At 57.5% G+C, this 57,671-nt stretch carries 52 protein-coding genes (2 of these 52 cut by a window edge); 32 read left to right on the top strand and 20 right to left on the bottom strand.

The features are described from left to right. The 5 genes from kdpA to IEW12_RS23525 form a co-directional block, all read right to left on the bottom strand. Positions 1–1,368: the 5' portion of a potassium-transporting ATPase subunit KdpA gene (gene kdpA / locus IEW12_RS23505; RefSeq protein WP_188568575.1), read on the bottom strand. The gene continues 444 nt to the left of window position 1, outside the view; only the first 1,368 of its 1,812 coding nucleotides appear in the window; it begins with the start codon at positions 1,366–1,368; the stop codon falls past the left edge of the window. Further along, the gene (kdpF, locus tag IEW12_RS23510; protein ID WP_188568576.1) at positions 1,368–1,457 is read right to left on the bottom strand and encodes a K(+)-transporting ATPase subunit F; all 90 of its coding nucleotides are present in this window, start codon (positions 1,455–1,457) and stop codon (positions 1,368–1,370) included. Before kdpF ends, kdpA begins: the two co-directional genes overlap by 1 nt. After that, complete coding sequence (locus IEW12_RS23515; protein ID WP_188568577.1) at positions 1,454–1,558, bottom strand: potassium ABC transporter ATPase; 105 nt, start codon at positions 1,556–1,558, stop codon at positions 1,454–1,456. The genes kdpF and IEW12_RS23515 overlap by 4 nt, the downstream gene beginning before the upstream one ends. Before the next feature lie 315 nt (positions 1,559–1,873). Beyond that, positions 1,874–3,070, bottom strand: coding sequence for a serine hydrolase domain-containing protein (locus IEW12_RS23520; RefSeq protein ID WP_188568578.1), 1,197 nt, complete (start codon positions 3,068–3,070; stop codon positions 1,874–1,876). A 111-nt stretch (positions 3,071–3,181) separates the two neighbouring features. Continuing rightward, positions 3,182–4,087: a LysR family transcriptional regulator gene (locus tag IEW12_RS23525; protein WP_188568579.1), complete on the bottom strand. Its 906-nt coding sequence runs from the start codon at positions 4,085–4,087 to the stop codon at positions 3,182–3,184. Positions 4,088–4,252: 165 nt separating this feature from the next. On the opposite strand from IEW12_RS23525, the gene gcl reads away from it, so the two are divergent. The 6 genes from gcl to IEW12_RS23555 all read left to right on the top strand — a co-directional run bounded on the left by gcl (position 4,253) and on the right by IEW12_RS23555 (position 11,958). Further along, positions 4,253–6,028, top strand: a complete 1,776-nt coding sequence (gene gcl, locus IEW12_RS23530; protein ID WP_188568580.1) for a glyoxylate carboligase — start codon at positions 4,253–4,255, stop codon at positions 6,026–6,028. 38 nt (positions 6,029–6,066) lie between these two features. After that, positions 6,067–6,846, top strand: a complete 780-nt coding sequence (gene hyi / locus IEW12_RS23535; protein ID WP_188568581.1) for a hydroxypyruvate isomerase — start codon at positions 6,067–6,069, stop codon at positions 6,844–6,846. Positions 6,847–7,008: 162 nt separating this feature from the next. Continuing rightward, entirely contained in the window at positions 7,009–7,923 is a 915-nt protein-coding gene (gene glxR, locus IEW12_RS23540; protein ID WP_268237272.1) for a 2-hydroxy-3-oxopropionate reductase, read from the top strand. An 83-nt stretch (positions 7,924–8,006) separates the two neighbouring features. Beyond that, entirely contained in the window at positions 8,007–9,272 is a 1,266-nt protein-coding gene (locus IEW12_RS23545) for a glycerate kinase type-2 family protein (RefSeq protein ID WP_188568583.1), read from the top strand. Positions 9,273–9,427: 155 nt separating this feature from the next. After that, positions 9,428–10,852, top strand: a complete 1,425-nt coding sequence (pyk, locus tag IEW12_RS23550; protein WP_188568584.1) for a pyruvate kinase — start codon at positions 9,428–9,430, stop codon at positions 10,850–10,852. A 122-nt stretch (positions 10,853–10,974) separates the two neighbouring features. Beyond that, a complete protein-coding gene (locus IEW12_RS23555) occupies positions 10,975–11,958 on the top strand; it encodes an urea transporter (RefSeq protein WP_188568585.1) in 984 nt (327 codons plus the stop codon). On the opposite strand, the gene IEW12_RS23560 is transcribed toward IEW12_RS23555, so the two are convergent. Together IEW12_RS23560 and IEW12_RS23565 are read right to left on the bottom strand one after the other, a co-directional pair. Beyond that, a complete protein-coding gene (locus IEW12_RS23560; protein ID WP_188568586.1) occupies positions 11,955–13,697 on the bottom strand; it encodes a methyl-accepting chemotaxis protein in 1,743 nt (580 codons plus the stop codon). The genes IEW12_RS23555 and IEW12_RS23560 overlap by 4 nt on opposite strands. Positions 13,698–14,242: 545 nt before the next feature. Then, a complete protein-coding gene (locus IEW12_RS23565) occupies positions 14,243–14,695 on the bottom strand; it encodes a tetratricopeptide repeat protein (protein ID WP_188568587.1) in 453 nt (150 codons plus the stop codon). A 393-nt stretch (positions 14,696–15,088) separates the two neighbouring features. On the opposite strand from IEW12_RS23565, the gene IEW12_RS23570 reads away from it, so the two are divergent. The 7 genes from IEW12_RS23570 to IEW12_RS23600 all read left to right on the top strand — a co-directional run bounded on the left by IEW12_RS23570 (position 15,089) and on the right by IEW12_RS23600 (position 21,287). Further along, a complete protein-coding gene (locus IEW12_RS23570; RefSeq protein WP_188568869.1) occupies positions 15,089–16,642 on the top strand; it encodes an ABC transporter ATP-binding protein in 1,554 nt (517 codons plus the stop codon). Between the two features lie 58 nt (positions 16,643–16,700). Next, on the top strand, positions 16,701–17,753 hold the full coding sequence (locus IEW12_RS23575) for an ABC transporter permease (protein WP_188568870.1): 1,053 nt from the start codon (positions 16,701–16,703) through the stop codon (positions 17,751–17,753). Positions 17,754–17,761: 8 nt separating this feature from the next. Then, positions 17,762–18,676, top strand: coding sequence for an ABC transporter permease (locus IEW12_RS23580; RefSeq protein ID WP_188568588.1), 915 nt, complete (start codon positions 17,762–17,764; stop codon positions 18,674–18,676). 70 nt (positions 18,677–18,746) lie between these two features. After that, positions 18,747–19,904 (top strand): BMP family ABC transporter substrate-binding protein, encoded by a 1,158-nt coding sequence (locus tag IEW12_RS23585; protein WP_188568589.1) that lies wholly within the window; start codon positions 18,747–18,749, stop codon positions 19,902–19,904. Positions 19,905–20,025: 121 nt separating this feature from the next. Further along, positions 20,026–20,256 carry a hypothetical protein gene (locus IEW12_RS23590; RefSeq protein ID WP_188568590.1) on the top strand — a complete coding sequence of 77 codons (231 nt, stop codon included), beginning with the start codon at positions 20,026–20,028 and terminating at the stop codon, positions 20,254–20,256. A gap of 65 nt (positions 20,257–20,321) precedes the next feature. Continuing rightward, the gene (locus tag IEW12_RS23595; RefSeq protein WP_188568591.1) at positions 20,322–20,903 is read left to right on the top strand and encodes a DUF5655 domain-containing protein; all 582 of its coding nucleotides are present in this window, start codon (positions 20,322–20,324) and stop codon (positions 20,901–20,903) included. Between the two features lie 129 nt (positions 20,904–21,032). After that, a complete protein-coding gene (locus tag IEW12_RS23600; RefSeq protein WP_188568592.1) occupies positions 21,033–21,287 on the top strand; it encodes a DUF2164 domain-containing protein in 255 nt (84 codons plus the stop codon). Positions 21,288–21,338: 51 nt separating this feature from the next. On the opposite strand, the gene IEW12_RS23605 is transcribed toward IEW12_RS23600, so the two are convergent. Beyond that, the gene (locus IEW12_RS23605) at positions 21,339–22,559 is read right to left on the bottom strand and encodes a LysR family transcriptional regulator (protein WP_229751313.1); all 1,221 of its coding nucleotides are present in this window, start codon (positions 22,557–22,559) and stop codon (positions 21,339–21,341) included. A 141-nt stretch (positions 22,560–22,700) separates the two neighbouring features. Here IEW12_RS23605 and IEW12_RS23610 point away from each other — a divergent pair, with 141 nt between their 5' ends. The 6 genes from IEW12_RS23610 to ligK all read left to right on the top strand — a co-directional run bounded on the left by IEW12_RS23610 (position 22,701) and on the right by ligK (position 28,824). Then, positions 22,701–23,561: an amidohydrolase family protein gene (locus IEW12_RS23610; RefSeq protein WP_188568593.1), complete on the top strand. Its 861-nt coding sequence runs from the start codon at positions 22,701–22,703 to the stop codon at positions 23,559–23,561. Further along, a complete protein-coding gene (locus tag IEW12_RS23615; protein WP_188568594.1) occupies positions 23,558–24,466 on the top strand; it encodes a substrate-binding domain-containing protein in 909 nt (302 codons plus the stop codon). The genes IEW12_RS23610 and IEW12_RS23615 overlap by 4 nt, the downstream gene beginning before the upstream one ends. Positions 24,467–24,578: 112 nt before the next feature. Beyond that, positions 24,579–25,916, top strand: coding sequence for a C4-dicarboxylate transporter DctA (gene dctA, locus IEW12_RS23620; protein WP_188568595.1), 1,338 nt, complete (start codon positions 24,579–24,581; stop codon positions 25,914–25,916). 127 nt (positions 25,917–26,043) lie between these two features. Further along, complete coding sequence (locus tag IEW12_RS23625; RefSeq protein WP_188568596.1) at positions 26,044–27,069, top strand: porin; 1,026 nt, start codon at positions 26,044–26,046, stop codon at positions 27,067–27,069. Between the two features lie 28 nt (positions 27,070–27,097). Continuing rightward, complete coding sequence (locus tag IEW12_RS23630) at positions 27,098–28,126, top strand: amidohydrolase family protein (protein ID WP_188568597.1); 1,029 nt, start codon at positions 27,098–27,100, stop codon at positions 28,124–28,126. A 2-nt stretch (positions 28,127–28,128) separates the two neighbouring features. Next, positions 28,129–28,824: a 4-carboxy-4-hydroxy-2-oxoadipate aldolase/oxaloacetate decarboxylase gene (ligK, locus tag IEW12_RS23635; RefSeq protein ID WP_188568598.1), complete on the top strand. Its 696-nt coding sequence runs from the start codon at positions 28,129–28,131 to the stop codon at positions 28,822–28,824. Positions 28,825–28,898: 74 nt separating this feature from the next. Here the strand turns inward: ligK and IEW12_RS23640 are convergent, their stop codons facing one another. Next, entirely contained in the window at positions 28,899–30,320 is a 1,422-nt protein-coding gene (locus tag IEW12_RS23640; RefSeq protein ID WP_443098509.1) for an MmgE/PrpD family protein, read from the bottom strand. Positions 30,321–30,526: 206 nt separating this feature from the next. Between IEW12_RS23640 and IEW12_RS23645 the strand changes: the two genes are divergently transcribed. Then, on the top strand, positions 30,527–31,456 hold the full coding sequence (locus tag IEW12_RS23645; RefSeq protein WP_188568872.1) for a LysR family transcriptional regulator: 930 nt from the start codon (positions 30,527–30,529) through the stop codon (positions 31,454–31,456). 33 nt (positions 31,457–31,489) lie between these two features. Here IEW12_RS23645 and IEW12_RS23650 read toward each other — a convergent pair whose 3' ends face one another. After that, complete coding sequence (locus IEW12_RS23650) at positions 31,490–32,476, bottom strand: LysR family transcriptional regulator (RefSeq protein ID WP_188568600.1); 987 nt, start codon at positions 32,474–32,476, stop codon at positions 31,490–31,492. A gap of 136 nt (positions 32,477–32,612) precedes the next feature. Continuing rightward, positions 32,613–33,398: a class II glutamine amidotransferase gene (locus tag IEW12_RS23655; RefSeq protein WP_188568601.1), complete on the bottom strand. Its 786-nt coding sequence runs from the start codon at positions 33,396–33,398 to the stop codon at positions 32,613–32,615. Between IEW12_RS23655 and IEW12_RS23660 the strand changes: the two genes are divergently transcribed. Together IEW12_RS23660 and IEW12_RS23665 are read left to right on the top strand one after the other, a co-directional pair. Beyond that, positions 33,397–33,732, top strand: coding sequence for a hypothetical protein (locus IEW12_RS23660; protein ID WP_188568602.1), 336 nt, complete (start codon positions 33,397–33,399; stop codon positions 33,730–33,732). The genes IEW12_RS23655 and IEW12_RS23660 overlap by 2 nt on opposite strands. A gap of 85 nt (positions 33,733–33,817) precedes the next feature. After that, on the top strand, positions 33,818–35,119 hold the full coding sequence (locus IEW12_RS23665) for an NCS2 family permease (RefSeq protein ID WP_188568603.1): 1,302 nt from the start codon (positions 33,818–33,820) through the stop codon (positions 35,117–35,119). A gap of 109 nt (positions 35,120–35,228) precedes the next feature. On the opposite strand, the gene IEW12_RS23670 is transcribed toward IEW12_RS23665, so the two are convergent. Both IEW12_RS23670 and IEW12_RS23675 read right to left on the bottom strand, forming a co-directional pair. After that, positions 35,229–35,588 carry an energy transducer TonB gene (locus IEW12_RS23670; protein ID WP_371874573.1) on the bottom strand — a complete coding sequence of 120 codons (360 nt, stop codon included), beginning with the start codon at positions 35,586–35,588 and terminating at the stop codon, positions 35,229–35,231. Between the two features lie 84 nt (positions 35,589–35,672). Then, positions 35,673–37,460 carry a methyl-accepting chemotaxis protein gene (locus IEW12_RS23675; RefSeq protein WP_229751314.1) on the bottom strand — a complete coding sequence of 596 codons (1,788 nt, stop codon included), beginning with the start codon at positions 37,458–37,460 and terminating at the stop codon, positions 35,673–35,675. Positions 37,461–38,098: 638 nt separating this feature from the next. Between IEW12_RS23675 and xdhA the strand changes: the two genes are divergently transcribed. From xdhA to IEW12_RS23700, 5 genes are all read left to right on the top strand, one after another. Further along, on the top strand, positions 38,099–39,586 hold the full coding sequence (xdhA, locus tag IEW12_RS23680; protein ID WP_188568604.1) for a xanthine dehydrogenase small subunit: 1,488 nt from the start codon (positions 38,099–38,101) through the stop codon (positions 39,584–39,586). A 22-nt stretch (positions 39,587–39,608) separates the two neighbouring features. Then, the gene (gene xdhB / locus IEW12_RS23685; protein ID WP_188568605.1) at positions 39,609–41,966 is read left to right on the top strand and encodes a xanthine dehydrogenase molybdopterin binding subunit; all 2,358 of its coding nucleotides are present in this window, start codon (positions 39,609–39,611) and stop codon (positions 41,964–41,966) included. Between the two features lie 136 nt (positions 41,967–42,102). Then, positions 42,103–43,410, top strand: coding sequence for a guanine deaminase (gene guaD, locus IEW12_RS23690; RefSeq protein ID WP_188568606.1), 1,308 nt, complete (start codon positions 42,103–42,105; stop codon positions 43,408–43,410). A 125-nt stretch (positions 43,411–43,535) separates the two neighbouring features. Continuing rightward, complete coding sequence (locus tag IEW12_RS23695; RefSeq protein WP_188568607.1) at positions 43,536–44,264, top strand: class II aldolase/adducin family protein; 729 nt, start codon at positions 43,536–43,538, stop codon at positions 44,262–44,264. Between the two features lie 20 nt (positions 44,265–44,284). Beyond that, entirely contained in the window at positions 44,285–44,473 is a 189-nt protein-coding gene (locus IEW12_RS23700) for a 4-oxalocrotonate tautomerase (protein WP_188568608.1), read from the top strand. A 7-nt stretch (positions 44,474–44,480) separates the two neighbouring features. Here IEW12_RS23700 and IEW12_RS23705 read toward each other — a convergent pair whose 3' ends face one another. The 4 genes from IEW12_RS23705 to IEW12_RS23720 form a co-directional block, all read right to left on the bottom strand. Continuing rightward, complete coding sequence (locus IEW12_RS23705) at positions 44,481–45,089, bottom strand: MOSC domain-containing protein (protein ID WP_188568609.1); 609 nt, start codon at positions 45,087–45,089, stop codon at positions 44,481–44,483. Further along, positions 45,086–46,246, bottom strand: coding sequence for an MFS transporter (locus IEW12_RS23710; protein ID WP_188568610.1), 1,161 nt, complete (start codon positions 46,244–46,246; stop codon positions 45,086–45,088). The genes IEW12_RS23705 and IEW12_RS23710 overlap by 4 nt, the downstream gene beginning before the upstream one ends. Positions 46,247–46,433: 187 nt before the next feature. After that, positions 46,434–46,835, bottom strand: a complete 402-nt coding sequence (locus IEW12_RS23715) for a cupin domain-containing protein (RefSeq protein ID WP_188568611.1) — start codon at positions 46,833–46,835, stop codon at positions 46,434–46,436. A gap of 138 nt (positions 46,836–46,973) precedes the next feature. Continuing rightward, positions 46,974–48,119, bottom strand: a complete 1,146-nt coding sequence (locus IEW12_RS23720; protein WP_188568612.1) for an alpha-D-ribose 1-methylphosphonate 5-triphosphate diphosphatase — start codon at positions 48,117–48,119, stop codon at positions 46,974–46,976. A 389-nt stretch (positions 48,120–48,508) separates the two neighbouring features. Between IEW12_RS23720 and IEW12_RS23725 the strand changes: the two genes are divergently transcribed. Both IEW12_RS23725 and IEW12_RS23730 read left to right on the top strand, forming a co-directional pair. Beyond that, entirely contained in the window at positions 48,509–49,786 is a 1,278-nt protein-coding gene (locus IEW12_RS23725) for a DUF1045 domain-containing protein (RefSeq protein ID WP_188568613.1), read from the top strand. A gap of 459 nt (positions 49,787–50,245) precedes the next feature. Next, positions 50,246–52,897, top strand: a complete 2,652-nt coding sequence (locus IEW12_RS23730) for a TonB-dependent receptor (RefSeq protein WP_308789159.1) — start codon at positions 50,246–50,248, stop codon at positions 52,895–52,897. Positions 52,898–53,014: 117 nt separating this feature from the next. On the opposite strand, the gene IEW12_RS23735 is transcribed toward IEW12_RS23730, so the two are convergent. Further along, positions 53,015–53,941, bottom strand: a complete 927-nt coding sequence (locus IEW12_RS23735) for a LysR family transcriptional regulator (RefSeq protein WP_188568615.1) — start codon at positions 53,939–53,941, stop codon at positions 53,015–53,017. Between the two features lie 335 nt (positions 53,942–54,276). Here IEW12_RS23735 and IEW12_RS23740 point away from each other — a divergent pair, with 335 nt between their 5' ends. Then, a complete protein-coding gene (locus tag IEW12_RS23740; protein WP_188568616.1) occupies positions 54,277–54,651 on the top strand; it encodes a DUF4148 domain-containing protein in 375 nt (124 codons plus the stop codon). Positions 54,652–54,775: 124 nt separating this feature from the next. Here IEW12_RS23740 and IEW12_RS23745 read toward each other — a convergent pair whose 3' ends face one another. Then, positions 54,776–55,342, bottom strand: a complete 567-nt coding sequence (locus IEW12_RS23745; RefSeq protein WP_188568617.1) for a TetR/AcrR family transcriptional regulator — start codon at positions 55,340–55,342, stop codon at positions 54,776–54,778. A 141-nt stretch (positions 55,343–55,483) separates the two neighbouring features. Here IEW12_RS23745 and IEW12_RS23750 point away from each other — a divergent pair, with 141 nt between their 5' ends. Next, positions 55,484–56,170 (top strand): glutathione S-transferase family protein, encoded by a 687-nt coding sequence (locus IEW12_RS23750; RefSeq protein ID WP_188568618.1) that lies wholly within the window; start codon positions 55,484–55,486, stop codon positions 56,168–56,170. Positions 56,171–56,289: 119 nt separating this feature from the next. Here the strand turns inward: IEW12_RS23750 and IEW12_RS23755 are convergent, their stop codons facing one another. Beyond that, the gene (locus IEW12_RS23755) at positions 56,290–57,003 is read right to left on the bottom strand and encodes a TetR/AcrR family transcriptional regulator (protein ID WP_229751315.1); all 714 of its coding nucleotides are present in this window, start codon (positions 57,001–57,003) and stop codon (positions 56,290–56,292) included. Positions 57,004–57,161: 158 nt separating this feature from the next. Between IEW12_RS23755 and IEW12_RS23760 the strand changes: the two genes are divergently transcribed. Further along, positions 57,162–57,671 carry the 5' portion of an SDR family NAD(P)-dependent oxidoreductase gene (locus IEW12_RS23760; protein WP_188568619.1) on the top strand. The gene runs 294 nt beyond the window's last position, so the window shows 510 of its 804 coding nt (coding positions 1–510); its start codon is at positions 57,162–57,164; its stop codon lies beyond the right edge, outside the window.

Here is a 57,671-nt window from a genome sequence, read left to right on the forward strand (position 1 = left end):
CTTCATCTCGAAAGACTGGATCTTCTTGCCTAGGTATTCAGGAGTACGGCCTATCATCAGGCCGGCAATGAACACAGCCAGGATTGCGAATATCAGCATGCCGTACAGGCCGGAACCTACGCCGCCGAATACCACTTCACCAAACTGCATCAGCACCAGTGGTACCAGGCCGCCGACTGGCATCAGAGAATCATGCATTGCGTTGACCGCGCCGCAAGAAGCTGCAGTAGTAATCGCCGCAAACAGGGCGGATGCATCGATACCGAAACGGGTTTCCTTGCCTTCCATATTGCCGCCGGATTGCAGTATCGTGCTAGCCTGGTCCACGTTCATCGATGCCAGGACAGGATGTACCTGCTGTTCCGCATACATGACGGACACTGCCATCACTACGAACAGCACAGTCATCGCCGCCAGCACTGCCCAGCCCTGGCGCATATCGCCAACCATGCGGCCGAACGCGAAGCACAGCCCGGCAGGAATCAGGAAAATCGAGATCATCTGGAAGAAATTGACCAGTGCATTCGGGTTTTCATACGGATGCGCAGAGTTGGCATTGAAGAAGCCGCCGCCATTGGTGCCCAGCATCTTGATCGCTTCTTGCGAAGCAACCGGGCCCATCGCCAGTGTCTGGGTCTTGGTGGTCAGGGTTTCCATCACGGGAGCACCCTTGGCGTCTTTCAAAGGCTGGCCATCTGCACCGACCTTGGGCTGGCTATAGGTCACCGGATCCATCAACTGCACGTCCTTGTAGCCGGAGAAGTTCTGGATCACGCCCTGGCCGACCAGGAACACTGCAAAGATCACCGACAAAGGCAGCAGCAGATACAGCGTGGAGCGAGTCATATCGGTCCAGAAGTTGCCTATCGATTTGGCGGAATGACGCGAGAAACCGCGTATCAGCGCAAACACCACGGCAATGCCGGTGGCAGCCGAAAAGAAGTTCTGGCCCGCCAGCACCAGCATCTGGGTCAGGTAGCTCATCGTCGATTCACCGCCGTAACCCTGCCAGTTGGTATTGCTGACAAAGCTGACCGCGGTATTGAATGAGGAATCGGCACTGACGTTAGCGAAAGCCTGAGGATTCAGCGGCAACCATGCCTGGATACGCTGTATCAGGTACACCGCCAGCGCGCCCAGCGTATTGAACAAGACTAGGGCCAGCGCGTATTTCTTCCAGCCCATTTCTTCATTGGCCTTGACGCCGGCAATACGGTATAGGCCTTTTTCCAGCCAGGACAGCCAGCCCATGCCGGGAACGGCTGCCTTGTCATCTGCAATCCGTGCAATGAACTGGCCCAGCGGGTAAGACATGGCCAGCAGCACGAGCAGGAAAACTATCAATAAAACAATTGCTTGCGTAGTCATTACAGCTCCTCAGCTTTCAATAAAGCCACGATCAGGTACACAAACAGCGCAGCAGATACCACCGCGCCTATCACGTAGAAAGTGTTCATGCCTGGCCTCCCAGTTTGTCGCAACCCTTGGCCAGGGCCCAGATCAGCAGGAAAAATGCGAGCATCCCGCCTACATAAAAAATGTCTAATAAATAATCCACGATTACCCCCATGTTTTTGAGAATCGGCTGACCGCCGCTGACGGTTGTGCAGCAAAATAGGAAAGCGATTCTTACAGGCTGAAGCTTAGCCAGACCGGTCTAAAGATTTTGTAAAGACTGTGGGGTGGGGTGTAAACAAGATGTAAAAATTGCGTAAAAAACGCAATATCGTGGGGGCGTGCAGTCTTGGGGAGGAGAATAGGCGATCAAAAGCCGATCGCGTTTCGCGAACTGCTTTGATTAAAGCGGCTGGTGCCGGATAGTGCTGGATAGCCCCGGCCGCGATGAAACCACGCAGCCAGGGATAGACTGGTTCTACAACATCGCCTTGAATACGCGGCGCTTGAATTCAAACGAGAAGGGATGCCAGAAGGCCATCTGGCGCTGCGTCATCAGCAAGCCTGCCAGATTATGCCGCGGAGATATCCACCAATGGGTGCCCGCCACGCCGCCCCACTCAAAGGTGCCGGCAGACGCTTCCGGGTCCAGCGAAGACGGTTCTACCGTGACCGCGCCACCCAGGCCAAACACCTTGCCCGGCACCGGTCCCAGGCCGGGAAAGCCTATGCTGAGGCCGGGCGCAAGCTGATTGCTCATCATTTGCGTGATCGTTTCCGGCTTCAGCAAGGTCGGGCTGCCATCCTTGGCTACGATCAGGCTGCGTATCAGTGCCACCATGTCCGGCAGGCTGGACACCAGCCCGCCGCCGCCGGACATGCGCGGTATCGGCGTGACGAAGGCGCCGGGGAAAGGTGAATTTTCCAGCCGCTTCAGGCCTGGTTTCATCGGGTTCATCATATCGCTGCCGGCATAGTAGGCTGTAAAACGATCCAGCTTGTCCGCCGGCACCACAAAGCCGGTATCGAGCATGCCCAAGGGAGTGAAAATGCGCTGCTGCAGGAATTGATCAAAGCGCTGGCCGCTGACCACCTCCACCAGCCGCCCCAGTACATCGGTCGCGATAGAGTATTCCCAGCGCGTGCCGGGATGGAAACTCAAAGGCAAATCCGCCAGCACGTCCATCATCTGTTCCAGCGTCTGCGCGGGATTCATCACCTTGCGTTCGTTATAGGCATTGTCGAACAGGCTGCCCGGATTCAGAAAGCCGTAGCCCAGGCCGGCGCTATGGTTCAGCAGCTGGCGCACCGTGATCGATGATGCCGCAGGCTCGGTATCGTCCAGGCTGGTCGCACCCGGTTTCAGCACGCGGCGCTGGCCCAGTTGCGGTATGAAATTTTCTATCGCATCGTCCAGACCCAGCAGGCCTTCTTCCACCAGCAGCAGCACCGCGCAAGAAGTCACCAGCTTGGTATTGGAAAAGATGCGGAACAGGTGGTCGGTGCGTAGCGGGATATTGTTTTCCCTGTCGGCCCAGCCAGCGGTATGGACGTCAACCAACTCGCGGCCGACCAGCACCGCGGACGATACGCCGGCCAGCAACTCGCGGTCCACATAGGATTGCAGTGCATCATGCACTGCGCTGAAATCGTAGCCTTTTCCGCTTACCTGCATAGACGTTCCTATTTTGTATGTTCCAGTGAATCTGACATGCTACCGAATATTTGCCTGTTACGCTCGCTTGCAAGCTCGCGTACCTAAGCTGCACTTGGTCCGACTTAGCCTTCAGCCCATCCAGTAGCCCGGCTGCGCATAAATCGCCTTCAGCTTTTCTATAAAAAACCTCACCTTGGCCGGCAGATTGCGCTGCTGCGGATATACCGCCATGATGTTGTAGTCCGGCAGCGCGTAGTCATCCAGTACCGTCACCAGCTCGCCGGACGCCAGTTGCGCCTGTATCTCCCAGGTGGAACGCCAGGCCAGGCCCAGGCCCTCGCAGGCCCAGCGATGTAGCAGTTCGCCGTCATTGCAATCGAGATTGCCGTTGGCCCGTATCGTGACCGGCTTGCCGTTTTGCTGGAAATACCAGCCGCGCTGCTGCCCCCCCTGCAGGTTGAAGGCCAGGCAGTTGTGCTTTTCCAGGTCTTCCAGCGTGGCCGGCACGCCGTGCCTGCGCAGATAGTCCGGTGTGGCGCACACCACACGCCGGTTGGTCGCCAGCTTGATGGCGACAAAGCTGGGGTCGATCGCCCCGCCTATGCGTATGCCGAAATCATAGCCCTCGCGCACCAGGTCCACCACGCGGTCGGTCAGGTTGAAGGAGATGCGCACATCCGGGTGTTCCGCCAGGAAGGCCGGCGCATGCGGCGCCACGTGCTTGCGTCCGTAGGCAGCCGGAGCCGATACCACCAGATGGCCGGTGGCCTTGTGCCGACCTTCCGAAATGATCTTTTCCGCGCTATCCAGTTCATGCAGCAATTTCTTGCAATGATCGAGGAAGACCGTGCCCTCTTCCGTCAGCCGTAAATGGCGCGTGGTCCTGTGCATGAGCTTCACGCCCAGGCGTTTTTCCAGCGCGTCTATCCTGCGCCCCAGCATCACCGGCGTGATGTTTTGCCCCAACGCGGCGCGGGTCAGGCTGCCCTGCTCTATCACGTCGACGAAGGCCTCTATCTGCTTTAGCTTATCCACTTAACTTATCCATAAGACAATGTTTTCAGGTTTCCCCGGCGCTGCTTTTCTGGCTTATTCCATACTTCAAGTATTGAATAATACGATTTTTTATCCTCTTATCAAACAATAAGTTTGCCATTAGCATGAACTCAACAGTAAATCACTCATTTTCAGGAGATCATCATGGCAAGAATGACTGCGGCTGAAGCAGCCGTCTATGTATTGGAAAAAGAAGGCGTAAACCAGGCTTTTGGCGTTCCCGGCGCGGCGATCAACCCTTTCTACTCGGCCTTGCGCAAGCGCGGCAGCGTCAAGCACATCCTGGCGCGCCATGTGGAAGGTGCATCGCATATGGCGGAAGGTTTTACCCGCGCAGCGGCCGGCAATATCGGCGTCTGTATAGGTACTTCCGGCCCCGCAGGCACCGACATGATCACCGGCCTGTATTCGGCCCAGGCCGACTCCATTCCCATCCTGTGCATTACCGGCCAGGCGCCGCGTGCGCGGCTGTACAAGGAAGACTTCCAGGCCGTCGATATCGAATCCATCGCCAAACCGGTCACCAAATGGGCAGTTACCGTGCGTGAACCGGCGCTGGTGCCGCGCGTATTCCAGCAGGCCTTCCACCTGATGCGCTCCGGCCGTCCCGGCCCGGTGCTGATCGACCTGCCGTTTGACGTGCAGATGGGCGAGATTGAATTCGATCCCGATACCTATGAACCCTTGCCCGTCTATAAGCCGCAGGCCACCCGTGCACAGATAGAAAAGGCCATGACCCTGCTGAACGACGCCGAGCGCCCGCTGATCACGGCCGGCGGCGGCATCATCAATGCCAATGCGTCCGATCTGCTGGTGGAGTTTGCGGAGATCACCGGCGTGCCTGTGATCCCTACGCTGATGGGCTGGGGCACCATCCCCGACGACCACAAGCTGATGGCCGGCATGGTCGGCCTGCAGACCAGCCACCGCTACGGCAATGCAACAATGCTGGCATCCGACTTTGCGCTGGGCATAGGCAACCGCTGGGCCAACCGCCATACCGGTTCGGTGGAAGTATTCACCAAGGACAGGAAGTTCGTGCACGTCGATATAGAGCCGACGCAGATAGGCCGCGTGTTCGGCCCCGATTACGGCATCGTGTCCGATGCCGGCGCCGCGCTGAAACTGTTCGTCGAAGTCGCCAGGGAATGGAAGGCTGCCGGCAAGCTGAAAGACCGCTCCGCCTGGGCCGCCGATTGCCATGAACGCAAGCGCACGATGCACCGCCGTACACATTTCGACAATGTACCGGTCAAGCCGCAGCGTGTGTATGAAGAAATGAACAAGGCCTTCGGCCGCGAAACCCGCTACGTCAGCACGATAGGCTTGTCGCAGATTGCCGCCGCGCAGTTCCTGCATGTATACGGCCCACGCAACTGGATCAACTGCGGCCAGGCCGGCCCGCTGGGCTGGACTATTCCTGCCGCCCTGGGCGTGGTCGCTGCCGACCCGACGCGTGAAGTTGTGGCGATCTCGGGCGACTATGACTTCCAGTTCATGATAGAGGAACTGGCCGTGGGTGCGCAGTTCAATCTGCCGTACTTACAAATCGTCGTCAACAATTCCTACCTGGGCTTGATCCGCCAGTCGCAGCGCGGTTTCGAAATGGATTACTGCGTGCAGTTGGCGTTTGAAAACATCAATGCACCTGAACTGAACGGCTACGGCGTGGACCATATCACCGTCGTCGAAGGCCTGGGCTGCAAGGCCATCCGCGTATTGAACCATCAGGGCATACAGCCGGCGATCAAGCAGGCACGTGAATGGATGAAACAATACAAGGTGCCGGTCGTGGTTGAAATCATCCTGGAGCGTGTGACCAATATCGCGATGGGCACGGAAATCAATGCGATCAATGAATTTGAAGCGTTGGCCGAAGGCCGCGACGATGCGCCCACCGCGGTAGCGCTGCTGGACTGATCACCGCCTTCAAGTAAAACAAGCAAAAGGAAAACGCCATGACCAAACTTGCTGCCAACCTGACCATGCTCTTCAATGAGCTGGCTTTTATGGAACGTTTTGAAGCTGCCGCGCGGGCTGGATTCCGCGGCGTGGAATTTCTGTTCCCTTACGCCTTCCATGCAGACCAGATCGCCGACAAGCTGAACCTGTATCAACTGGATCTGGTCCTGCATAACCTGCCGGCCGGCAAATGGGAGGCTGGAGAACGCGGCATTGCCTGCCATCCTGACCGGGTAGGCGAATTCCAGGACGGCGTCGGCGAGGCAATCAAGTCCGCGAGGATACTCGGCGTCAAGCAACTGAATTGCCTGGTCGGCATACAGCCGCAAAACGCCAGCCGCGAACAGGCGCAGCAAACCCTGGTGGATAACCTGCGCTTTGCTGCCGAAAAACTGAAAGACGAGGGCCTGAAGCTGCTGGTGGAACCGATCAACACTTTCGACATTCCCGGCTTTTTCCTGTCCGGCACCGGACAGGCAGTGGAACTGATTAGGGCCACCGGCTCCGACAACCTGTTTGTGCAATACGACATCTATCACATGCAGCGCATGGAAGGCGAGATTGCCAACACCATCCGCGCCAACCTGCCTCTGATCAAGCATATACAACTGGCCGACAACCCCGGCCGCTTTGAACCGGGCACCGGCGAAATCAACTACCGCTATCTGTTCAAGCTGCTGGATGAACTGAACTATGAAGGCTGGATAGGCTGCGAGTACAAGCCGAAAGACGGCACCTTGGCGGGGCTGGGATGGCGGGAAGCACACGGAATTTAAGTTACTCAATATCTTACTGCGCGAACGTGATCGAGACTCATGCGCTGCTCGGAATACTCACGTACCTCAAGTACGTTCCGTTTCCTGTGCTGCTCTTCGCCTCGCTGACGTCCGCTCGCTACAGATCTTGAGCAACTTGGGAATGATGAAAAGATACAAAAGATATTCGACACTACGAAGGAGAACAGCATGGCAAAAGTAGGATTCATAGGATTGGGCATCATGGGTGCGCCGATGGCGGAAAACTTGCAGCGCGGCGGGCACAAGCTGTATCTGCACGACCAGAAAAATCCGCCTTACACACTGATAGAAGGTGGCGCCACAGTCTGCACCTCCGGTTCTGAAGTGGCCAAGCGCGCCGACATCATCATCGTGATGGTGCCGGATACGCCGCATGTAGAAGCGGTACTGTTTGGCGAAGACGGCGTCGCAGCAGGGCTCACTGCAGGAAAAACGGTGGTGGACATGAGCTCCATCTCACCTATCGCGACCAAGGATTTCGCCAGGCGTATCAATGCGCTGAACTGCGACTACCTGGATGCGCCGGTATCCGGCGGCGAAGTCGGCGCCAAGGCCGCATCGCTGACCATCATGGTCGGCGGCCCGCAAGCGGCCTTCGATGCGGTCAAGCCCTTGTTTGAACTGCTAGGCAAGAATATCACGCTGGTCGGCGGCAATGGCGACGGCCAGACTACCAAGGTGGCCAACCAGATCATCGTCGCGCTGAATATCCAGGCGGTGGCGGAGGCCTTGCTGTTCGCCTCCAAGGCCGGCGCCGATCCGGCCAAGGTCAGGCAGGCGCTGATGGGAGGCTTCGCCGCGTCGCGCATCCTGGAAGTGCATGGCGAACGCATGGTCAAGCGCACTTTCAACCCCGGTTTCCGTATAGAGCTGCACCAGAAAGACCTGAACCTGGCCTTGCAGGGCGCCAAGGCGCTGGGTGTATCTTTGCCGAATACGGCCACCGCGCAGGAACTGATGAATGCCTGCGCCGCCAACGGCATGAGCGGGCTCGATCACTCCGCACTGTGCCGCGCCATAGAGCTGATGTCCAACCACCAGATCGCCCAGGCTTGATGTTTTGTGCCGGGATGAATCAATACCCGGCCAGTTTTTCTTAACCGCGTTATGCTAGAACTTTTAATCATCAGGCTGCAATCATGACTATTGCCAATCCTAAACACTTCTTGCGTGAGCTGTACAACACGGCAGTGGATGCCGTCAGCGCGCAAAAATGCCTGCCGTCTTTCCTGCCCGCGCCGCCCAAGGGGCGTACGCTAGTGATAGGCGCAGGCAAAGGTGCGGCTGCCATGGCCAGCGTGGTGGAGCAGCATTGGCAGGGTGAGATATCCGGCCTGGTGGTTACCCGCTACGGCCACGGCGCCGACTGCAAGCGCATAGAAGTGGTGGAAGCGGCCCACCCGGTGCCGGACGCAGCGGGCCAGCAGGCGGCGGCGCGCATCCTGCAAATGGTGCAGGGGCTGACAGCAGACGATCTGGTGCTGTGCCTGATCTCCGGCGGTGGTTCTGCACTGCTGGCGCTGCCGGCCGAAGGCATTACGCTGGAACAGAAACAGGCGATCAACAAGGCCTTGCTGAAGAGCGGCGCGGCGATAGGCGAGATGAATTGCGTGCGCAAGCACCTGTCTGCCATCAAGGGTGGCCGCCTGGGTCTGGCCTGCGCACCGGCGCGGGTGGTGACGCTGCTGATTTCCGATGTGCCCGGTGATGAGCCCGGCATCATCGCCAGCGGCCCTACCCTGCCCGACGACACCACCTGCGAGCAGGCGCTGGCGATCTTGCGCAAATACGATATCGCTGTGCCTGCCAATATCGAGCAGCATCTGAGTTCCGGCAAAGGCGAAACACCTAAATCCAGCGACCCGCGCTTTCAGCATCACGAGCATCACATCATCGCCACTGCGCAGCATGCACTGGATGCCGCCGCTGAAAAAGCGCGCGCATCCGGCATCGCCGCGTATATCCTGTCCGACGGCATAGAGGGCGAAGCGCGCGATGTCGGCATCGTGCATGCAGCGCTGGCCAAGCAGATTGCCGGCAAGGGCCAGCCTTTCAGCAAGCCCTGTGTGGTGCTGTCCGGCGGTGAAACCACGGTGACCGTGCGCGGCAGCGGGCGCGGCGGCCGCAACGCAGAATTCCTGCTGAGCCTGGCCGTGACGCTGGACGGCTACCCCGGTATCTACGCGCTGGCCTGCGATACCGACGGCATAGACGGTTCGGAAGACAATGCCGGCGCCGTGTATGCCCCCGATTCCGCCGGCCGCGCGGCAGCACAGGGCCTGCGTCCGAAAAACCTGCTGGAAAACAACGACGGCTACGGCTTTTTCAATGCGCTGGACGACCTGATCGTCAGCGGCCCTACCCGCACCAATGTCAACGACTTCCGCGCGATGCTGATTTTATGACGAGCATGCGATAAGCGCGGCTAAACGCCGTAACCCTCCCGTTTTTGCTGCATGCGGAGCCCTTCCGCGGCGACCTCCCGATTCATTCGCGGCGGCTGGGGCTCTGCATCGCTTGCAAACATATTCCATCCCAATTTACTGTGAGCCTTCTTATTATGCGCCGTCTACGTAAAGCAAAAATCGTCGCCACTCTTGGCCCCGCCAGCGATGACAGAACCACGATACAGGCCCTGTTCGAAGCCGGCGCCGATGTCTTCCGTTTCAATTTCAGCCACGGTACGCACGCCGATCACCAGGTCCGCTACAACATCGTCAGGGATATAGAAAAATCGCTGGGCCGGCCTATCGCCATCCTGGCCGACTTGCAAGGCCCCAAGCTGCGGGTAGGCCAGTTCGCAGACGGCAAGGTGGTGCTGGAGGCTGGCGCAGAGTTCACTCTCGACAATGATCCTACCCCCGGCGACAGCCGGCGCGTTTGCCTGCCGCATCCGGAATTGTTTGCGGTGATTACCGGCGGCCAGTCGCTGCTGCTGGACGACGGCAAGCTGAAACTGCAAGTACTGGACAGCGACGGCCAGGCTATCCGCACCCGCGTGGTCAATGGCGGCGTGCTGTCCGACCGCAAGGGTGTCAATGTGCCGGATGCGGTACTGCCTATCCCGGCCTTGACCGCGAAAGACAAGCGCGACCTGTCGTTTGCGCTGGAGCTGGGTGTGGACTGGATTGCACTTTCCTTCGTGCAAAGGCCGGAAGATATCCTGGAGGCACGCGCCATCATAGGCCAGCGCGCCGGCTTGCTGGCCAAGCTGGAAAAACCGGCAGCACTGCAGCAACTGGATGCGATCGTGCAGGTATCCGACGCAGTGATGGTGGCGCGCGGCGACCTCGGCGTGGAGCTGCCGCCGGAACAGGTGCCCGGCGCGCAAAAACGCATACTGCGCAGTTGCCGCGCGCACGGCGTACCTATCGTGATCGCCACGCAGATGCTGGAATCAATGATCTCGGCACCGGTACCGACCCGCGCTGAAGCATCGGACGTCGCCAGCGCCATTTATGACGGCGCCGACGCGGTAATGCTGTCGGCAGAATCGGCCAGCGGCGCCTACCCGGTACAAGCGGTGCAAATGATGAACCGCATCATCAGCGAAGTGGAAAAAGATCCGCTATACCGCAATATGCTGGACGCACAGCAAGTCACACCGCGCGCCGACAAGGGCGACGCCATCTGCTCGGCCTTGCGCAGTGTCACGCAAATCATCGGTGCGGTTGCTACGGTGACTTACACGACTTCCGGCCACACCAGCCTGCGTGCCGCGCGCGAGCGGCCGTCGGCGCCGATACTCAGCATCACGCCGCAACTCTCTACCGCGCGCAAGCTGGCGCTGGTATGGGGCGTGCATTCTACCGTCAGCGACAAGGTCCACAATGTGGACCAGATGGTGGCAGCCGCCTGCAGCACCGCACTGAACGAAGGTTTCGCGCAACCCGGCGAGCAATTGACCATCACTGCCGGCATGCCTTTCGGCGAACCCGGCACCACCAATCTGCTGCGCATCGCCGAGGTCTGGCCACCGGCCTGAACCGGAGCGGCTACGCCCATTTAAGCCAAACCTGCCGCTGCAGCCACACAAGCCACAGCCTCTGGATCCAGAGGCTGCGGGACTTGCTACGCGCGTACCTTCCATAACCTGTTTTCATCGCCATGATCCATACTTACCGGCTACCCGGCCACCGCCGTCTGCAGGCAGCCCTGTGGGGAGCCCTGCAGAGTATTTTGAACGGTATCTCGCAGATTTACTTCCAGGCCTCGCCTTTGACTGGTGCAGTGCTGTTGTTAGCGCTATATGTCAGCAAACCGGCGCTGGCGCTGGCTGCCGTTGCCGGTGCGGTGGGCGCCAACCTGCTGGCCTATGCAATGCGCCTGCCGCATCAGCAGATCAGGCAAGGCGTGTATGCGTATAACGCAGCTCTCAGCGGCGTTGCGCTGTGCGCGATGTACCAGATGAACATGGCTCTGTTGGTTTGCCTGCTCGTTGCCATAGCGGCAAGCGTGGCGGGCGCCCAGCTCCTACCCCGCTGGAGCCGGCTGCCGCTATTGACAGCGCCGTTCGTGCTGATCATGTTATCGGCAGGCATTGCGGAACACCAGACTGGATACCTGCTGCGGCTGGTGCTATCAGCTAACACCGTTGCCGCACCAACGTCCCTGATCGAATATGCATTTTATGCGCTGGCCCGGGCCAGCTTCATAGCCACCGCTCCCTTGGGCATGCTGGTCTTTGCCGCGCTGGCGAGGCAGCATTGGCACCAGGCAATCTGGGCCCTGCTGGGTACAGTGGCGGCATGGTTGCTGCTGGCTGCCATCGATGCATCCGGCGATGCGGATTTGCAGCAATTTTTCTCACTGCATGCGATGGGGCTGGGGCTAAACTGCGCGCTGGCTGCGCAATGCCTGTGCGTGCAACAGCGCGCATGGCAATGGCGGCTGGCCGGCATCGTATTGACCCTGCTACTGGGCATGCTGTGCGCTGCCTGCGGCTTTTCCTGTTTTACCTTGCCTTTCGTGCTGGCGTGCTGGACCGTGTTGTATCTGTCAGCGCTAGCGGGCTTAGGTAGTCGGTCTGCAGTTACGCCGCCCTCCAGACGGGCGGACAGGCCGGATTGCCGGAAAAATGTGAAAACTTAAAACTCTTCCCAGTCATCAGCGGAAGGTTTGCTGACAGGCTTTGCTACGGGCTTGGCTCCCGGTTTCATCGCCGGCTTGCTTGCAGCAGGTTCTGCTTCTGCAGGCTCCGGCGCTGCTGCCAGCATGGGCCGCTTCAACGGCGCCGCTGTTCTCGTTGGGGTGGCCGAAGTTGCTCTTGCTGCGCTTGGCTTGCTGTTTTGCGCCAGCTTGAATACGCTGACCACCTGCGCCAGATTGGCCGCCTGCTCTTGCATGCTGGCGGCCGCCGCTGCCGCCTCCTCGACCAGCGCCGCATTTTGCTGCGTCACCTGGTCCATCTGCGTGATGGCCTGGTTAACCTGTTCTATGCCTGTGCTCTGCTCGCTGCTGGCGGCGGCGATCTCGCTCATGATGTCGGCCACCTGCTTGACCGAGGTCACGATCTCGTTCATAGAAACACCGGCATCATCCACCAGCTTGCTCCCGGCATCGACTTTTTCCACCGAATCATTGATCAGTTCCTTGATTTCCTTGGCTGCCCCCGCGGCACGCTGCGCCAGGTTACGCACTTCGGAAGCCACCACCGCAAAGCCACGGCCCTGTTCGCCGGCGCGCGCAGCCTCCACTGCGGCGTTCAGCGCCAGGATATTGGTCTGGAAGGCGATGCCATCGATGACGCCGATAATGTCCACGATCTTGCGCGAGCTTTCCTTGATGGAACCCATGGTATCGACGACCTGTTCCACTACCTTGCCGCCCTTGGTCGCATAGTCGCTGGCGGATACCACCAGCTGGTTGGCCTGCCGCGCATTGTCGGCATTCTGGCGTACCGTGGAAGTCAGCTCTTCCATTGACGATGCAGTTTCTTCCAGGCTGGACGCCTGTTCTTCGGTGCGCTGCGACAAGTCCAGGTTGCCGCTGGCGATTTCGCTGGATGCGGTAGCAATGGTATCGGTGCTGATCCTGACTTCGCTGACGGTGGTAATCAGGCTGTCGTTCATTTCCTTCAGCGATTGCAGCAGCTTGCCGGTTTCATTGGTGGAATCGACCTCGATATGCTGCGTCAGATCGCCGCTGGCAACCGTCTGCGCGATACTGACTGCATAATCCAGTGGCGCTGAAATGCTGCGTATCAGCCAGTAACCGACCACCGCACCCAGCAACAAGCCCAGCACGATCGCCGTGATGGACAGGGTACGGAAAGTGCTGAAATTGCTTTGCGATGTGTCGTATTCGCCCTTGCCCACATCAAGTTGTATTTTAATTAATCCATCCATGTCGGAAAACAGCGGTACGGCAAGCTGCGTCATCGGGCCCTGCAAAAGCTCGGTGGTCTTGGCCACGTCTTTTGCTCGCATCGCCACCAGTGCCGGCTTCACTGCGTCGCTGGCAAACTTGTTGCGGCTCTCGGTATAGTGGTCGGCCAGCTTCTTTTCATCCGGGGTCAGGTAGGTGGCCATGTATTCCCCCCAGATCTTGTCTCCCTGCTCCAGCAATTTCTCGACATCGGCGGCCTGCTGGTCCAGCGTGCCGGGATCCAGGGCTATCGCCTTGGCTATCCCCAGTTGCTGGCGATTGACGATACGGGCGACAGAATCCAGTTGCCCCAGTGCGATCAGCCTGTCTTCATACAGGGTTTTAAAAGAGCCGTTGGTGGCACCCAGGCTATACAAGCCGCTCAGACCTATCGCGGCCAGCAGCACCGACAAAAAGGCAATGACAAAGATCAGGCGTGATTTGATGGTGGTATTTTTGAACATCTGGCTCACCTTGGGTTGGCTGGAGTCTGGGGAAAACATATGGCAGGCGGGAGCGCGCCATGTAAGTAGAACTCATTTCATCAATAGGAGCGAGTGCGAACGAATCCATTTGGGATGCAGTGCGAGGCGTGTCGCGACGCAAAGGGTGGCTCCCTTTGCTAGCGGCGCAACGCTGCAATGCGCCCAAATGGGCCGTTCCCGAAGGGTTTGTCTTAAAAGTGGCGCTGGCCGCGTTGCGCTCGTTGTCAATAGCTCGCTATTGACGCCTCGCACGCCTTGCCAGCGCCGCTTTTAAGACAAACGCATCTCACTCCTATTGATGAAATGAGTTCTAAAATCAAGCAGAATCTAAGCAGAATCGAATACAATGCCCATGCCCGGCGGCACCGGCCTTGCAGCCGGACGGTGCATTGCCTCTGGTCAACGAACATGCGCTACCGATGCCTAAAGTTCATTTATCCATCTTTAACAATCCGTAAGCACAATCGCCAACCCTTGCTTGCCATTGCGACAAGCAAGCTGACAACAGCCGCCCGCAGAAGGCGCTACAAGTGCTTTTTATACTCGGCAACCGCTTCCTGCAGATCCTTGTATTGTTCGCAAGACGAATTGCACAGGCTCGCCAATGCCGCCAACTGCTTTTCCGCATTGGGAAGGTCTTTCGCCTGCAGATAGGCTTCGCCCAGGTATTCATGCGCGCCCAGATGTCCGGGGTTCAGCTTCAAGGCTATCTCGTAATGTTCAAAGGCCTTGTCCAGATTGGCTTGCTTGCGATAGGTATAGCCGAGCAGGTTATGGATGTCGGCATTATTCGGGTCCAGCGCCACCGCCTTTTGCAGGCTGGCCAGCGCCGGCTTCCATTGTTTGGCATCCAGCGATTTGCGCGCGTCTTCATAATAGGATTTGGCAGTGGGCGCCGGCGCCACAGTCGGCATATCCGACGCCAGGCAAGAGGCAGCCTGGCAAACCAGGCACAGGGCTAGCAGGTGTTTTTTCATGGGCAGCTCCCATTACGGTGGCACTGAAAAACCAGGCGCAGGCAAACTCATGCCTACCGTGGCCTGGAGCAATTCTTGCTGTGCTTTTTACTGTACTCGTTCGTCTTGCTTTAGCTTATGCAGCCTATGCCGCCAGGGCGGTACTGGCAAGGAAAAAATCAAGGCAGAGCGGGTTTCGCAACATCCGCCATCGCAGTCACTGTCTATTTCTCAACTGCGTCGCTATACAACACATATAATTAACAAAGAATACACGCCATGCTGTGCGGATGATGTTTGCTGCATTGCGTCGCCCCTACTCTCGAAAAACCGATGACATGAAAGGCCATTGTGACCCCTGCCACGTCCGACACGCCACACCGACCTGAGCCGCCCAGACTGGAACTCTCCGGCATCTGCAAGAGCTATCCCGCAGTCGTCGCCAATGACAATGTCAGCCTGACTGTCGGCCCCGGTGAAATCCATGCGGTGCTCGGTGAAAACGGCGCAGGCAAATCCACGCTGATGAAGATCATCTTCGGCGCAGTCAAACCGGATGCAGGCACCGTGCGCTGGAATGGTGCCGCCGTACATATTGCCAATCCCCAGGATGCACGCAAGCTGGGCATAGCGATGGTGTTCCAGCATTTTTCACTGTTTGATACGCTGACGGTCGCTGAAAATATCGCGCTCGGCCTGTCCGCCGACGTCAATATGGCGAAGCTGGCCGAACAGATACGCCAGACCGGCCACAACTATGGACTGGAGCTGGAGCCGCATCGCCATGTGCACACGCTGTCGGTCGGCGAGCGGCAAAGGGTGGAAATCGTGCGTGCGCTGCTGACCCGGCCCCAGTTGCTGATACTGGACGAGCCTACATCCGTGCTGACGCCGCAGGCGGTGCAAAAACTGTTTGTCACCTTGCGCAAGATCTCGGCGGAAGGATGCAGCATCCTGTATATCAGCCACAAGCTCGATGAAATCCGTGAGCTGTGCCATTCCGCCACGGTAATGCGCGGAGGCAAAGTCACCGGCCATTGCGATCCGGCGCAGGAGACTGCGGCCAGCCTGTCGCGCCTGATGATAGGCGCGGAACCGCAACAAGAGGCAGAGCCAAAACCGCATGCGCCGGGCGAAGTGCGCTTGCAGATACGCCAGCTCAGCCTGGCGCGCGCGCACGCTTTTGCCACGCCGCTGGACAGCATCAGCCTGGATGTATGCAGCGGCGAAATCGTCGGCATCGCCGGCGTGTCCGGCAACGGCCAGCAGGAATTGCTGGCCGCACTGTCCGGCGAAGACCGCCGCGCCAGGCCGGACATGATCACACTGACCGGCAAGGCAGTCGGCAATCTGGGACCCAATGCGCGCCGTGCGCGCGGCCAGAGCCTGGTGCCGGAAGAGCGCCTGGGCCGCGGCGCGGTGCCGGAGATGAGCCTGACTGACAACATGCTGCTGTCGCACCAGAAAGCGCCGTTTGTCGTGAACGGCATGATACGGTTTGCGCATGCAGTCCAGGCTGCCGCCGACATCATAGCCCGCTTCAAGGTCAAGGCCTCCGGCCCGGCAGCACTGGCCAAAAGCCTGTCCGGCGGCAACTTGCAGAAATTCATTGTCGGCCGCGAAATCGTGCGCCAGCCCCAGGTGTTTGTGGTGGCGCAGCCGACCTGGGGGGTGGACGTGGGCGCGGCAGCGCAAATCCATCATGAGATACGCCTGCTGAAAGAAGCAGGCTGCGCGGTATTGATCATTTCCGAAGAACTGGACGAGCTGTTTCACCTGTGCGACCGCCTGCATGTGATTGCCAAGGGCAGGCTGTCGCCGTCTATCTCCAGCCGGCTGGCAACACGCGAACAGATAGGATTGTGGATGAGCGGATTGTGGGATAAAAACGAAGCCGATGACGAGCACGGCAACAGCGGCGGCCTGGCAGCTTTCACCACACAGCGGGGGGAGCTAGCCGGTGTCTAATCCCTTTGCCGCCTTTTTCCCTGTCAAGCTGGAACTGCGCGCGGTACCGTCGCGCAATATGGCTTACTTTTCTCCAGTACTGGCACTGGCGCTGACGCTGTTTTTCGGCGCGCTGCTCTTTCTGGCGCTGGGCAAGAATCCGCTCAGCGGCCTGCAAGTCTTCTTGCTGGAACCGCTGAAGACGCGTTCTTCCATTTCTGAACTGCTGCTGAAGACCACGCCGCTGGTCTTGTGCGCACTGGGCTTGTCGATCTGCTATCGCGCCAATGTCTGGAATATCGGGGCGGAAGGCCAGTTGATCGCCGGTGGTATCGCAGCCGGCAGCACGGTGCTGATGTTCGATAACAGCGCCCACCTGCTGCCCGGCGGCATGGTGCTGTTGCTGGCCAGCCTGGCGGGCATCGCAGGCGGGGCCTTGTGGGCTGGCATCACCGCGCTGCTGCGCGACCGCTTCAATGCCAATGAAATCCTGGTATCGCTGATGCTGACCTATATCGCGCAATTGCTGCTGATGTATATGGTGAACGGCCCGCTGAAGGATCCGCACGGGATGAACTTCCCGCAGTCGCGCGTGTTTTCTTCCGAATTCCTGCTGCCCGTGCTGTTTGCCGGCAGCCGCCTGCATATAGGCTTTGCGGTGATGCTGGTCGCAACCGCAGTGATGACGGTATTTGTATACCGCAGCTTTGCCGGTTATCGGCTGACGGTAGGCGGGCTGGCGCCGCTGGCCGCCAGGTATGCGGGATTTTCCAGCCGCCGCGCGCTGTGGACTTCGCTGCTGATTTCCGGAGGTTTTGCCGGCATCGCCGGAGCCTTTGAAGTAACCGGCCCCATAGGCCAGGTCTTGCCATCCATTTCGCCCGGCTATGGCTTTGCCGCGATCATTGTCGCTTTTGTCGGCAGGCTGAATCCGATAGGCAGCATCTTCGGCGGCCTGATCCTATCGCTGTTCTATCTGGGCGGCGAGATGGCGCAATCGCGCCTGGGCCTGCCCTCCGCCATCACCGGGCTGTTCCAGGGCATGCTGCTGTTCCTGCTGCTGGCCTGCGACACGCTGATCAACTACCGTTTGCGCTGGCTGAAGCCGGCGGCAAATGCGCACACTGCATAAGGGCATCCATGGAAAATCTCGCCGCGCTGATCGCCGCCTCCATCAACTCCGGTACGCCGCTGCTGATCGCCGCGCTGGGCCTGCTGATCAATGAACGCGCCGGCGTGCTGAACCTCGGCGCCGAAGGCATGATGCTGGTCTCGGCCATCGCCGGTTTTGCGGTCGGCTACCAGACCCAGAGTCCGCTGCTCGGCTTTGCCGCCGGTGCGCTGGCCGGCATGCTGATGTCCAGCCTGTTTGCGTGGCTGGCGCTGGTGCTGGCAACCAACCAGGTGGCCACCGGGCTGGCGCTGTCCATCTTCGGTGCCGGCCTGTCCGCCTTCATGGGGCAATCCTTCGTCGGCATGTCGCTGACCATCAAGCCCACCGCCATTCCCTATTTGTCTGACCTGCCCTTTGTCGGCGTGGCTTTGTTCAGCCACCACTGGATCGTGTATTTCAGCCTGCTGCTATGCGTCGCCATTATCTGTTTCCTGTATCGCACGCGCGCCGGCCTGGTGCTGCGCTCCATAGGCGAATCGCCGGAATCGGCGCATGCGCTCGGTTATCCGGTACGCAGCATACGCTTTGCCGCACTGCTGTTCGGCGGCGCCTGCTGCGGTATCGCCGGTGCCTACCTGTCGCTGGTGTACACACCGATGTGGGTAGAGGGCCTGGTCGCGGGGCGCGGCTGGATCGCGCTGGCGCTGACCACCTTTGCAACCTGGCGTCCGGCACGGGTCTTGCTGGGAGCTTTATTGTTTGGTAGCGTCACCATATTGCAATTTCATTTCCAGGCGATAGGCATAGCGATACCCTCGCAGATCCTGTCGATGTTGCCGTATGTCGCCACTATCGTGGTGCTGGTGCTGATTTCTCGTAATCCGGACTGGATACGACTGAATATGCCGGCTTCGCTGGGCAAGCCTTTCCGTCCGGGTTAGATTGCCTGATTGTTGTTTGGATTCTGTTTGATTTTGGTTGTCCCATTTATCTATAAAAAGGAAAGCATCCATGAAATTCACACGTCGACATACGCTGGCAGCCGCACTGTCAGTGGCCGCGCTCAGCCTGTTCGGCTGCGGCCAGAAAGAAGAAGCCAAGCCTGCGGAAGCTGCCGGAGCATCCACCCCGGCACCTGCAACGGCACCGGCCGCCAAGACGGCAGAACCGCTGAAGGTGGCCTTCGTGTATGTCGGCCCGGTGGGCGATGCCGGCTGGACCTATGCTCATGATGCAGCGCGCAAGGCAGTGGAAGCCAAATACGGCGACAAGGTAAAGACTTCCTTCGTCGAAAACATCCCGGAAAGCGCAGCCGATGCCGAGCGCGTGATGCGCGATCTGGCCAGCAACGGCAACAAGCTGATCTTCGGCACCACCTTCGGCTATATGGAAGCGATGCTGAAAGTGGCAAAAGACTTTCCAGACGTGAAGTTTGAACATGCCACCGGTTACAAAACCGCAGCCAACCTGGCGCAATACGATGTACGCACCTATGAAGGTGCCTACCTGGCCGGCGTGGCCGCAGGCAAGCTGACCAAATCCAACAAGCTGGGCGTGGTCGGGTCGGTGCCCATCCCTGAAGTGCTGCGCAATATCAATTCCTTCACACTGGGCGCCAGATCGGTCAACCCCAAGATCACGACCAAGGTCGTCTGGGTGAATAAATGGTTCGATCCGGGCAAGGAGCGTGAAGCAGCAACCACGCTGATAGGCCAGGGCGTGGACGTGCTGATGCAAAATACCGACTCCGCCGCTGTAGTTCAAACAGCGCAGGAAAAAGGCGTGTATGCCTTCGGCTGGGATAGCGACATGAGCAAGTTCGGTGACAAGGCGCATGTGGCCGCATCCGTTATCGACTGGAGCGTGTACTACAACAAGCGCGTAGGCGAGGCGCTGGATGGAAGCTGGAAATCCGACACCACCTGGTGGGGCCTGAAAGAAGGCATGATAGACCTGAAAGCCTTCAATGCCAGCCTGAGCGACGATATCAAGAAAGCCATCGCCGAAAAACGCCAGGGTGTGATCGACGGCACAGCCCCTATCTGGAAAGGTCCGATCAAGGACAATACCGGCAAGGAGGTGCTGCCCAAGGACAAGGTTGCCGACGACAAATTCCTGCATGACATCATCTTTTATGTCGAAGGCGTGGAAGGCAAAGTACCGGGCTAAGCGCCATCAGACGGTATCCAAAAACGGCTGGCCCTGCGCCAGCCGTTTTTTATTTGTGCGGACTATCGCGTATACTGAAGCCACTCCTTTATTCAAGCCCTTCACCATCAGGATTTTTCCTATGTCCGATCATCCAGACCTGGAACTCGCGCAGCAGACCTTGCGCGACTATCATCAATTTCTGCAGCAGCAATTGCAGCATGAGCAGGCGCGCGAGGACGCGGATGAAGAAACCCTGGACGAACTGGAAGAGCATCTGCAAGAGATAGAAAGCGAACAGCAAACGCTGACGCCGGCCGTCATCCACAAGGCGCTGACGGTGTATGCGCCCTTCTTGCAGGCCATGCAATAAAATACGGCAATACCGACAATTCGCCCTCAATAAGCCGCAATAAGTCAAAAGACCGGGAGACAGCAATGGGAAAAGTGGAAGACGCGCTTGCCACGCAATTGGCCAATATCCAGCAGCGTACCGGGAAGTCGCTGGCGGAACTGAGCAAGATAGCCAAGAATTGCGGCCATACCAAGCACGGTGAAATACGCGATTACCTGAAAACCACGCTGGCCCTGGGCCACGGCGATGCGAACTCCCTCACCCACTACGTGCTGAAAGCCGACACTGCTGCAGATGCTTCCGGCGCAGCGGATGGCCAGGACGATACAGACGCGGCCGATGCACTGTATTCCGGCCCCAAGGCAGCCTTGCGCCCCATCCATGACGCGGTGATGGCGCGCCTGGCCGGCTTCGGTGAATTCGAGATATCGCCGAAGAAAACCTACCTCAGCCTGCGCAGGAAAAAGCAGTTCGCGATGCTGGGGCCGGCCACCAATACCCGTGTGGAACTGGGGCTGAACATCAAATCTCTGCCGGCCAATGCGCGACTGCTGGAACAGGCCGCCGGCGGCATGTGCAATTACAAGGTCAAACTAGTCAGTGTGGAAGAGGTCGACGCCGAGCTGATGTCCTGGATCAAGCTGGCCTTTGCCGGCGCGGGCTAGTCTGCCGCCGTCCTTAGCGGCGGGCCATGCAGACTTGAAGGAAAACACTAAACCTGTTGCGGACAGATCGCCTATCATTCAGCAAGCATTAATCAGCAACCAAACTATCTACTATCGCCTGCAATTTATATGAGCATCAAACTGGAAAAAGAAGTCGAGGAGCGTCTGATCGGCTCCATACAACGTTATGTATCTGAAAACCTGGATGAAAGCATAGGTGAGCTGAAGGCACGCCTGTTTCTGGATTTTTGCGTCAAGGAGATAGGCGCAAGCATCTATAACCAGGCAATACGCGACGCGCAATCGCATATGCAGGACAAGGTAGCTGAGATGGACGGCACTTGCTACGAGACCGAGTTCGCATACTGGAACAAGAAGTCCTGATGCATGCAGGGCCGGTCCGGCCCCTGCCATGACTTTGCAATCAATGCCGCCTTAGTGGTCAATCCGGCATTGCTCGCGCAGGTATTCGATGAAGGCATGCTGCATGGGCGTTGCCAGCCAGTCCAGCCGCGTGGTGTAGCCAACCGTGCGCTCTGCCTCGGGCGTTTCCATGTCCAGCGCCACCACGTCATTCCTGTAATTGCCGTACAGGATATGCGAGCGCGACAGCAGTGAAATGCAGTCGTTTTCTTCCAGCATCGCCATCATCATCGCCAGCGAACTGGTTTCCACCACAACGCGCGGGCGATGCGGCAAGGTCGCCAGCATGGTTTCCACCACGGTGCGCCGCGGCATATCTTTTTGCGGCACGACCCAGCCATAGGCTGCCAGATCCTTGCGGCTGACGCTCTCCCGCGTGGCAAGCTCATGTCCCTTGCGTACCACCACGACATACGGATCGGTAAATAGCGCAGATTCGACCACATCCCCCTGCAGCCTGGGTTCGCGCAGCGCGCCGACGATCACGTCTATGGCACCGAACTGCAGGTCATTCATCAGGCGCGTATGCGATCCTTCATGGATGGTAACCGCGACCTCCGGATAATCTTCGCGCAGGCGCCGGATCACGCGCGCCAGCAAGCGCTGCGGCAACAGCGGCAGCATGCCCACCGATACTTGCCCGCTGGCCAGCCCGCGCGCGGACGACAGATCGTTGGCCGCCTGGTCGATTTCATGCAAGGCAAGGCTGAGCCGGCGCGCAAACCCTATCCCCGCCGCATTGGCAGACACGCTATGCACGCGCCTCCGGTATAGCGCAACGCCGACGGTGTCTTCCAGCGCGCGTGCCGCCCTGTGCACTGCCGGCTGCGAAATACCCAGCTTGCGTGCGGCAGCGGAAGCAGAACCCAGCTGCACGATCGCAATATGGCAGCGTATCTGCGCATCGGTCAGATGGCGGCAGACGATGCCGACGTCGACGGAGCGCGACTTGCTGCCGGCCAGCAGCTCCACTACCGCGGCTTCCATCTGGTCGAACATCCTGCGCACCCGGCGCTGCAACAGCGTCCCTTCCAGCGTCAATTCGCTGCCGCCGTAGCCGCGCTCGAACAAGGTCGCGCCAAAACTCTCTTCCAGTTTCTTGATGGCCAGGCTGACAGCCGGCTGCGTCATGCCGATAGCATCGGCCGCATGGCTGATGCCCTTCTCGCGACACACCGCATCAAAAAAAAGCAGGCGCCGCAGGCGCACTGTGTCATCGCTGATCACTACCACTTTCTTTCCTTAAAACAAGATTATATGCCTATAAGCTTAACTTAAATTTATGCCAAACGGCGTACTTGAAATTAGTTAAAACCCTTTATCTCAAATAAACTCGACTCCGTTTTCATCATAAGAAATTATCGGAGCTTAACCATGTTCGACATCATTGACACGCATACGCATGCCATCTCACCCGATCACCTGCGCTTTCCGCTGGCTCCGGTAGGGGGCAAGCAGTCGGATTGGTCTGCGCACCGTCCTGCAGACTACGACACCTTGCTGGCCGCAATGGATGAGGCCGGCATTGCGCGTGCAATGGTAGTGCAGGCGTCCACCGCCTACGGCAATGACAACAGCTATGTGGCCGAGGCGATCAAAGCCCATCCGGACCGCTTCAAGGGTGTGTTTTCCATCGATGTGCTGGCTCCGGATGCAGTGACAAAATTGAAATACTGGCTGGACCAGGGACTCAGCGGCTTGCGCCTGTTTACCACCGGCACCACCATGCCCGGACAAGCTGCATGGCTGGACGACGAGCGTTCTTTCCCGGTCTGGGGCTATGCGCAATCCAACAATATCTCGATCTGCCTGCAGATGACTGCCGCCGGTATTCCTGCGCTGCAAAACCTGCTCAAGCACTTCCCAAACAGCCGTGTGCTGCTGGATCACCTAGCCCGCCCGGATCTGGCAGGCGGTCCTCCTTACGAATCGGCGGCACCGCTGTTCAGCCTCGCGGCCCATCCCGGTGTCTACCTGAAGCTGACCAACCGCACCATCAATGAAGCATCGCGCGGCGCTTCCACGCCCGAGGCATTCTTTCCGCGCGTGGTGCAGGCCTTCGGCGCCAGGCGCATTGCCTGGGGTTCCAACTTTCCGTCTGCCGAAGGCTCGCTGGTGAGCTTGCTGGCCGAGGCAAAACAGGGACTTTCCATGCTGTCCGATGCAGATCGTGCCTGGATCTTCGGCGATACCGCCCGCAGTATCTACCCGGCACTGGTCGGAGCGCAGCCATGAACATCGAGAACGGCGTACTGACACTGAGTACCGCAATCAAGAGTTATGCACATACCGACAAGCTGATCTCGGGCGAGATCAACGATCCTCTGGTAAAACTGGATTGCGTGCAGGTCGAGCCGATACACCGCGCGTTCGCACCGATGGCGCGTAGCCAGGCTTTCGACGTCAGCGAAATGGCAATCGTCACTTACCTGCAGGCGAAGGCTTACAACAAACCGCTGATCATGCTGCCTACCGTCGTAGCGGCACGCTTGCAGCAGCCTTGCCTTATATGCAATGAGAAGCAAAAGCGCATCGGCCTGGACGACTTGCGCGGCGCCCGCGTCGGTGTGCGCGCCTACACGCAAACCACCGGCATGTGGGTGCGCGCCATCCTGGCACAGACCTATGGCGTACGCTCCGAAGATATCAATTGGGTCACTTTCGAAGGCAGCCATCTTGCAGAGTATCAGGATCCGCCATCGATTATCCATGCGCCGGCCGGCAAGGACATGAAATCCATGCTGCTTGCAGGGGAACTGGATGCCGCCATCTTCGGCAACGACCTGCCCAAGGATGAGGGCATCGTGCCGGTGATTCCCAATCCTGTCGAAGCCGATCGCATCTGGTATGCAGAACACCGTTTTGTCCCTATCAACCATGTGATCGTCATGCATCGCGCGGTCGCAGAAAAAAATGCGCAAAGCGTAAAATCGGTATATCGCATGTTCAAGGAAGGAAAGGCCTACGCCAAGCTTTCGCCGGACTTGCCAAATAAGCTACCCGACGGCATCAACGCGTTGCGGCAGCCGCTGGAAATGATCCTGGATTTCTGCAATACGCAGCAACTATTGCCGCGCAAACTGGAACTGGATGAAATTTTTGAAGATTGTATGGAATTCCTCGGCGAGGACGCTTACTAAGTAGTACCAATTTGCACCAGGTATTTCTGGTACGGATATCAAGCGTTGCTGTACCGATAAGTCGCCGAATAAGAGCGATATCAAAAAATTATTTAATCAAGGAGAACACTCTATGGACGTGCATACCCTGCCAGTCCGCCCCAAACCCAAGCGGCGCTTCTATGAGGACCTATCCTTTCAGGTCTTTCTCGGCATTGCCATCGGCATCGCTGTAGGCCACTTTTATCCGGACGCAGGAAAATCGATGCAGCCGCTGGGCGATGCCTTCATCCGCATCATCCAGATGGTGGTCGGCCCCATTATTTTCTGTACCGTCGTCAGCGGCATTGCCAATGTCGGCGATATGAAAAAGGTGGGCCGGGTCGCGATCAAGGCGCTGATCTATTTCGAAGTCATTACCTCACTGGCGCTGGTGCTCGGGCTGGTGACGATCAATCTGCTGCAGCCCGGCGTCGGCATGAATATCGACGTCGCCTCGCTCGATACCAATGCCGCCAGCTCCTATATCACGCAAGCGCATCAGTTCGTATCGATGAGCCAGTTTCTGCTGAATCTGATACCTAAGACCCTGGTGTCCGGCTTTGCCAGCGGCGATATCCTTCAGATACTGTTCTTTTCGGTGCTGTTCGGTTTCGGCATCGCAGCCGCCGGCGACCGCGCCAAGCCTGTGCTCAGCGTGATCGACAGTTTTTCTTCGGGCCTGTTCTGGATCATCGGCCTGGCGATGAAAATTTCCCCGATTGCCGCTTTCGGTGCAATCGCCTTCACGGTCAGCAAATTCGGCGTCGGTTCGCTGCTGTCGCTGGGCAAGCTGCTGGGCGAGTTTTACCTGACTTGCGGCCTGTTCTTCATCCTGATTCTGCTGCCGGTAACGCAGTTCAGCGGTTTCAGCCTGTTCAAGCTGATGCGCTATATCCGCGCCGAACTGCTGCTGGTGATAGGCACCAGCTCATCCGAAAGCGTATTTCCTCAATTGCTGCAAAAACTGGAACAACTGGGCTGTGAAAAATCTGTCGTCGGCCTGGTGCTGCCGGCCGGCTATTCCTTCAACCATGACGGCACCTGCCTGTACTTCGCCGCAGTGGCAGTCTTCCTGGCGCAGGCAACCAATACCGCTCTCGGCTGGGAACAGCAACTGTCGCTGCTGGTGGTCTTGCTGATCACATCCAAAGGCGGTGCCGGCGTAGCCGGATCGGCGATTGCGGTGCTGGCAGCGACACTGGCAGCCACCAATGCAATACCGGTATCATCCATTGCCCTGATACTAGGCATCCACCGCCTGATGTCTGCTGCCTTTGTCTTCGTCAATATCACCGGCAATGCAGTGGCCACGATCGTCGTCGCAGGATGGGAGAACGCGCTCGACCGAGACAAGATGCGCGCCGAACTGGACGCCGGCTACAAGGAACCAGAAATCCTTATCCACCACAAGGCAGCACTCAGCCAATAAACCCGCTTCAATCATTTCCCCGGATGCTTACATGACGAGCATGCTGCAAACGCCATAGAGCATTCCGGGGCCAAATCACAATTAGAACAATTTGATATGTCACTTTTACTGTGACAGGAGACTCTTCATGAAAAAATTTGCTCATAGCTTCGTTTTGCTTGCCTCGGTACTGGGTTCCAGCGCTTATGCGCAGTCCAATGTGGTGATCTACGGTGACGTTGACGGCGGCATACGCACACAGACCAACGCCAATGCCGCCGGCGGCACCAAGGTCTTCATGGGCTCGAACGGCTTCTACAATTCCAACAAGCTGGACTTCGCCGACCGCGAAGACCTGGGCGGCGGGCTGGAAGCCCACTTCCTGCTGGAAAGCGGCTTCAACCTGGCGACCGGCGCTTACGACAATACAACCGGCACGCCGTTCCAGCGCCAGTCTTACATGGGGCTGAAGGGTTCATTCGGCTCTATCGATTTCGGCCGCCAATATACGATTTCGCATGACTTCATCCTGGAGTACGATCCGTTCGGTTTCCGCTATACACCGCTGATTCCGTTGACACAGGCATCCAGCGGTACGCGTTTCAGCAACGATGCCAAGTACGTGGGCAAGTTCGGCCCTATCAAACTGGAACTGGAAAACTCGTTCGGCGAAACCGCAGGCAGTTTCAACAATGGCTCCGCGCGCGGCATAGGCCTGCAGTACTACATTGGCGACCTGACCATAGGCGCTTCGTATAACCGCCGCAGCATACTCGTCGGTACTACTTCGTACTTCAACGAAAACTATTACCTGGTGGGCGCTGCCTACAATATCGGCAGCTTGAAGATATCGGGCGGATATATGTCCGATACGCTGAACAACAAGGCGCCGGCGCCCGACCAGGTAACACACAATACCTTTGGCGGCGTCAGCTGGAACATCACCGAACTGATGAACCTGACCGGCGGCTACTACCAGACCAGGGTTTCCACCGACAAGGCAAGGCGCAAGGGCCTGGCCATCATCGGCCTGGACTATTCGCTGTCCAAGCGCACCAAGCTCTACATTGAATTCGACAATACGCAATACAGGAATGCGGTCGTCAGCACGCTGAATGCCTTCGGTGTGTCGGACCAGAATGCATTTACTTTTGGCGTCAACAGCAGGTTCTAGCAAGATCTAGCAAAAAAAGGAAATTTCCATGATCATCGATTGCCACGGCCACTACACCACCGCGCCCAAGGCGCTGGAGCAGTGGCGCAACCGGCAGATCGCCGGCATAGCAGACCCTGTGCTGATGCCGGCGGTCTCGGAGCTGAAAATCAGCGACGACGAATTGCGCGAATCCATCGAGTCCAACCAGTTGCGGCTGATGAAGGAGCGCGGCTCCGACCTGACCATCTTTTCGCCGCGCGCCAGCTTCATGGCTCACCACATCGGCGATTTCAATGTCTCTTCGACCTGGGCAGCGATCTGCAATGAACTATGTCATCGCGTGGCGCAGTTGTTTCCCGAGCATTTTGTCGGCGCCGCCATGCTGCCGCAATCGCCCGGCGTCGATCCGCGCACCAGTATCGCTGAGATGGAAAAATGCGTAAGAGAATACGGCTTTGTCGGCATCAACCTGAATCCTGACCCTTCCGGCGGCCACTGGACTTCGCCGCCGCTGTCGGACCGTCACTGGTATCCGGTTTATGAAAAGATGGTCGAGTACGATATCCCGGCAATGATACACGTCAGCACCAGTTGCAATGCCTGTTTTCACACGACCGGCGCACACTACCTGAATGCAGACACCACGGCTTTCATGCAATGCCTGACCTCGGACCTGTTCCAGGATTTTCCTACACTGAAGTTCCTGATTCCGCATGGCGGCGGCGCGGTGCCCTACCACTGGGGCCGTTTCCGCGGCCTGGCGCAAGAGATGAAGAAGCCCTTGCTGAAAGACCACCTGCTGAACAATATTTTCTTCGACACCTGCGTGTATCACCAGCCCGGCATCGACCTGCTGAGCAAGGTCATCCCGGTTGACAATATCCTGTTCGCCAGCGAAATGATAGGCGCGGTGCGCGGTATCGATCCTGAAACCGGGCATTACTACGACGATACCCGGCGCTATATAGAAAACACGCCTTACCTGAATGCCGAAACGCGGCAGCAGATTTTCGAAGGCAATGCCAGACGGGTATTTCCGCGGCTGGACGCAGCACTGAAACAGAAAGGATTGTGATCATGGCCAACCTGCTCAACCAGCTCGGCATCGTCCAGCGCAGCATCGTGCGCGCCGACCGCACCGCTGTAGAAAAGCTGGCCCGCTTCGGCGTGGCGACCATCCATGAAGCCATGGGCCGCACGGGATTGATGAAAACCAGCATACGGCCGGCGTACACCGGCGCGGCAACGTGCGGTACTGCGGTCACCGTGCTACTGCAACCGGGCGACAACTGGATGCTGCATGTGGCAGCGGAACAGATACAGCCGGGCGATGTGGTAGTGGCCGCCTGTACCACCGATAACGAGGATGGCTTCTTCGGCGATCTGCTGGCGACTTCGTTCCGAGCACGCGGCGCCCTGGGGCTGGTCATAGACGGCGGCGTGCGCGACGTGAAAGAACTGGAAGAAATGAATTTCCCTGTATTTTCACGCGCGATCAATGCCAAGGGCACCATCAAGGCAACGCTGGGATCAGTGAACATCCCTGTCGTCTGCGCCGGTGCGCTGGTCACCCCCGGAGACGTAGTCATCGCAGATGCCGACGGCGTTGTCGTCGTGCCTGCGGCTATCGTTCAACAGGTGGCCGATGCCGCTGAAGCGCGCGAAGCCAATGAAACCGGCAAGCGGGCGCAGCTGGCGTCCGGCGTACTCGGGCTGGATATGTACAAGATGCGCGAAGCGCTGGCTGCCGCCGGCTTGAAATACATAGACTGAAGCACAAAGACCGAAGCTCGCATGCAGGCAAAGCTGGCCTGCATGCGCGTATGCGCATGTCTGTATGTGTTACATCAGGCTGCCTTGACTGCCGCCTTCGCAATACTGGCAGCAGAAGGCAATTGCGCAACCTGCCAGCAGGCGTCCATCACAGCACGAGTCTGCGCTGCCGGCAAGATGCCGTCGGCCAGGTCGATGAACTTCGCCTCAAGCTGCTTGTCCGTCATCGGCACCTGCACGCTGCCGATCGCATGTTCGATGAATTTATGCAGCTTGCGGCCGTCCTTCAGCACAATCGTCATATCCACCTGCTCTGCCTTAATGGCCGGATCTATGGTCGCGTTGACCTTGTCGCGCAGTGCGATGGTCCTGGCATCCTGCACGGCGCGGTCGCTGTATTGCCGTTCACCTGCCGCGCCATCGATTATCGCCACTGCCACCGAATGGTAAATGCTGAACTTGCCTTCCAGGCCTATCTGCGGCGTCTTTTTCCCCGTCAGTTCTATCACCAGCGGATGCACCCGCAACTCCACTTTATCTATCATGTCGGCATTCAGCTTGTACTGGTTGCGCAACTGTATCGCAGCATCAATCGCCGGATGAATGACGATGCCGCAAGCAAAAGGCTTGTAGGTATTCAGCAGCGCTTCGTAGCGCTGTCCCAGTCCTTCGGTGATTTCCGCATAGTCCTGCTTGGTGCTGATGGTGTTGGCCCAGCCGCGCTTGGCCTCTATCATGCCTTCCGAACTGGTGTAGTCCCTGGCTGCCAGCAATGCGGCAAACAGGCCGTTGCTGGCGGCCTTTCCCGGATTGAAGCTCTTGTTCATGGAGCCGAAGGATTCGCGCAGGCCGACCGGCTGCGACGCCGCCAGGCCCAGCGCCCATACCATCTGCTGTTCGCTCAGACCCAGCAGCTTTCCTGCCGCCGCAGCCGCGCCGAACACGCCCGCAGTGCCGGTAATATGCCAGCCTGTGTCGTAATGATTGGGGTAAACGGAATTGCCTATCCTGCATTCTGTTTCCACCCCCAGCACCAGCGCATTCAGGAAATCTTTCCCTGAAACCGGCTGATATTCCGACAGGGCCAGGATGGCGGATGCCACCGGACCGGCGGGATGGATCACTGTTTTCAGGTGGGTATCGTCAAAGTCGAAGATATGGCTGCTGACACCATTCAGAAAGGCCGCATTCATGATGTCGAAACGGTCATTGCGGCCCAGCAGGCTGGCCTGCTTCGGCCCGGAGAAAGGAGCCAGCGCGGATACCGCACGTTCCACAGTCTCATGATGCGAACCGCCGATGGCAACGCCTACCCAGTTCAGCAGCGTACGCGTGCCTTCCTTGCGTACATTCTCCGGCAAATCTTCATAGCGGGAATTCACGATATAGCGTGCCAGCGTGCGGGTCACGCCCTGGCCGGCAGCATTGGCTGGCGCAGTTGCGGTGGCAGGCGTGACAGCAGTGGCAGCTGAGGCGAGGGCTGGAAGCATAGGCATGGCGCAGGCAATTGCCCCGGCGGAAGTGGATTTAAGGAAATTACGGCGAAGGCTGTCATTCATGGCATTGTCTCTCTGGAATATTTTTCGGACCCGCTAGGCGTTTCGGGCTGCTTCTAAGCAGTGCGGGCTTGCAGCAGCAGATGATGCGGCATCGCTGTTAGAATGTGAAATGCAAAATTCGGAGGTATTCATGCATGTCACGCATAAATTTTGATTTATCCGATCTGCGGGCCTTTATCGCGGTCGCGGATCACGCCAGCTTCAGCGTCGCCTCGGCTGAATTGCATTTGTCGCAATCAGCCATGTCCCGGCGCATAGAAAGGCTGGAAAATGCACTGGGAGTCAGCCTGTTCGAGCGCACCACCCGCAAGGTCGAGCTGACTACGGTAGGGCGCGAGTTCTTGCGCAAGGCACGCGAGCTGCTGGTCGGCCTGGAAGAGTCGATGATGGGCATGCGCGATACCGCTGAAAAGATGCGGGGAGAAGTCACCGTCTCCTGCGTGCCGTCGGCGGTGCGCTATTTCCTGCCCGATGTGCTGAAGACTTACCATCAGCAATATCCGAATATGCTGGTGCGGGTGATAGACGAAGGCGCAAATGAAGTGCTGGCCGCAGTCGCGCGCAGCGAGGCGGATTTCGGCCTGAATTACATTGGTATCCAGGAACCGGACATCGACTTCCAGGCGATATTGAAAGAGGCTTTCGTACTGGCCTGCCGCAGCGACCATCCGCTGGCCGGCAGGAAAAAAGTAAGCTGGGCCGAACTGGGAGACTATGAATACATGACGGTGACGCGGGCCAGCGGCAATCGCGTCGTGCTGGACCAGGCATTGGCCGAAAGCGCGATCCGCCCGCGCTGGTTTTGCGAGGTAAGGCATGTGCTGACCCTGGTTGGCCTGGTCGAAGCGGGGTTGGGCATTGCAGTGGTACCCAGGCTGGCGATGCCACAGGAAGGACATCCGTCGCTGCTCAGCATACCGCTGGCAGAACCGGCAGTCAGCCGCACCATAGGCTTGATCAGCCGGCGCGGCAGGCCGCTACCGCCAGCGGCGCAAAGGCTGTACGACATGATACTTGCGATGCGGCAGCTACCCCGTAGCCGCGCCGTCAAGACACGAAAGCTGACCGCTTAAATTGAGTTGTCTTTGAGAAGAAACAAGCCGGGCCTATTTCCACCAGGCAGCCTTGAGTTCGTTCAGCATGCCGCCAGTCAATTCTTCCGCCGATTTGCCCATGATCTCGCGCGAGGAATCGGAGACGATCTTGCGTAGCCACTGCACCTCGGCAGCGGCATGCGAACGTTCATGCCAAAGCATGAAGAAACGCATCTTAGGCATGGCGACCGGCATAGGCAAGACCGCTATCGGCCACTGGCCGGCGAAGTGCATCGCAAAGCTGCGGCTGGTGGTAAAAATCAGGTCAGTCTTGGACAGCACATACGGCACCATGCCGAAGTAAGGAATGGTCATCTTGATCTGCCGCTTCAGGCCCTGCTCCGCCAGCGCGCTGTCGATGATGCTGCGGTGTCCCATCATGTACGGCGTCGGCGCCAGATGCGCCATCTCCAGGTAGTATTTCAGCGACAGGCCCTTCTTGACCACCGGATGTTCCTTGTTGATCATGCACACCAGTTCATCCTCGAACAGTTGCGCCAGGTGCAGATGCTGCGGCAAGTCCGGCCAGTTGCCGATGACCACATCCAGTTCCCCGCTCTCCAGCGCTGATGAGTAATCGAAACCGGCATTCAGCGAATGCACGACCAAGCCTGCATGCGGCGCCTGTTCGCGCACTTTTTCCATGATCAGCGGGATCAGCAGTACGCTCAGGTAATCCGGCGCTCCCAGGTGGAAAGTCCTTTGCGTCTGCGCAGGCAGGAAGGCGGGCGCCGGGCTGGAAATACTCTCCATCACACTCAGGCCCTGCTTGGCCAGCAACAGCAATTCTTCGCCGCGCTCGGTCGCGGTCATACCGGTTTTACCTCTGACCAGGATGGCGTCGCCGGTAATCTCGCGCAACCGCTTCAACATATTGCTGATTGCGGGCTGCGACTGGCCTAGTTTCATCGCGGTGCGCGTCACGCTGCGCTCCACCAGCAAAGTGTGCAGCACACGCAGTAAATTGGTGTCCAGATGATCGTGCGGTCGGTTACTCATAGTTCAGTGTGTCAGGTCGGGGGTGTTAGGGCAGAAAAAGAAATTTTTAGCCACTGTTGCCTACTTTTATCCAGACTAAACCAAATTAGTATATGTGAATAGCCTTAATTGACTGGCCAGACCGGCAGAAGCGCAATTACCCTGATGCGCTGCAGGAAGTGCAAACCTCGCCGTCAACAAAGACTTTCAGCTCACCCGGCTGGAACTGGGTCCAGCTTTCATTCGTGGTCAGCGGTTCCGTCACGATCACCGCCACCCTGTCTTTCGGCGTCGTCACTTCGGCAAAATCCACGCTGACCTCTTCATCCGACAGCTTGGCCGTGGTGAACGGATACTGGCGCACGATATAGTGCAGCTTGGTCGAGCAGTGCGCAAACAGCGCCTCGCCGTTGGACAGCATCATATTGAAGGTGCCGTGGCCGGCGATTTCCGCCGTCGCCTGCTTCAGGAAAGCCGTCAGTTCAGCCAGGGCCGGCAGTACCTCGCCGAAATGCCTGCGCATTTTTTGCAGCAAATAGCAAAAGGCCCGCTCACTATCGGTATTGCCTACCGGCTTGTAGGGACCGTCCAGCACCGGATCGAAATTCTTCAGGTCGCCGTTATGCGCAAACACCCAGTAGCGGCCCCAGCATTCGCGTACAAAGGGGTGGCAATTTTCCAGCGTCACCTGTCCCTGTGTTGCCTTGCGTATATGCGCGATCACATTCTTGGACTTGATCGGATAGCGCTTGATCAGTTCCGCAATCGGCGATGCCACTGCCGCCTGGTGGTCAACAAACAGGCGCACGCCGTTTCCTTCAAAAAAGGCGATGCCCCAGCCATCCTTGTGTTCATCGGTGCGGCCGCCGCGCGTGGCAAAGCCGGTAAAACTGAACACGATGTCAGTCGGGGTATTGCAATTCATTCCTAGCAGTTGGCACATGGCGATTCGATATTCAGAACAGACGATACGAAATTACCTGATGGTACTACCTTTCGTCGGCGAATTGCCCGCAAAGTCGGTCATCTCACCCGCTCCCAGCGCAAAAATCATGCTGAAAAAGCCACAGCACCACGCAATCGCCGGGGCAATATACAAAACGCTACAAGTACAGAATAGGCGCGCCAGCCCGACAAATGGTGAAATATCATCAAAATCAAATAACCAACATGCAGAGTTCCCACATCTGCCGTATGGTTTTATGAACGACATTACATCACCCGAATTGCGAATATCAATAGCTGAAATGGTAGGAAGCATCCATACAAACAGTTAAGATGCGGCCTGTCCGAAAGGGAAAGAATTTTTTACGCAGCTTCATGGGTTGGAATTTCATAATAAAGCGAGGAGAGAGGAACAAAATGTTATTTCTGGAGAAATTTTTCAAACTTAAGGATCATGGGACCGACGTACGCACCGAGCTGCTCGCCGGTCTCACCACCTTCCTGACGATGGCTTACATCATCTTCGTTAACCCGTCCATCCTCGGCGATGCGGGCATGCCCAAGGATTCCGTATTCGTCGCGACCTGCGTCGCTGCGGCGCTGGGCACCCTGATCATGGGCCTGTACGCCAACTACCCTATCGCACTGGCGCCGGGCATGGGCCTGAATGCGTATTTTGCCTATGTCGTGGTCAAGGGCATGGGCCTGCCCTGGCAGGTGGCGCTGGGTTCGGTCTTCATTTCCGGCTGCCTGTTCCTGTTTGTCAGCGTGTTCAAGATACGCGAGCTGATCATCAACGGCATTCCCAACTCGATACGCACCGCCATTACGGTGGGGATAGGCCTGTTCCTCGGCATTATTTCGCTGAAAAGCTGCGGCATCATCGCTTCCAATCCTGCCACCTTTGTGACACTGGGCAATCTGCATGAGCCTGCGCCCATCCTGGCCATCCTCGGCTTTTTCCTGATCGTGGCGCTGGACAGGCTGAAAGTGCGCGGCGCCATCCTGATCGGCATCCTGACGGTGACTATTGCCAGCTTCATCTTCGGCGGCAACAAGTTCATGGGCGTCGTTTCTACTCCGCCTTCACTGGATCCGACCTTGTTCAAGCTGGACATCATGGGTGCGCTGTCCATAGGCATACTGAACGTGGTGCTGGTGTTTTTCCTGGTGGAGTTGTTTGATGCGACCGGCACGCTGATGGGTGTGGCCAACCGTGCGGGCCTGCTGAAAGCAGGCAAGCTGGACCGCATGAACAAGGCCTTGCTGGCAGACAGCACCGCGATTGTTGCCGGTTCCTTCCTCGGCACTTCCAGCACTACTGCTTATATAGAAAGCGCCGCCGGCGTACAGGCGGGTGGACGTACCGGCCTGACGGCAGTCACTGTTGCCGCGCTGTTCCTGGCCTGCCTGTTCATCTCTCCGCTGGCCGGCACCGTGCCTTCGTATGCAACCGCACCGGCGCTGTTCTATGTCGCCTGCCTGATGCTGCGCGAACTGACCGAGATCGACTGGGAAGATACGACCGAGAGCATTCCGGCTGCAGTGACTGCATTGCTGATGCCCTTCACCTACTCCATCGCCAATGGCGTGGCCTTCGGCTTCATCACCTATGTCGTGCTGAAACTGCTGACCGGCCGCGTGAAGCAGGTGTCGGCGGTTGCCGGCATCATCTCCAGCGTATTCCTGTTCAAGTTCATCTACCTGGGCGCAGGCTGACCAGACTCATCTGCAGGTAAAGAAAAAGGGAGCCAGTTCATTCGTGGCTCCCTTTTTTATCCTTGCTGCATCAGTACAATCGTACTATGCAATAGCAACTACTTAACAACTACTCAAGCTTCCAGACGAAATCAATCTTGGCCCACACTTGGTCAGGTTTGCCGTCCTTGGCACCCGGCTTGAATTTGCACTGGCTGAACGCACCCAGCGCAGCCTTGTCCAGGCTCTTGGAGCCGCTGGACTTTTCAACCTTGGAATCGACCACTTTGCCGTCGACGCCGACCAGGAAGCCCATGCCGACAGTGCCGGTCTCTTCATTCATCAGTGCAGCTTTAGGATACTTAGGCTGGTCGCAGGACTTGGGGTCCAGTACCGGAGCCGTTTCGGCCGCCAGCGCAGACGCAGCTGCCGTCAACAATACAGCGGAAACCAAGGTGGAAAGCGTGGAAAAGCGGGCATTCATAGTCATACTCTTTTCAAATTATTTATAAACTCTGCGACCGGTATTTGCTACCGGCCGCATTCCTTCATTGCGACCAAATCAAACTCTTAATTAAAACTCAACCCATTCATCATTCTGGCTGCTCTTGGCGGAAGCGGCCGCTGATTTGCGCGCAGGCTTGGCTGTCGTAGCTGGCCTGGCTGCAATCGCCTTGGGCTTGTTGGCCCTGGACTTGATCGCGACCGGCTTGGCCTCTACGCGCTGCACTACCGGTGCAGCGCTTGCAGCGGAAGCTGCCTGTGCTGCAGACGTGATGTTGAACTGGTCGGCTGCGCTCAGCTTGAAGATGCTGACCACGCGCGCCAGTTCTGCGGCCTGGTCTTGCAGGCTTTGTGCAGCAGCGGCAGCCTCTTCTACCAGCGCAGCATTCTGTTGTGTCACGCCGTCCATCTCAATGATGGCGTGATTGACTTCCTCGATGCCCACACTTTGCTCCTGGCTGGCGGCGCTGATTTCGGCAATGATATCGGTCACATGTTTCACACTCGTGACTACCTGGTCTATCGTGATACCAGCTTGTGCCACCAGCTTGCTGCCGACTTCCACTTTTTCTGAAGAGTCGCCGATCAGGGTCTTGATCTCTTTCGCTGCAGCGGCGCTACGCTGTGCCAGGTTGCGCACTTCGGCCGCAACCACCGCAAAACCACGGCCCTGCTCACCGGCACGCGCAGCTTCCACTGCCGCGTTCAGTGCCAGGATATTGGTCTGGAAGGCAATGCCGTCGATCACGCTGATGATGTCCACGATTTTCTTCGCGGATTCATTGATCGAGCCCATCGTATCCACTACCTGCGCGACGACCACGCCGCCCTGGCGCGCTACTTCCGATGCGGAAGCTGCCAGTTGATTGGCTTCGCGTGCATTGTCGGCATTCTGTTTCACCGTTACCGTCAGTTCCTTCATCGACGATGTGGTTTTTTCCAGCGAGCCGGCTTGCTGTTCAGTACGGGAAGACAGATCCAGGTTACCGGTAGCGATTTCGCTGGAAGCCGTTGCAATCGTGTCGGTACCGACGCGCACCTGGCCGACGATATTCACCAGGCTGTCGCGCATGGCTTTCATTTCAGCCAGCAGGCTGGAATTGTCGCCCTGCTTGGTATCGATAGGCGCGGACAAATCGCCGGCAGCAATCTGGCTGGCAATCTTGGCCGCATAGTCAGGCTCGCCGCCCAACTGGTTCAGCAGGCTGCGGGTAATTGCCCACGCTGCCGCAATACCAGCCAATACCGCCAGTACGCCCAGGATGATCATCATGCTGCTGGCGGTGGCAAATGCGGATTTGGCATCGGTCGCAATTTGCGCATTAATCTTGTCTTCCAGCGTCACCATCTCATCCAGCGCATCCAGCCATTTCTTTTGCACCGGGCGGATTTTCTTGATCAGCGTAATAGTCGCCGCTTCCGGATCATTGGCCATGCCCAGGGCCTGCGCCTTGGCCGGCAGGCCGGACGACGCCGCTTCCTGCTCTTTCAGCTTGGCCAGCAAGGCCTTTTCTTCCGCAGATGTACCAGCTTCGCTGGCAAACATGTCGGACAGCTTGGCTTCGGCTTCGCTGTATTTTTTGGACTGTTCCTTGATCTTTGCCAGCTCCGGCTCCATGTCGCCGGCATCGGTCAACAGAGTCAGATTACGCAAGGAAACCATGCGATCGTACACAATCGCGCGCATATCCATGACTAGGCGGCTCTCCACATTGCTCACGCCTATCACTTTTTCCAGCCGGCCCTGTATTTGCGACATACGGGCAATACCCAATACGGTAGTTGCTACCAGCAGTGCCAGCACCAGAGCAAAGCCAACAGCCAAACGTTTGCCTACCTTCATTTTTGCTAAGTTCATTTAGTTTCTTTTATTAAGTAATGTAAGAAATTGCAGCATGTGTCTTGCGGATTTACGCTAAAGCTTTCCGTTTTCTTATGACACGCTCATTAATGGGGCGAGGGTAAATTGATCGAAGTACTCGATTAAAGGGCTATTTCCCATTCTTCTCCCACTATTGATTCACAATAAAGATGATAAATATCAACTATATCTGACCAAGAATATACTCGATTTTTTCTGTATAGCAAGGTTTTCTCCGTGAAATTTCCCGTCTAAATAAGATGCCTTACCGCAACAAATTCCAAAGTATTTTCAAACACTTAAATCACACAATATGCATAAGTTATGCACAAAAAATGTGCAACCTAATGAATGCAGCAATTTAACAATTGAACAGAATTTTCTTTGCCTGAGCACATAAATGTACTGACATTGATATTGCGCATCATCATTCGCATATGGTCATTTTCTACACGGGTGTTAATCTCAAACTGTGGAAGGAAGCGGCCATTGTTGCCTTGGCTTTACGCAACATTCGTGCCTGTTCGCACATGTCCCGTGCGAATAAACAACAATGAAGCGGCATCCTCCATGGCGGGATTTCAACAATGGCAAGGAAATTGCTGGTCCCGAAGAAAAATTATGATGGAGAATTCATGTCGGAACCGATTCGTTTTTACTACCGCGGCAGCACCCATAGCGTAGACCGCTCAGCCACTACCCAGACCGTCTTGCAGCATCTGCGGGAAGACTTGCATTGCACCGGCACCAAGGAAGGTTGCGCCGAGGGCGATTGCGGGGCCTGCACTGTCGTCATCGGTGAACTGCAAAATGGCCAGGTAAGCTTGAAATCGGTGAATTCCTGTATACAGATGCTGCCTACGCTGGACGGCAAGGCCTTGTTCACCGTGGAAGACCTGAAAAACGAAGACAGCCTGCATCCGGTGCAACAGGCGATGGTGGAATGCCACGGCTCGCAATGCGGTTTTTGCACCCCCGGCTTTGTAATGTCGCTGTGGGATCTGTACCTGAAAAATGAAGATTCCGCCGAAAAACCGCAACGCAAGCAGATCGACGATGCCCTTTCCGGCAACCTGTGCCGCTGTACCGGCTACCGCCCTATCATCGACGCGGCGCAGCGCATGTGCGAGCTGCCGCGGCAAAAATTCGACCGCGCCGCGCTGGCCGGCGCACTGCAATCGCTGCAAAGACAGGAATCTTTCAGCTATAGCCACAATGGCCAGAGCTTCCACGCACCACGCACACTGGCGGAACTGCTGGCCTTGAAGGCCGAGAAACCGGGCGCCTGCATCCTGGCCGGCTCCACCGATGTCGGCCTGTGGGTCACCAAGCAGATGCGCGACCTGGGCGACATCATCTACCTGGGCCAGGTGGCCGAGCTGAAGCAGACAAAACTCAAGGACGGCATGCTGGAAATCGGCGCATCGGTATCGCTGAACGATGCCTACCAGGCCATCTGCGAACACTATCCGGAACAATTGACCGAGCTGTGGAAGCGTTTTGCCTCCCTGCCCATACGCAATGCCGGCACGCTGGGCGGCAATGTAGCCAATGGCTCCCCTATCGGCGATTCCGCACCCTGGCTGATTGCGCTGGGCGCAGAAGTGGTGCTGAACGGCGGCCGTGGACGGCTGGTGATGCCGCTGGAAAAACTGTATCTGGCCTACCAGAAAAAAGACATGCAGGCCGACGAGATCGTCGAAGCCGTGCGCGTGCCCCTGCCGGCCAAGAACCAGATATTCCGCACCTATAAGCTGGCCAAGCGCTTCGACCAGGACATTTCTGCCGTATGCGCAGCCTTTTCCGCTACATTGAACGACGGCAAAGTCAGCAATGTGCGCATTGCCTACGGCGGCATGGCGGCGACTTCAAAACGCGCCGGCCAGGCCGAAGCAGCACTGGAAGGCCAGCCCTGGGACAAGGCCAGGCTGGAGGCCGCAGTCGCGGCACTGGCACAAGACTATGCACCGCTGTCCGATATGCGCGCTTCCAGCGAATACCGGATGAAAACCGCGCAAAATCTGCTGCGCCGCTTCTGGCTGGAAACCCGCGCCGACGCCCCTCTGGCCGCCGCTGCAGTGAATGCTTTCGCCAGCGCCACGCCTGCTGCCGTGCAGGCATGATGAACCACTAACGGAGATAAAGATGAACAAGCAAGCCGATCCGTTCCTGGTCGCAGAAAGCAACAAGAGCGCCGGGCCTATCGCCTGGGCCGAAGTAGGCCGTTCGCACCCGCATGAATCCGCAATCCTGCATGTGCTGGGCGAAGCCACCTACACCGACGACCTGCCGGAATTGCACGGCACGCTGCACGCAGCGCTGGGCCTGTCGCAAAAGGCGCATGCGCGCATCGTATCGATCAATTTCGACGCGGTGAAAGCGGCGCCGGGTGTCATTTCCATCTATACCGCGAGTGATTTCCCCGGCACCAATGATTGCGGCCCCATCATCCATGACGACCCCATCCTGGCCGACGGCATCGTCGAATATGTGGGCCAGCCCATCTTCATCGTCGTCGCAGAAAGCCATGACCTGGCCAGGCGCGCGGTGCGCAAGGTAGAGATCGTCTATGAAGAATTGCCGGCAATACTGACGCCGGTGGAAGCGCGCGCAGCACAATCCTTTGTGCTGCCGCCCATGTCGCTGAAGCGCGGCGATGCGCAGCAGGCATTGCAGAATGCGCCGCATCGCGTCACGGGCAAGCTGCATGTCGGCGGCCAGGAGCAGTTTTACCTGGAAGGCCAGATTTCGTATGCGATCCCGACTGAAAGCAAGGGCATCCACGTGTATTGCTCTACCCAGCATCCTAGCGAAATGCAGCATGTGATTGCGCATGCGCTGGACATCCATTCACATAATGTGCAGGTGGAATGCAGGCGCATGGGCGGCGGCTTCGGCGGCAAGGAGTCGCAGTCTGCGCTATGGGCGGCAGCGGCCTCGCTGGCCGCGACAAATTTGCGGCGTCCGGTCAAGCTGCGTGCAGACCGCGATGACGACATGATGGTTACCGGCAAGCGCCACGAGTTTTACTATGAATACGAAGTCGGCTACGACGACCAGGGCCTGATCCTGGGTGCGAAGGTGGAGATGGTGTCGCGCGCCGGCTTCTCGGCCGATCTGTCCGGTCCGGTGGCTACCCGCGCGGTCTGCCATTTTGACAATGCCTATTATCTGTCGGATGTGGATATCAAGGCCATGTGCGGCAAGACCAATACGCAATCGAATACTGCCTTCCGCGGCTTCGGCGGCCCGCAGGGCGCTATCGCGATTGAATACATCGTCGATGAAATTGCCCGGAATTTGGGCAAGGATGCACTGGATGTGCGCAAACTGAACTTTTATGGACGCAATGACACTGAAGGCCGCAACATCACGCAGTACGGCCAGAAAGTGGCCGACAATGTGATTCATGAGCTGGCCGCAGAACTGGAACAGAGCAGCGATTACCGCAAGCGCCGCGCCGAAATCACCGCTTTCAATGCCGTCAGCCCGGTATTGAAGAAAGGGCTGGCGTTCACACCGCACAAGTTCGGCATCGCCTTCAACGTGACCCACCTGAACCAGGCCGGTGCGCTGGTGCATGTATATGTAGATGGTTCAGTATTGGTCAACCACGGCGGCACCGAGATGGGCCAGGGCATCAATACCAAGGTAGCGCAGGTAGTGGCGCATGAACTGGGCGTGTCGCTGGGCACAGTAAGGGTTACCGCCACCGATACCAGCAAGATCGCCAATACTTCTGCAACCGCCGCCTCCACCGGCGCCGACCTGAACGGCAAGGCCGCGCAGGATGCCGCGCGCCAAGTGCGCGAACGGCTGGCAGAGTTTGCGGCAAAAACCTATGGCGGCATTGCTGCCGACGTGCAGTTCTATGCGCAACAAGTGCAGGTCAACGGCCAAAGCATCCCGTTTGCCGATCTGGTAGGCAAGGCCTACCTGGCGCGGGTACAGCTATGGTCGGATGGCTTTTATGCAACGCCGCACCTGCACTGGGATAGCAAGACCATGACCGGCAGCCCTTTTTCGTATTATGCGTATGGGGCCGCGGTGTCCGAAGTGATTGTCGATACGCTGACCGGCGAATGGCGCTTGTTGCGCGCCGATGCACTGTACGATGCCGGCAATTCGCTGAATCCGGCCATCGATATCGGCCAGGTTGAAGGCGCCTTTATCCAGGGCATGGGCTGGCTGACGACGGAAGAATTATGGTGGAACAAGGCAGGCAAGCTGATGACACACGCGCCATCCACCTATAAGATACCGGCGATCTCGGATTGCCCTGAAGATTTCCGCGTTAAACTGTTCAAGAACCGCAATGTGGCCGACAGCATACACCGCTCCAAAGCGGTCGGCGAACCGCCGCTGCTGCTGCCATTTTCGGTCTTCTTCGCGATACGCGATGCGATCGCCAGCGTTGCGGACTACAAAAAGAACCCGCCGCTGCAAGCCCCAGCGACCGGTGAAGCGATACTGAAAGCCGTAGAGGCGATCTCCGCCGGCTAAACCAGAGAACAGTTTTCACATTCGTCAGCCGGATGCAGCATAGCTCATTTGCGTAATCCGGAGCATTAAAGCGACCGCCAGGAATGGCGGGCCTTCGCGCCCGCCCGTAGATTCCGGCAATAGATAAAAGATACTTATGTCCATACCGAATACCGTGCAAGCCTACCGCGCCAGCCTGCTGCATTTCACCGATGACCCGCTGCACAATGTTCAGGGCATGCAGTGGCATGAAGACGGCTTGCTGATCATCCAGGATGGCCGCGTGCTTGCCGCTGGCGATTATGCGCAACTGAAACACAGCCTGCCGGAAGGCAGCTCCATTGCCCATTTTCCCGGCAAGATCATCATGCCGGGTTTTATCGACAGCCATATCCATTACCCACAGACCGACATGATCGCGTCGCCGGCGCCGGGCCTGTTGCCGTGGCTGGAAAAATATACCTTCCCTACCGAACGCCAGTTCCAGAACCCTGAACATGCGGCCGAAGTCGCCTCATTCTTCGTCGATGAACTGCTGCGTTGCGGCACCACCACGGCGATGGTGTACTGCACCGTGCATCCGGAATCGGTGGATGCCTTTTTCGGTGAAAGTGAAAAACGCAATCTGCGCATGGTGGCCGGCAAAGTGCTGATGGACAGGAACTGCCCGGAATTCCTGCGCGATACTCCGGAAAGCGGCGCGCGCGATACCGAAGCACTGATACAGAAATGGCACAAGCGCGGGCGCCAGCTATATGCGATCACGCCGCGCTTTGCGCCCACCTCCAGCGAAGCGCAATTGCAACTGGCAGGAGAACTGGCGCAAAAATATCCCGACACCTTCATGCAAACCCACGTTGCGGAAAACAAGGACGAATGCAAATGGGCCAGGGAACTGTTCCCGCAGGCGCGCAGCTATCTGGATATCTACGACCGCTACGGCCTGATGCGCGAGCGCGCGATGTTCGCGCACTGCATCTGGCTGGACGACACCGACCGCCGGCGTATGGCAGAAACGCAATCGGCCGTATCGCTGTGCGCAACGTCCAATCTCTTCCTCGGCAGCGGCCTGTTTGATTTCCCGCGCGCGCAGGAGGCCGGTGTGCCGCTGTCCATGGCGACCGACGTCGGCGGCGGCACCTCCTTCTCCATGCTGCAGACGATGAATGAAACCTATAAGGTTGCGCGCATGGGTGGTACCTATCTGCCCGCGGCCCGCATGTTTTACCTGGCCACGCTGGGCGGTGCGCGCAGCATGAAGCTGGAAGGCACGATAGGTAATTTTGCAACTGGAGCAGAAGCCGATTTCATCTTGCTGGACCCGCAAGCCACGCCTTTGCTGGCGCGCCGCAGCGCACGTACCGACAGCGTGGAAGAACTGCTGTTTGCACTGGCCCTGCTGGGCGACGACAGGACCATCGCCGCCACCTATGCGGCAGGCAAGCTGGTGCACGAACGCAAATAAACATCTACCTTGCGAAAGGCAGCATCTGCTATCTGACCCGCGGATGCTGCCGTTTTTTAAAACGGCTACAATCTTCATAGGCGCATTCCGCGCCGGCTTTTCCCGTCACCGCAACCTGGATTCCCATGACTCAGACCGAATGGCAAACCCGCGTCGATTTGGCCGCCTGCTACCGCCTGTGCGCGCTGAACGGCTGGGACGACTTGATCTATACACATATTTCAGCGACGGTGCCGGATGAGCCTGGACATTTCCTGCTGAATCCTTTCGGCCTGAGATTTGACGAGGTATGTGCATCCAATCTGGTCAAGATAGACTTACACGGCAATATCGTCAGCGGCAAACACCAGAAAGTGAATGTCAGCGGCTTTGCCATCCACGCCGCTGTCCACACAGCGCGGCCCGACGCAGTCTGCGTGATGCATCTTCATAATACCAACGGGATTGCCGTCGGCATGCAGGAACAGGGCTTGCTGCCGCTGTCGCAACATGCATTGCGCTTTTACCGGCAACTGGCTTATCACGACTACGAGGGCCTGGCGCTGTCGCCGCAGGAGCAGGGCCGGCTGACCGCGGCACTGGCGGACTATCCGGCCATGCTGCTGCGCAATCACGGCACTCTGACCTGCGGCCGCAGCATTGCCGAGGCTTATGTACTGATGGACACGCTGGACAAGGCCTGTGCAATACAGTTGAAAGCGATGGCCGGCGGCGGCCACCTGCATCAGCCGGCATCGGCGGTTTGCGAGAAAACCTATCTTGAGCTGCTCGGCGACGGCTCGCCTGAAGGTATACTGGAGTGGCCGGCGCTGCTGCGCAAGCTGGACCAGATCAGTCCCACCTATACCAATTGAGTTTTTAAAAAGGAAAGCCCATGCCTACCATTAATGTACAAATGTTTGAAGGCCGCACACTGGAACAGAAGCGCGCCTTCGTCAAGGCCATTACCGAAGCGGCCTGCACCACGCTGGGTTCATCGCCGGAATCGGTCGATGTGATCATCACCGATGTGAAGAAGGACAACTGGGCCACAGGCGGCGTGTTGTGGACCGATAAAAAATAAGGTGCGCTCAAAACAGCGCGCGCTGATGTCCGGTATGCAGGACTTCGTTTTGCCTGGACACCGATATCTGGCGCGGCCCGGCTTGCACGGCAATCGTATCGCCCGCGTGCACGCTGCCGGTTTGCAGCACGCGCAGGTAAAAGCCGGTATAGCCGCTCTGCACCATCAACTTCACCGCATGCGCATAGCCCATGCGGATGCCGAACTTGAAGCAAGGCGGGCGCGGCCCGGTCACCTGCAGGATGGTATTGCCCACATGAAGGCGATCACCGATCCAGACTTCTGCTTCCAGCAAACCCTGTATCGTCAGGTTTTCGCCCATACTGCCGTGCGCTAGCTCAGGCAGGAATTTCAGCGCCCTGCGGCTGTGCTCACGCCAGAATTCATAGTGCTCGGCAGGATAGGCGTAGACCGCCTTGTCCCGGCCACCGTGGGTACTGAGGTCCACCTGTTCATCACCCTCCAGGCCCAGTTTCCCCAGATTCACGCGGCCATACACCGCAGACTTGGCGATCGCGCTGGTGATAACGCTGCCGCTGGTCGAGCTCGCAGACCCGCCAGCCGACGGGCTCGTCAAAGCAGCGGCGCGGCCGGTATTGACGCTAAGAATTTTCAAACCAGCACTCCGGCAGCCTTGTGCGACATCTTCATTGCGATATGCGACACCAGCATTGCCAGCGCGGTCAACACTGCGCCAACGATGGACAGGTCCGCCATATGGCCGGCGCTGATCATCGCACCGCCAGTCAAGGCACCCAGCGCCTGCCCCAGGTAGATCGCCGACGAATTCAGCGATACGGAAGCCGGTGCCAGCCCGGGCGCCATCCCCACCAGCCTTGCCTGCTGCACGCCATTCAATGCGAAACAGCCCAGCCCCCACAGCAGTATCAATACTGTGGTGATTGCCGGAGAGTTGCGCGCCAGCGGCCAGAATGCGAGCGCCAGGAACATGCTGCCCATCGCATACAGGCCGACCTGAGTGGTGCCCAGGCGATCCATGAAACGGCTGGCCAGCAGATTGCCGATCACGCCGGTGACACCAAAGCAGGCAAACAGCACGCTGATGGTCGTCGGCCCGGCCTGGATAAAGTTTTTCAGCACTGCGGCAATGTAGGAGAACAGCGTGAACTGGCCCACGCCCTGGATCGCCGTCACCGAGATCGCCAGCAGCAGCGCCTTGTTGGCAAACAAGGCCCGCCAGGCTGCTTTGTCCATGGACGGCACGAATAGCCGCGCCGGTATCTGCAACCATACCCACAGTGCAAACAATGCAGACAGCGCCCCCACCAGGGCTATCGTCAGACGCCAGCCTATATGCGCACCAAGATAGGCCCCGGCCGGCACCCCGACCACCGCAGCAATCGACCACCCGAGAAATACCAGGCCTATCGCCTTGCCGCGCTGCTCCGCCGGTACCAGCAAACCCGCAGTCGCCGCCGCCTGCGCAGTGAACAAGGCAGCACCGACCGCGGTCACTACCCGTATTGCCATCAGGCTCAGGTAGCCGGGCGCGAACGCAGCCGCGATATGCATTACTGCATACAGCAGCAAAGCGGCGGTTAACAAGACACGCCGCTCTATCGCACTGGTCCATCCGGCCAGGAAAGGCCCGCCGAAACAGATCGTCATTGCAAATGCAGAAATGACCACGCCTATCGCAGCCGGGGTCACGGCCAGGTCGGACGATAATTCATTCAGCATACCCGGCACAATCAGCGCCCCGGTACCTATCGCAAAGTTACCCAGCGTGAGCGACCACAGTTTGGTTTTCATTATGTGCGGCAATTTAATGCCTTATCTACAAACCGTTACATGGTATTACGGATAAAGGTTTAGATGTTTTTTTTGAAAGAATGGCCGGTCAATGTAAAAGTGCATGCCTTAAGCGGCTTCTATTTGTCGGCACACAAACAAAAACCCGCTTGTCGCGAGACAAGCGGGTTGAGATTGAAATTTGGCTTTATTTCGCTGCAGCAGGCGTCGCCATCGGCTGGCCTTTTTCCACTACATAGGTGCCCACCAGTTTCATCGTCACACTGCCTGTGCTCTTGGCCTCATGGACTTTCCCGGCGGGAATAATGAAGGCGTCGCCCGTCTTGATTTTGCGTGGCGCTTCGCCGTCTATCAACAGTTCGCCCTCTCCTTCCAGTACATAGCTGATCTCGTCACCGGGATGGGTATGCCGTCCAGAGGTAACACCGGGGTCCACTTCTACGCGGGCAACCACCGCTTCGCGGTTGGGCACGGAGACGTCGCCTTTTTGCACGACGGTGCGGCGAAAACCTGCGTTCTGTGCAGAGGCGGCAGTACACAGGCTGAGAGCAACAAGGAAAAGTAGTGAGGAAAAGGAGTTCGGCTTCATGGCATTCCTTTCAGGGGCGCAGACACTTCAGGCAATGGGGAATCATGCTGAACCAGGCGCAGAGTCCCGGCGCTTGCCATTAAAGCACCGGGCCGGGCCGGCTGCAAGTAGCCGCGATGCTGCAGGGCGGCAATTGCCTCAGGCTATTTGCCTGCCTGCCTTCCACACGCCCATCACCACCGGTATGTCTTGCACTACCCGCACCCGCAGGTAGTCGGCGCGCAGGCCCTGGGCGATTTCGCCCCTGTCGGTCAGGCCTACCATCTGCGCCGGATTGCGCGTCACCGTAGCAACCGCCCTGGGCAGGTCATAGCCCTCGTTCAATAGCAGGAAGGCTGCGTGCAGCAGGCTGGCCGGCACATAATCTGAAGACAGTACATCCAGCAAGCCGGCGCGCGCCAGCTCTGCGGCAGACACATTGCCGGAATGCGAACCGCCCCTGACCATATTCGGCGCACCCATGATGATGCCGAGATGATGCTCGCGCGCCGCCTTGGCCGCCAGCAGCGTAGTCGGGAATTCCGAAATGGAGACGCCGTCTTCCACCCCCTCGCGTACATGATCCAGCGTCGTATCGTCATGCGTGGCCAACGGTATAGGATGGTTGCGGCGGTTGCACAGGTCGATCACTTCGCGCCGGTTGGCCGCAGCGTAGATCTGCTGCCGCTGCAGCAAGCCTTCCAGCATGCCGTCGACTTTTTCTTCGCTCCAGCCGCGCTTGCCGGTCACAAATACGCGGTAGTGGCTGAGATCGGTCCACTGGCGCTGGCCCGGCGTATGGTCCATCAGCGAGACCAGCTTCAGGCTGTCGTCATGCACATAGGGTTCGAACCAGCTCAGCAGATTCTGCTCCGCCAGCTCCAGCCGCAAATGCAGGAAATGGTCGGCGCGCAGGATGCCCGCGGCGCCAGCCTGCTTCAATCCGTCTATGCAAGAGACCAGGGTCTGCGTCCTCAGGCTATCGCTATCCAGGTCGCCTACCGATATGGCATCCAGCACGGTAGTGATGCCCGATGCTGCAATCTGCGCATCATGCGCGACAATTGCGGGCAGCATAGGCCAGCTGACCTTGGGCCGCGGCATCAGGTGCTTTTCCAGATTGTCGGTATGCAGCTCCACCATGCCGGGCAGCAAGTAATCGCCGCGCCAGTCTTCGCCGGCGAGGCCGAACAGGCCGCTATTGCCGTGCGCCACTTCTCCGAACTGGTCGCCGTCAATTTCTACCGAGCCGGTGAATTCGCTATCGGCTGTGACTATGCGGGCATTACGTATGGTTTTTATCATGGTGCTGAAATCGTTTATCACAAGGAAATCGTAAACTCGCCGCCGCTGCCTGCCTACTCCCTGGGTTGCTCGCGAATTGCCCGATACTGTATTCGGTGGTGATGCTGATCGTGTTATCTGTATTTAGCGTCCGCTAAATCTTCCAGGCCTATTCCAGGCCTATATACAAGCAAGCTGCCATATTGCCGTATAACCATGCCGAGTACGGTATCACGATTCATAGCTGGCAGTGAAGCGTCCGATGTCAAGCTGCAGTCATATTTCAGGCATAGGATGCAAGTGCAGCAACAGGTCTTACAATGATGTAAATATACGCATGCGCCAACTAGCCGATACTAGCGGATAAATATTGCCGCAATATGAACAATTGCCGATAGAACCCAGCATCCATGACACGCTACGCCCTCTATTATGCGCCTGACCAAAATTCAGCCTGGTGGATAGCCGGTTGCCGCTGGCTGGGGCGCGATCCGGTCACGGGCCAGGACTTGCAGCAACCCGTAGTGGATGGCATTCCGCCGCTGGTATTGCAGCAATTGAGCAGCGACGCCCGGCGCTATGGCTTTCATGCGACCTTGAAAGCGCCTTTCAGGCTGGCGGAAGGATTCGCCGAGGCGCATTTGCTGGGTACGCTGGCGGCATTTTGCGCGGCGCAAACCCGGATTACGGTACCTGCCCCTGCGGTGCTGCCCATGGGCGATTTCCTGGCGCTACGCACCAGCCAGGAATCGCGCGAGATCAATGCGCTGGCGATGCGCTGCGTTAGTTATTTTGATTTCCTGCGCGCGCCGCCCACCGAAGCAGAACTCAGCAAGCGGCGCAGCAGCCAGTTGACGCAAAGGCAGGAGCAATTGCTGCAGCGCTGGGGCTATCCCTATACCGAGGAAGAATATCGCTTCCACATGACGCTGACCGACAAGCTGTCCGGCGTGGATGCGGATATCGCCTACCGCCTGCGCAAGGCTGCCGAGCGCTTTTTTGATATCGATGCCCCGCTGCTGATCAACGGCATCGCCCTATTCCGCGAAGAAGCACCCGGCGCGCCGTTCACCCTGCTGCGCCGCTTCGACTTTGGCTTGCGCGCACTGGAGCACCATGCACACCAGCTTCCGGTGGCTGGTCGCCTGTTCTTTGTGGTCGGTCCCTACGGTTCCGGCAGGGATGACTTGCTGAGCTGGGTAAGGCAAAAGCTGCCTCAGCATAAACAGCCTTACTTCGCGCAACGCACGATTACCCGTCCGGCGCTGCCGTCGGAAGAACATGAAAGCATCTCGCCTGAGCAATTCTGGCAACAGGCAGCCGCTGGCCATTTTGCAATGACCTGGCAATATCATGATTTTTGCTATGGCATACGGCGCGGCTTTGAGGCCGAGTTGAAAGCGGGCCGCAATGTGGTCATCAGCGGCTCGCGGGAATTCGTTCCGCGCTTGCTGCAAGCCTACCCGGATGCACAAGTGGTATGGATAGAAGCCGATCATGCACTGATACGGCAACGCATGGAAAACCGCCTGCTGCAACAGGAAAACGGCGGTGCAGCGCTGTTAAAAAGGGTGCAGAGAAACGCGCAATTCTCGCGGCCCGAGCAACCGGAAATCATCCGGCTGGACCATACCGGCCCCGTAGAAAACGCCGGCCGCCGCCTGCTGGATATACTCACTTCTGCCTGAATTCAGCCACGCATGTATCAGGCCCGATACAAATAAACGGCCAGTTACCGTAAGGTAAGAAAACTACATCTGCCCTCCGGACATGCATCAGGAGCAATAAGCTTAGCTGCTTTTCATCTGTGGCGTTTTTGCATCACTTTTGGCCTTTCCCGCACAACGGCGCCATAAGATACACCGATTTTTCTTCAATTTTGCCGCCCGCGCAAAAAATTTTCGCTTTTGTTGTTTTCCTCCTAAAACCACGTTTTATCAAATTGCGTACTTTTCTTTGAAATGCTTTGATACATGCGTCAAGGATATTGTATAGACAATTTACATCTCCTTGGATGCGCCTTTACAAGTACGTTTTTCCGTACCTGAAGCGCTGCCTATTCGATCTGCGAAGAGCGTAAAGCACCGTAACTCTCACGCGTTTTAATGAAACTTGACCCAAAGAGGTAAGCAATGACGAAGGAAACAGTGTTGTCTCAATCCCTACGCCTGATGTTCTCAGGTGGTATTGCCCTGGGATTCGGACTGATGGCGCATACCGCCATGGCGCAAGAGACCGATGACTCCCGTACCCAGAGGGTGGAAATCACCGGTTCATCGATTAAACGTATCGCATCGGAAACATCCGCACCCTTGACCGTGATCAAGGCGGAAGAGTTCGTCAAGCAAGGCCTGACGACCGCAGCGGAAGTACTGAGCAAGATCCCCGCCAACCAGTCAACGGTCGGCCTGGGCAATGCAGTCGGCGGTAACACCAGCGGCTTGCCTACCGGCGGCCAGGCCAGCGCCGATTTGCGCGGTCTGGGCGGCGACAAGACCCTGGTCTTGCTGAACGGACGCAGGATAGCCAACCATCCTTACGATGGCGCCAGTGTCGATCTGAACATCATCCCTATTACCGCGCTGGACCGCGTTGAAGTATTGCGCGACGGAGCTTCCGCGATCTACGGTACCGATGCGATCGGCGGCGTAATCAACTTCATTACCAAACGCTCGGTCACCGGCGTGACCGTGACCGGCGAAGTCATTTCGCCAAAAATGCAGGGCGGCGATGAGAAGCGCTTCAATGCAGTAGGCGGCTACGGCGACCTGGGCAAGGACGGCTTCAATGTGTTCGGCGTAGTGGACTACCACAAACAGAAAGTCATCACTTCGCAGGACAGGGATTTCTCCAAGACCGGCGTCATCCCTAGCCGCGGCCTGAGCCTGACCAGCGGTACCACTTTCCCAGGTAACTATTTCGATCCGACTTCCGGCGCATCCGGCAATCCCGGCTTTGCTACCGGCTGTAACGCACCGTTCTCGGTGCCAAGCACCAGCAATACGACTTGCCGCCAGGATTACACCCGCCTGATCGACGATATTCCGGAAAGCGAACAAACTGCCTTCTTCGGCAAGGGCACGATGAAGCTGGGTGAAAACCACACCGGCACCGTCGAATACCTGCACTCGGAAAGCAAGGTCATTTCCCGTACGGCACCACCGCCTCAAACCGGCCTGATCCTGCCTAAATCCAGCCCTTACTACCCAGGTAATTCCGGCGGCGTTCCTGCCCAGCCTGGCCTGTCCGGCGATCCTCTGTCAGTCAACTGGCGTCCTCTGGAAGCCGGCCAGCGCCAGATCAATTCCAAGGGCACGGCTGACCGTATCGTAGTGGCACTGGAAGGCGAACTGGCAGGCTGGGACTACAAAACCGGCCTGACCTACTCGGTTAGCAAATCCGCTGAGAACTTCACCGGCGGCTATGTGCAGGATGCATCGTTTGCTGCTGGCGTACTGAATGGCATTTTGAATCCTTTCGGCCTGCAAAATACCGCCGGCAAGGCTTATCTGGACAGCACCGCACTGCGCGGTGAAGTACAAAGCGCCAAGGTCACCACCACCGGACTGGACTTCAAGGCCAGCCGCGAACTGATGGCTCTGGCCGGCGGCAATATGGCGCTGGCGGTAGGTGCTGAACTGCGCCAGGAAAAAGCCAATTTCGACGTCAACCAGGCGATCGCTTCCCAGGCATCCAGCTCCGGCCTGTCCGGCTCCCTGCCTAAGACCGGTAGCCGCGATATCGAAGCGGTGTTCACAGAGTTGAACCTGCCCGTCATCAAGGATCTGGAAATCCAGCTGGCAGCCCGTATGGATAACTACAGCGACGTAGGCAATACCTTCAATCCTAAGGTCGGCATCCGCTACCAGCCAGCCAAGGAAGTATTGTTCCGCGCTTCGGCCAGCACAGGTTTCCGTGCGCCGACACTGTTTGAAAAAAATGCGCCGCGTTCCAAGAACGATACCAATGACTCGTACGACGATCCTATCCTGTGCCCAGGCGGCGTGCCTCAGCCAGGCGCGAATCCTCTGCGTGACTGCGATCTGCAACAGTTCAAGCTGCAAGGCGGCAATGCTAACCTGAAGCCTGAGAAATCCAGGACTTACTCGTTTGGCGTAGTCGTTGAGCCTATCAAGGATGTATCGGTGGCGCTGGATTACTGGCACATCCATCTGCGCGACAAGATCGGCGCATTGCCTGAACAATCCATCTATGGCAACTACGCCAAGTACAAGGATCTGTTCCTGCGCAATCCTGACGGCTCGCCGTTTGCGATCCTGGATCTGAACGACAACCTGGGTGAAGTCAAGACTGAGGGCGTCGACCTCAGCTTCTCGGCCCGCCTGCCTAAGTCCAGCTTCGGCGTATTCACCTTTACGCTGGATGGCACTTATGTGTTCAAGTACGATTACCAGAACGAACGTAACGGTCCTTTCCTGAGCAGCGTAGGCCAGTACTCGGACAATAATCCTACCTTCCGCTGGAGGCATAATGCTGCACTGAACTGGACTTATGGTCCATGGGGTGCAACGATTGCCCAGGCATACAACTCTGGCTACCATGACCAGAACCAGGTGGATGCCCAGTACAAGCAGGATGTTTCTTCCTACGCTTTGTGGAATGTATCCGGCAGCTATAGCGGCATCAAGCACGTGACTCTGACAGCCGGTATCAAAAACCTGCTGAACACAGATCCACCGTTCTCCAACCAGGGTACGCTGTTCCAAAAAGGCTATGATCCACGCTACACGGATCCAGTCGGCCGTGCCTACTATGTTCGCGGCAGCTACACATTCTAAGCATGTGAAGCCCGTGACCTGGCGTTAGACGGTCACAGCCAAAAGCCCGGAAAGAGCGATCTTTCCGGGCTTTTTTTCATGCTGCTGCCGATTGCCTGGCTTTATGGGGCGCGCCCTCTACTTTCCCAGCCACAAGTCCACTTCCGGATGCGGAAACTGGCCGGCGATGAAGTTCACAAAATTCCTGACCTTGGCCGACAGCAGCCGCCGGCTTGGGTAGACCATGGAAATCGACACCGTGCCCAGGTGGAATTCGGGAAACAGCCTTACCAGCCTGCCGCAGCTCAGATCATCCCCCAGCGTGAACGATGGACGCAGCACCAGGCCCATGCCGGCAATCGCGCATTCCCTCAGCACGTCGGAATTATTCGAGATAACGCGACTGTGGATGGGTATCTGCACCGGTGCGCTGGGACCATTGCGCTTGCCCTGCACAGTCCAGTAATTGCGCATGAAATCCCAGCCGAAATTGAGGCAATGATGGCGCGACACATCTTCCGGCGTCTTCGGTTCTCCATATTGTTTTATATAGTCCGGCGACGCGCACAGCAAGACTTCGGAGGTTGCCAGCTTGCGGGTAATCATCGTTGCATCGACCTTTTGCAGGTCGATGAAAAAGCCGATATCGAAACCGTCTTCTACCAGATCGACCGTGCGGTCGGACACGGTCACATCCAGCACCACGTCCGGATATTCCTTGGCAAAGTGCGGGAGCATCGTTGCCAGTTGCCATTTGCTGAAACCCAGATGCGAATAGATGCGCAGGGTGCCGCTGGGCTTGCGCGCCGAATATGAGGCAATCGCATCCGCATCATCGACATCGGATAAAATCTGCCTCACCCTTTCCAGGTACATCTGGCCGGTTTCGGTCAGCGACAGCTTGCGCGTGGTACGGTTCAGCAGCCGGGTACCCAGATGGGTTTCCAGGTCGGCGACGTAGCGTGTCACCACGGCGTTCGACATATCGAGGATTTCGGCCGCCCGGGCAAAGCTGCCCTGTTCGACCACTTTGGAGAAGATTCGCATGGATTGCAGTCTATCCATGGATTAGCTGCTCCTGTGTAGCGTCGTCGGCATCTGCGTTCTTGTCATTATTTTCATTTTGTCCCCTATCGCTGCGATAGCCTGTCTGGATTGTTCCGGATAATGCAATAGTATATTCCGTCCAGCCATCTTTTTTGTGCGCCGCAATACGCGTACACTACTCCCATCGTTAAGCAAGTCATAAAAACCAGCTTAAAGAGGCCGAACCCGACGGGTGGTCTAGTTCGTATCAGAAGTAAGTACCTGCCAACATAAGATCCTACTTCTCGTACGAATTGGAATACCTTTCCGCCGAGCCCGGAATATTTTTCCAAACATTTACTGAAAGAAATAAAATGAACGCGAAACAATTATTTGTAGCAGCTACCCTGATCGCCGCCGGCACTAGCGCATTTGCAGCAGACACTGGCAAAACACGTGCAGAAGTCCAGGCTGAACTGGCACAGGCTCGCGCTACTCCAGGCTACATCGTTGGCGGTTCTGAATATATTGCTTTTACTAACACTCGTAGTGCGTCCACCAAAACCCGCGCTGAAGTACAAGCTGAACTGGCACAAGCCCGCAGCGAAGGCGTGCTGAACGTACGTGATGCAGAATATCCTGTTCCAGCAGCCGTACAGACAGCGCGCAGCCGTGCCGATGTCAAAGCGGAAGCAGTACAAGCAGCCAGGAGCCAAAGCGCCAATACCGAATACGACATCGGTGGCTAATCTGCTTCAGAGCTTAGCATAGAAAAAAGCCACCGCTTGCCGGTGGCTTTTTTTTGCCCTGCGAAAACTACCTGCGCACAGTTCGACAATCGCCGTCATCTTTACGCGGATTTATCCGGGAGCACTAGGGCAACAACCCCGCCGTTTTATACGCTGCCAGGGTCTGGTCGAAAACTGCAACGTCGTCGCAGCCCCGGGCAACGAGCTGGGCACCTTCAATCGCGGAAAACACCGCAAATGCCCAGTTCCTGACTGCCTTATGCTCCATCTCCGGCTTACCTAGCTGCAAGACTTTTGTCAGCCACTGCACAATCAGCTCAGTAAATCGCTCTATCTCCGCCTTTACTTCCGGCGCCAGCTCCGGCCTCTCCGCAGCCAGGATGCCTCCCATGCACATGCGATTTTCCCGCAACAGGGTCTGGCGAAACACATCGGCATAACCGTCTATGCACAATTTCCAATCCTGCGAATCGCTCAACAGGCCATTGAGATAGGCCAGGAATTCGTCCGTATATTCCCTTGCCAATGCCGATCCCAGGTCGCCTTTGGTAGGAAAGTAATAATGAATGCTGGAACTTTTAATGCCGACCTCCTTGGCGAGGTCGCGAAAGCTCAGCGCGCTATACCCGCGCGCCTGCACTGCACTCTTGGCCACTGCCATGATGGTCTTTTTTGTATCTATCGTCGTCATGACAATATCCCTGTTGAATTACTTGACGCGAAAATGCTTCGGCCATATTATCTATCTACCGGTAGATAGATAAAACTAAGTTTTATTACTGCCGCCACCATTATAATCTATCTACCGGAAGGTAGACATCTTAAGGCTATTATGAAAATTCATGACACTCCCGGCTTCCCAAACCCCGCCCGCATACGTATTGTTCTCGCAGAAAAAGGACTGGAATCCCAAGTGCAGTTTGTCAAAGTTGATCTGGTCGGTGCGGAGCACAAGCAAGCTGCGTTTCTCGCAAAAAATCCGGCCGGGGTTGTACCGGTACTGGAACTGGATGATGGCAGCTATCTTTCCGAGAGCATTGCGATCACGACTTATCTGGATAATCTCGATGGTAATCCCACGCTCACCGGCAAAACTCCCAAGGAAAAAGCCGTGATACTGATGATGCAGAAGCGGGCAGACGACCAGTTGATTGATGCGGTGGGAATTTATTTTCACCACGCTACGCCAGGCCTGGGCGCCAGCTTGCAAGCATATAAGAGCCCTGAATGGGCGCACAGGGAGGAATGGGGCAACAAGCAGCGCGACAAGTTCGTACAGGGCTTGAAATATTTTAACCAGGTGCTGGCAACACAGGCCTATATCGCGGGCGAACAATTCTCAATCGCGGACATCACGGCCTTTGCGGCGCTGATGCATGCCGATGCGGCAGGCATCGCTATCCCGGAAGATTGCGTTGCCTTATTAGCCTGGAGATCGAAAGTTGCAGAGCGGCCCAGCGTCAAAAACCGCAGCGGCCAGGCTTTCGACGCGGAAGACCTCCGTAGCCTGGGTTTCTGACATCTGAGTTTCTGGCGTCGCGGCTTCTGATCAGGATGATTACCGCACAATCTGCATGAGCAATAAACAGTAATAGACAGGCAGGGCTTCCATGCAGGAAGTCCGGCCTGTTTGCAGGGTCAGGAAGCGAGCGGCTCGCCCAGCAATTGTACGATCAGCTTGCGCCCATCGGCCTGCATATCAGCGATCGCGGCGGCATCACCGGACAAATGCCTCAGCAGGCAATGCTGGAACATGCCGTCGAAGCTGGCATACATTACCGATGGCGGCAGGTTCAGCGGCTTGCCCGCCAGTTCAGCCAGACGGCTCATGATGCGCCAGATCATATTTTCCAGGCTCTGGTCTATCTCTGCCACGTCGTCGCGGAAGGATTCCTCAAACAGAGCCTGCGCCCGGATGTCGTACCACAGCCGGTGCATATGGGCTTCGTCGCTCAGGGTTTGTCCCAAGGCATCCAGAAAACCGGTGATCAAGCTGCCGTAGCTGCCGGATACGGTAATGACCTGATCGTAGCGGGTGACGCAGCGGGCCTTGTACTGGCGCACGCTGCAAGTAATCAGGTCCACCTTGTCGCTGAAGTAGTAATGCAGCACGCCATGCGAGAACTCGGAATTCTGCGCAATCTCGCGCAGGCTGGTGCGCGCATAGCCCAGCGTGGCCAGCGTTTGCAGCGCAGCCTCGCCCAGCTCGGCGCGCCGTTCGGCGAACTTGTCGACATGGGCGCGGGTAATCCGCTCCACCGATTTTTTCCTGATTTCCTGTTTTACGGCCATTTTCTCGCTGTATTCCCACTGGATTCCCGCACTTTGCAGGCTTTTTCGAGAGGATAGCATGACATGCCCGGCTGAAAACGTGCTTTGTCCCATTCCGTACACATTTATTTGACAGTTGCCCAAATTCACTTTGACGACTGTCAAATAAAAACTTGACGACTGTCAAGTTGAAGCCTAAATTGTTCCTGCTTCATATTAAAAAATCACAGGAGACAAGAATGACACAATTCGATTTAACAGGGCGCAAAGCCCTGGTGACAGGTGCTGCGCGCGGCATAGGCGCAGCGATTGCAGAGTCCCTGGTCAAGGCCGGCGCCTCTGTCATGATAGGCGACATATTGGCCGAAGCCGGACGGGAAACCGCCGCCAGGCTCTCCGCAGGCGGCGCCAAGGTAGGCTTCGTCAAATTGGACGTGACCAGGGATGAAGACTGGGCCGCAGCGGTGGCCGAAACCAGCGCCAAGCTGGGCGGTTTTGATATCCTGGTCAACAATGCCGGCATAGAAATCACTTCGCTGATCATCAATGTAGAGGCCGAAGACTTGCGCAATATGTGCAATGTGAACGTGGTCGGTACCGCACTGGGCATCAAGCATGCTTTCCGCAGCATGCAGCCCGGCGGCAGCGCCGGTAAAGGCGGCGCCGTTGTGAACATCTCCTCGGTCGCAGCCACCATCGCCTTCCCGGCAATTGCCGGCTACTCCGGCACCAAGTCCGCCGTCGACCGC

Origin of the sequence: Parundibacterium terreum, from assembly GCF_014636315.1 — a bacterium.
Taxonomy (GTDB): domain Bacteria; phylum Pseudomonadota; class Gammaproteobacteria; order Burkholderiales; family Burkholderiaceae_D; genus Undibacterium; species Undibacterium terreum.

Coding starts and splice junctions, on each gene's coding strand:
- IEW12_RS23630 (WP_188568597.1), top strand. CDS start 27,098: ATGATCATCGATTGCCACGGCCACTACACCACCGCGCCCAAGGCGCTG.
- IEW12_RS23675 (WP_229751314.1), bottom strand. CDS start 37,460: ATGAACTTAGCAAAAATGAAGGTAGGCAAACGTTTGGCTGTTGGCTTT.
- IEW12_RS23520 (WP_188568578.1), bottom strand. CDS start 3,070: ATGCAGGTAAGCGGAAAAGGCTACGATTTCAGCGCAGTGCATGATGCA.
- IEW12_RS23565 (WP_188568587.1), bottom strand. CDS start 14,695: ATGAAAAAACACCTGCTAGCCCTGTGCCTGGTTTGCCAGGCTGCCTCT.
- IEW12_RS23720 (WP_188568612.1), bottom strand. CDS start 48,119: ATGATAAAAACCATACGTAATGCCCGCATAGTCACAGCCGATAGCGAA.
- hyi (WP_188568581.1), top strand. CDS start 6,067: ATGACCAAACTTGCTGCCAACCTGACCATGCTCTTCAATGAGCTGGCT.
- IEW12_RS23750 (WP_188568618.1), top strand. CDS start 55,484: ATGAAAATTCATGACACTCCCGGCTTCCCAAACCCCGCCCGCATACGT.
- IEW12_RS23745 (WP_188568617.1), bottom strand. CDS start 55,342: ATGACGACGATAGATACAAAAAAGACCATCATGGCAGTGGCCAAGAGT.
- IEW12_RS23610 (WP_188568593.1), top strand. CDS start 22,701: ATGTTCGACATCATTGACACGCATACGCATGCCATCTCACCCGATCAC.
- kdpF (WP_188568576.1), bottom strand. CDS start 1,457: ATGAACACTTTCTACGTGATAGGCGCGGTGGTATCTGCTGCGCTGTTT.
- xdhA (WP_188568604.1), top strand. CDS start 38,099: ATGTCGGAACCGATTCGTTTTTACTACCGCGGCAGCACCCATAGCGTA.
- IEW12_RS23710 (WP_188568610.1), bottom strand. CDS start 46,246: ATGAAAACCAAACTGTGGTCGCTCACGCTGGGTAACTTTGCGATAGGT.
- IEW12_RS23735 (WP_188568615.1), bottom strand. CDS start 53,941: ATGGATAGACTGCAATCCATGCGAATCTTCTCCAAAGTGGTCGAACAG.
- xdhB (WP_188568605.1), top strand. CDS start 39,609: ATGAACAAGCAAGCCGATCCGTTCCTGGTCGCAGAAAGCAACAAGAGC.
- IEW12_RS23755 (WP_229751315.1), bottom strand. CDS start 57,003: ATGCTATCCTCTCGAAAAAGCCTGCAAAGTGCGGGAATCCAGTGGGAA.
- IEW12_RS23665 (WP_188568603.1), top strand. CDS start 33,818: ATGTTATTTCTGGAGAAATTTTTCAAACTTAAGGATCATGGGACCGAC.
- IEW12_RS23640 (WP_443098509.1), bottom strand. CDS start 30,320: ATGCCTATGCTTCCAGCCCTCGCCTCAGCTGCCACTGCTGTCACGCCT.
- IEW12_RS23715 (WP_188568611.1), bottom strand. CDS start 46,835: ATGAAGCCGAACTCCTTTTCCTCACTACTTTTCCTTGTTGCTCTCAGC.
- IEW12_RS23655 (WP_188568601.1), bottom strand. CDS start 33,398: ATGTGCCAACTGCTAGGAATGAATTGCAATACCCCGACTGACATCGTG.
- IEW12_RS23670 (WP_371874573.1), bottom strand. CDS start 35,588: ATGACTATGAATGCCCGCTTTTCCACGCTTTCCACCTTGGTTTCCGCT.
- dctA (WP_188568595.1), top strand. CDS start 24,579: ATGGACGTGCATACCCTGCCAGTCCGCCCCAAACCCAAGCGGCGCTTC.
- guaD (WP_188568606.1), top strand. CDS start 42,103: ATGTCCATACCGAATACCGTGCAAGCCTACCGCGCCAGCCTGCTGCAT.
- IEW12_RS23695 (WP_188568607.1), top strand. CDS start 43,536: ATGACTCAGACCGAATGGCAAACCCGCGTCGATTTGGCCGCCTGCTAC.
- IEW12_RS23575 (WP_188568870.1), top strand. CDS start 16,701: ATGGCTTACTTTTCTCCAGTACTGGCACTGGCGCTGACGCTGTTTTTC.
- IEW12_RS23740 (WP_188568616.1), top strand. CDS start 54,277: ATGAACGCGAAACAATTATTTGTAGCAGCTACCCTGATCGCCGCCGGC.
- IEW12_RS23580 (WP_188568588.1), top strand. CDS start 17,762: ATGGAAAATCTCGCCGCGCTGATCGCCGCCTCCATCAACTCCGGTACG.
- IEW12_RS23725 (WP_188568613.1), top strand. CDS start 48,509: ATGACACGCTACGCCCTCTATTATGCGCCTGACCAAAATTCAGCCTGG.
- IEW12_RS23650 (WP_188568600.1), bottom strand. CDS start 32,476: ATGAGTAACCGACCGCACGATCATCTGGACACCAATTTACTGCGTGTG.
- IEW12_RS23555 (WP_188568585.1), top strand. CDS start 10,975: ATGATCCATACTTACCGGCTACCCGGCCACCGCCGTCTGCAGGCAGCC.
- IEW12_RS23595 (WP_188568591.1), top strand. CDS start 20,322: ATGGGAAAAGTGGAAGACGCGCTTGCCACGCAATTGGCCAATATCCAG.
- IEW12_RS23700 (WP_188568608.1), top strand. CDS start 44,285: ATGCCTACCATTAATGTACAAATGTTTGAAGGCCGCACACTGGAACAG.
- IEW12_RS23625 (WP_188568596.1), top strand. CDS start 26,044: ATGAAAAAATTTGCTCATAGCTTCGTTTTGCTTGCCTCGGTACTGGGT.
- IEW12_RS23615 (WP_188568594.1), top strand. CDS start 23,558: ATGAACATCGAGAACGGCGTACTGACACTGAGTACCGCAATCAAGAGT.
- IEW12_RS23585 (WP_188568589.1), top strand. CDS start 18,747: ATGAAATTCACACGTCGACATACGCTGGCAGCCGCACTGTCAGTGGCC.
- IEW12_RS23660 (WP_188568602.1), top strand. CDS start 33,397: ATGGCGATTCGATATTCAGAACAGACGATACGAAATTACCTGATGGTA.
- pyk (WP_188568584.1), top strand. CDS start 9,428: ATGCGCCGTCTACGTAAAGCAAAAATCGTCGCCACTCTTGGCCCCGCC.
- IEW12_RS23545 (WP_188568583.1), top strand. CDS start 8,007: ATGACTATTGCCAATCCTAAACACTTCTTGCGTGAGCTGTACAACACG.
- IEW12_RS23600 (WP_188568592.1), top strand. CDS start 21,033: ATGAGCATCAAACTGGAAAAAGAAGTCGAGGAGCGTCTGATCGGCTCC.
- IEW12_RS23560 (WP_188568586.1), bottom strand. CDS start 13,697: ATGTTCAAAAATACCACCATCAAATCACGCCTGATCTTTGTCATTGCC.
- gcl (WP_188568580.1), top strand. CDS start 4,253: ATGGCAAGAATGACTGCGGCTGAAGCAGCCGTCTATGTATTGGAAAAA.
- IEW12_RS23590 (WP_188568590.1), top strand. CDS start 20,026: ATGTCCGATCATCCAGACCTGGAACTCGCGCAGCAGACCTTGCGCGAC.
- ligK (WP_188568598.1), top strand. CDS start 28,129: ATGGCCAACCTGCTCAACCAGCTCGGCATCGTCCAGCGCAGCATCGTG.